Annotated in this window: 65 protein-coding genes and 2 pseudogenes (2 of these 67 running past the window's edge); 61 read left to right on the forward strand and 6 right to left on the reverse strand. The window is 43.2% G+C overall.

Annotation, left to right across the window (positions count from 1 at the left end; genetic code table 11):
- The 6 genes from yfcC to EAI83_RS00515 form a co-directional block, all read left to right on the forward strand.
- Positions 1–70, forward strand: the 3' end of a protein-coding gene (gene yfcC / locus EAI83_RS00490; RefSeq protein ID WP_129974442.1) for a putative basic amino acid antiporter YfcC. The gene continues 1,451 nt to the left of window position 1, outside the view; 70 of the gene's 1,521 nt are visible here — the last part of the coding sequence; its start codon lies off the left edge, out of view; its stop codon occupies positions 68–70.
- Between the two features lie 32 nt (positions 71–102).
- A complete protein-coding gene (gene iadA / locus EAI83_RS00495) occupies positions 103–1,251 on the forward strand; it encodes a beta-aspartyl-peptidase (RefSeq protein ID WP_129974471.1) in 1,149 nt (382 codons plus the stop codon).
- A gap of 84 nt (positions 1,252–1,335) precedes the next feature.
- Positions 1,336–2,370, forward strand: coding sequence for an alcohol dehydrogenase (locus tag EAI83_RS00500; protein WP_129974443.1), 1,035 nt, complete (start codon positions 1,336–1,338; stop codon positions 2,368–2,370).
- A 141-nt stretch (positions 2,371–2,511) separates the two neighbouring features.
- Positions 2,512–2,886, forward strand: coding sequence for a hypothetical protein (locus tag EAI83_RS00505; RefSeq protein WP_129974444.1), 375 nt, complete (start codon positions 2,512–2,514; stop codon positions 2,884–2,886).
- Between the two features lie 336 nt (positions 2,887–3,222).
- Entirely contained in the window at positions 3,223–3,645 is a 423-nt protein-coding gene (locus tag EAI83_RS00510; protein WP_129974445.1) for a MarR family winged helix-turn-helix transcriptional regulator, read from the forward strand.
- Between the two features lie 40 nt (positions 3,646–3,685).
- Positions 3,686–4,969: a cytidylate kinase family protein gene (locus EAI83_RS00515; protein ID WP_129974446.1), complete on the forward strand. Its 1,284-nt coding sequence runs from the start codon at positions 3,686–3,688 to the stop codon at positions 4,967–4,969.
- A 151-nt stretch (positions 4,970–5,120) separates the two neighbouring features.
- On the opposite strand, the gene EAI83_RS17955 is transcribed toward EAI83_RS00515, so the two are convergent.
- Positions 5,121–5,351 (reverse strand): helix-turn-helix transcriptional regulator, encoded by a 231-nt coding sequence (locus EAI83_RS17955; protein ID WP_118608482.1) that lies wholly within the window; start codon positions 5,349–5,351, stop codon positions 5,121–5,123.
- Between the two features lie 236 nt (positions 5,352–5,587).
- A complete protein-coding gene (locus EAI83_RS00530) occupies positions 5,588–6,043 on the reverse strand; it encodes an Rrf2 family transcriptional regulator (RefSeq protein WP_059085497.1) in 456 nt (151 codons plus the stop codon).
- 389 nt (positions 6,044–6,432) lie between these two features.
- Here EAI83_RS00530 and EAI83_RS00540 point away from each other — a divergent pair, with 389 nt between their 5' ends.
- Positions 6,433–7,059, forward strand: coding sequence for a DUF3786 domain-containing protein (locus EAI83_RS00540; protein WP_129974448.1), 627 nt, complete (start codon positions 6,433–6,435; stop codon positions 7,057–7,059).
- On the opposite strand, the gene EAI83_RS00545 is transcribed toward EAI83_RS00540, so the two are convergent.
- Positions 6,981–7,628, reverse strand: a complete 648-nt coding sequence (locus tag EAI83_RS00545; RefSeq protein WP_059085498.1) for a TetR/AcrR family transcriptional regulator — start codon at positions 7,626–7,628, stop codon at positions 6,981–6,983. The two genes, EAI83_RS00540 and EAI83_RS00545, sit on opposite strands and share 79 nt — an antisense overlap.
- Before the next feature lie 168 nt (positions 7,629–7,796).
- Between EAI83_RS00545 and EAI83_RS00550 the strand changes: the two genes are divergently transcribed.
- The 5 genes and pseudogenes from EAI83_RS00550 to EAI83_RS17800 all read left to right on the forward strand — a co-directional run.
- Positions 7,797–8,567, forward strand: a complete 771-nt coding sequence (locus EAI83_RS00550) for an ATP-binding protein (RefSeq protein ID WP_092070354.1) — start codon at positions 7,797–7,799, stop codon at positions 8,565–8,567.
- Positions 8,568–8,652: 85 nt separating this feature from the next.
- Positions 8,653–9,585, forward strand: coding sequence for an AAA family ATPase (locus tag EAI83_RS00555; protein WP_129974449.1), 933 nt, complete (start codon positions 8,653–8,655; stop codon positions 9,583–9,585).
- 6 nt (positions 9,586–9,591) lie between these two features.
- A complete protein-coding gene (locus EAI83_RS00560; RefSeq protein WP_129974450.1) occupies positions 9,592–11,409 on the forward strand; it encodes a cobaltochelatase CobT-related protein in 1,818 nt (605 codons plus the stop codon).
- Positions 11,410–11,425: 16 nt separating this feature from the next.
- Positions 11,426–11,620, forward strand: coding sequence for a hypothetical protein (locus EAI83_RS00565; protein WP_118368392.1), 195 nt, complete (start codon positions 11,426–11,428; stop codon positions 11,618–11,620).
- Between the two features lie 22 nt (positions 11,621–11,642).
- A pseudogene (locus EAI83_RS17800) lies at positions 11,643–11,961 on the forward strand (nucleotide-binding protein); the annotation flags it as partial.
- Between the two features lie 256 nt (positions 11,962–12,217).
- Here the strand turns inward: EAI83_RS17800 and EAI83_RS00575 are convergent.
- Positions 12,218–13,366 carry an SLC13 family permease gene (locus EAI83_RS00575; protein ID WP_129974451.1) on the reverse strand — a complete coding sequence of 383 codons (1,149 nt, stop codon included), beginning with the start codon at positions 13,364–13,366 and terminating at the stop codon, positions 12,218–12,220.
- A 222-nt stretch (positions 13,367–13,588) separates the two neighbouring features.
- On the opposite strand from EAI83_RS00575, the gene EAI83_RS17090 reads away from it, so the two are divergent.
- From EAI83_RS17090 to EAI83_RS17110, 3 genes are all read left to right on the forward strand, one after another.
- Positions 13,589–13,771, forward strand: coding sequence for a hypothetical protein (locus tag EAI83_RS17090; protein ID WP_092070323.1), 183 nt, complete (start codon positions 13,589–13,591; stop codon positions 13,769–13,771).
- A 78-nt stretch (positions 13,772–13,849) separates the two neighbouring features.
- Positions 13,850–14,362, forward strand: a complete 513-nt coding sequence (locus EAI83_RS00580) for a cupin domain-containing protein (protein WP_129974452.1) — start codon at positions 13,850–13,852, stop codon at positions 14,360–14,362.
- An 83-nt stretch (positions 14,363–14,445) separates the two neighbouring features.
- Positions 14,446–14,772: a helix-turn-helix domain-containing protein gene (locus EAI83_RS17110; RefSeq protein WP_274602525.1), complete on the forward strand. Its 327-nt coding sequence runs from the start codon at positions 14,446–14,448 to the stop codon at positions 14,770–14,772.
- Here EAI83_RS17110 and EAI83_RS00590 read toward each other — a convergent pair.
- Positions 14,745–16,082, reverse strand: a complete 1,338-nt coding sequence (locus tag EAI83_RS00590) for an MATE family efflux transporter (RefSeq protein ID WP_118608490.1) — start codon at positions 16,080–16,082, stop codon at positions 14,745–14,747. The two genes, EAI83_RS17110 and EAI83_RS00590, sit on opposite strands and share 28 nt — an antisense overlap.
- Before the next feature lie 781 nt (positions 16,083–16,863).
- On the opposite strand from EAI83_RS00590, the gene EAI83_RS00600 reads away from it, so the two are divergent.
- The 29 genes and pseudogenes from EAI83_RS00600 (at position 16,864) to tet(40) (ending at position 43,260) form a co-directional block, all read left to right on the forward strand.
- The gene (locus EAI83_RS00600; RefSeq protein ID WP_129974454.1) at positions 16,864–17,073 is read left to right on the forward strand and encodes an excisionase; all 210 of its coding nucleotides are present in this window, start codon (positions 16,864–16,866) and stop codon (positions 17,071–17,073) included.
- A gap of 109 nt (positions 17,074–17,182) precedes the next feature.
- Entirely contained in the window at positions 17,183–17,392 is a 210-nt protein-coding gene (locus EAI83_RS00605; RefSeq protein ID WP_129974455.1) for an excisionase, read from the forward strand.
- Entirely contained in the window at positions 17,392–18,675 is a 1,284-nt protein-coding gene (locus tag EAI83_RS00610) for a site-specific integrase (protein ID WP_129974456.1), read from the forward strand. Before EAI83_RS00605 ends, EAI83_RS00610 begins: the two co-directional genes overlap by 1 nt.
- Positions 18,676–18,824: 149 nt before the next feature.
- On the forward strand, positions 18,825–19,700 hold the full coding sequence (locus EAI83_RS00615; RefSeq protein WP_129974457.1) for a hypothetical protein: 876 nt from the start codon (positions 18,825–18,827) through the stop codon (positions 19,698–19,700).
- Positions 19,701–20,102: 402 nt separating this feature from the next.
- Positions 20,103–20,561, forward strand: a complete 459-nt coding sequence (locus tag EAI83_RS00620; RefSeq protein WP_005426619.1) for a DUF6075 family protein — start codon at positions 20,103–20,105, stop codon at positions 20,559–20,561.
- Positions 20,561–20,737 (forward strand): hypothetical protein, encoded by a 177-nt coding sequence (locus tag EAI83_RS17115; protein ID WP_005426617.1) that lies wholly within the window; start codon positions 20,561–20,563, stop codon positions 20,735–20,737. Before EAI83_RS00620 ends, EAI83_RS17115 begins: the two co-directional genes overlap by 1 nt.
- Before the next feature lie 23 nt (positions 20,738–20,760).
- A complete protein-coding gene (locus EAI83_RS00625; protein ID WP_005426615.1) occupies positions 20,761–21,537 on the forward strand; it encodes a ParA family protein in 777 nt (258 codons plus the stop codon).
- Positions 21,530–22,417 carry a ParB/RepB/Spo0J family partition protein gene (locus EAI83_RS00630; protein WP_059085507.1) on the forward strand — a complete coding sequence of 296 codons (888 nt, stop codon included), beginning with the start codon at positions 21,530–21,532 and terminating at the stop codon, positions 22,415–22,417. The genes EAI83_RS00625 and EAI83_RS00630 overlap by 8 nt, the downstream gene beginning before the upstream one ends.
- 22 nt (positions 22,418–22,439) lie before the next feature.
- Entirely contained in the window at positions 22,440–23,519 is a 1,080-nt protein-coding gene (locus tag EAI83_RS00635; RefSeq protein ID WP_227094344.1) for a DUF6017 domain-containing protein, read from the forward strand.
- A complete protein-coding gene (locus EAI83_RS00640; protein WP_005426609.1) occupies positions 23,516–23,902 on the forward strand; it encodes a DUF6050 family protein in 387 nt (128 codons plus the stop codon). The genes EAI83_RS00635 and EAI83_RS00640 overlap by 4 nt, the downstream gene beginning before the upstream one ends.
- The gene (locus EAI83_RS00645) at positions 23,868–24,155 is read left to right on the forward strand and encodes a DUF6809 family protein (RefSeq protein WP_015541255.1); all 288 of its coding nucleotides are present in this window, start codon (positions 23,868–23,870) and stop codon (positions 24,153–24,155) included. Before EAI83_RS00640 ends, EAI83_RS00645 begins: the two co-directional genes overlap by 35 nt.
- 59 nt (positions 24,156–24,214) lie before the next feature.
- Entirely contained in the window at positions 24,215–24,409 is a 195-nt protein-coding gene (locus tag EAI83_RS17120; RefSeq protein WP_173717691.1) for a hypothetical protein, read from the forward strand.
- Positions 24,387–24,692 carry a helix-turn-helix domain-containing protein gene (locus EAI83_RS00650; RefSeq protein WP_227094345.1) on the forward strand — a complete coding sequence of 102 codons (306 nt, stop codon included), beginning with the start codon at positions 24,387–24,389 and terminating at the stop codon, positions 24,690–24,692. Before EAI83_RS17120 ends, EAI83_RS00650 begins: the two co-directional genes overlap by 23 nt.
- Entirely contained in the window at positions 24,689–25,495 is an 807-nt protein-coding gene (locus EAI83_RS00655) for a hypothetical protein (protein WP_129974458.1), read from the forward strand. The genes EAI83_RS00650 and EAI83_RS00655 overlap by 4 nt, the downstream gene beginning before the upstream one ends.
- Before the next feature lie 124 nt (positions 25,496–25,619).
- Entirely contained in the window at positions 25,620–26,102 is a 483-nt protein-coding gene (locus EAI83_RS00660; protein WP_117457903.1) for a PcfB family protein, read from the forward strand.
- Between the two features lie 215 nt (positions 26,103–26,317).
- Entirely contained in the window at positions 26,318–29,260 is a 2,943-nt protein-coding gene (locus tag EAI83_RS00665) for a DUF4368 domain-containing protein (protein ID WP_129974473.1), read from the forward strand.
- On the forward strand, positions 29,257–29,601 hold the full coding sequence (locus tag EAI83_RS00670; protein ID WP_129974459.1) for a TnpV protein: 345 nt from the start codon (positions 29,257–29,259) through the stop codon (positions 29,599–29,601). The genes EAI83_RS00665 and EAI83_RS00670 overlap by 4 nt, the downstream gene beginning before the upstream one ends.
- 215 nt (positions 29,602–29,816) lie before the next feature.
- Positions 29,817–31,781: a bacteriocin-associated integral membrane family protein gene (locus EAI83_RS00680; protein ID WP_004845300.1), complete on the forward strand. Its 1,965-nt coding sequence runs from the start codon at positions 29,817–29,819 to the stop codon at positions 31,779–31,781.
- Entirely contained in the window at positions 31,778–32,386 is a 609-nt protein-coding gene (locus tag EAI83_RS00685) for an ATP-binding cassette domain-containing protein (RefSeq protein WP_002593328.1), read from the forward strand. Before EAI83_RS00680 ends, EAI83_RS00685 begins: the two co-directional genes overlap by 4 nt.
- A 410-nt stretch (positions 32,387–32,796) precedes the next feature.
- Positions 32,797–33,579: a helix-turn-helix domain-containing protein gene (locus EAI83_RS00695; protein ID WP_055271742.1), complete on the forward strand. Its 783-nt coding sequence runs from the start codon at positions 32,797–32,799 to the stop codon at positions 33,577–33,579.
- 104 nt (positions 33,580–33,683) lie between these two features.
- Entirely contained in the window at positions 33,684–34,043 is a 360-nt protein-coding gene (locus EAI83_RS00700) for a DUF3847 domain-containing protein (protein WP_102287169.1), read from the forward strand.
- Positions 34,009–35,505, forward strand: a complete 1,497-nt coding sequence (gene mobQ / locus EAI83_RS00705) for a MobQ family relaxase (protein ID WP_129974460.1) — start codon at positions 34,009–34,011, stop codon at positions 35,503–35,505. Before EAI83_RS00700 ends, mobQ begins: the two co-directional genes overlap by 35 nt.
- Positions 35,502–37,373 carry an AAA family ATPase gene (locus tag EAI83_RS00710; RefSeq protein WP_129974461.1) on the forward strand — a complete coding sequence of 624 codons (1,872 nt, stop codon included), beginning with the start codon at positions 35,502–35,504 and terminating at the stop codon, positions 37,371–37,373. The genes mobQ and EAI83_RS00710 overlap by 4 nt, the downstream gene beginning before the upstream one ends.
- A gap of 142 nt (positions 37,374–37,515) precedes the next feature.
- Positions 37,516–37,674 (forward strand): transposon-encoded TnpW family protein, encoded by a 159-nt coding sequence (locus tag EAI83_RS00715; protein WP_081731980.1) that lies wholly within the window; start codon positions 37,516–37,518, stop codon positions 37,672–37,674.
- A 41-nt stretch (positions 37,675–37,715) separates the two neighbouring features.
- Positions 37,716–38,516, forward strand: a pseudogene (locus tag EAI83_RS00720) (VirD4-like conjugal transfer protein, CD1115 family); the annotation flags it as partial.
- A 241-nt stretch (positions 38,517–38,757) separates the two neighbouring features.
- Positions 38,758–38,898 carry a Maff2 family mobile element protein gene (locus EAI83_RS00725; protein WP_092070311.1) on the forward strand — a complete coding sequence of 47 codons (141 nt, stop codon included), beginning with the start codon at positions 38,758–38,760 and terminating at the stop codon, positions 38,896–38,898.
- Between the two features lie 656 nt (positions 38,899–39,554).
- The gene (tet(W), locus tag EAI83_RS00735) at positions 39,555–41,474 is read left to right on the forward strand and encodes a tetracycline resistance ribosomal protection protein Tet(W) (RefSeq protein WP_129974462.1); all 1,920 of its coding nucleotides are present in this window, start codon (positions 39,555–39,557) and stop codon (positions 41,472–41,474) included.
- 81 nt (positions 41,475–41,555) lie between these two features.
- Entirely contained in the window at positions 41,556–42,014 is a 459-nt protein-coding gene (locus EAI83_RS00740) for a helix-turn-helix domain-containing protein (protein WP_129974463.1), read from the forward strand.
- 25 nt (positions 42,015–42,039) lie between these two features.
- Positions 42,040–43,260, forward strand: a complete 1,221-nt coding sequence (gene tet(40), locus EAI83_RS00745; protein WP_129974464.1) for a tetracycline efflux MFS transporter Tet(40) — start codon at positions 42,040–42,042, stop codon at positions 43,258–43,260.
- Between the two features lie 142 nt (positions 43,261–43,402).
- Here tet(40) and EAI83_RS17960 read toward each other — a convergent pair whose 3' ends face one another.
- Positions 43,403–43,774 (reverse strand): hypothetical protein, encoded by a 372-nt coding sequence (locus tag EAI83_RS17960; protein WP_192926455.1) that lies wholly within the window; start codon positions 43,772–43,774, stop codon positions 43,403–43,405.
- 82 nt (positions 43,775–43,856) lie between these two features.
- Here EAI83_RS17960 and EAI83_RS00755 point away from each other — a divergent pair, with 82 nt between their 5' ends.
- The 17 genes from EAI83_RS00755 to EAI83_RS00840 all read left to right on the forward strand — a co-directional run.
- On the forward strand, positions 43,857–44,054 hold the full coding sequence (locus tag EAI83_RS00755) for a helix-turn-helix domain-containing protein (protein WP_001909500.1): 198 nt from the start codon (positions 43,857–43,859) through the stop codon (positions 44,052–44,054).
- Between the two features lie 131 nt (positions 44,055–44,185).
- On the forward strand, positions 44,186–44,377 hold the full coding sequence (locus EAI83_RS17440; protein ID WP_000841357.1) for a hypothetical protein: 192 nt from the start codon (positions 44,186–44,188) through the stop codon (positions 44,375–44,377).
- A 646-nt stretch (positions 44,378–45,023) separates the two neighbouring features.
- On the forward strand, positions 45,024–45,422 hold the full coding sequence (locus EAI83_RS00770) for a plasmid mobilization protein (RefSeq protein ID WP_001126628.1): 399 nt from the start codon (positions 45,024–45,026) through the stop codon (positions 45,420–45,422).
- Positions 45,394–47,061 carry a relaxase/mobilization nuclease domain-containing protein gene (locus EAI83_RS00775; RefSeq protein WP_009249723.1) on the forward strand — a complete coding sequence of 556 codons (1,668 nt, stop codon included), beginning with the start codon at positions 45,394–45,396 and terminating at the stop codon, positions 47,059–47,061. Before EAI83_RS00770 ends, EAI83_RS00775 begins: the two co-directional genes overlap by 29 nt.
- Positions 47,051–47,437 carry a cysteine-rich VLP domain-containing protein gene (locus tag EAI83_RS00780; RefSeq protein WP_000998386.1) on the forward strand — a complete coding sequence of 129 codons (387 nt, stop codon included), beginning with the start codon at positions 47,051–47,053 and terminating at the stop codon, positions 47,435–47,437. The genes EAI83_RS00775 and EAI83_RS00780 overlap by 11 nt, the downstream gene beginning before the upstream one ends.
- A 132-nt stretch (positions 47,438–47,569) precedes the next feature.
- Entirely contained in the window at positions 47,570–48,304 is a 735-nt protein-coding gene (locus tag EAI83_RS00785; protein WP_432765087.1) for a replication initiator protein A, read from the forward strand.
- On the forward strand, positions 48,301–49,140 hold the full coding sequence (locus tag EAI83_RS00790) for an ATP-binding protein (protein ID WP_000200031.1): 840 nt from the start codon (positions 48,301–48,303) through the stop codon (positions 49,138–49,140). The genes EAI83_RS00785 and EAI83_RS00790 overlap by 4 nt, the downstream gene beginning before the upstream one ends.
- A gap of 14 nt (positions 49,141–49,154) precedes the next feature.
- Positions 49,155–49,343 (forward strand): transposon-encoded TnpW family protein, encoded by a 189-nt coding sequence (locus EAI83_RS00795; RefSeq protein ID WP_000427739.1) that lies wholly within the window; start codon positions 49,155–49,157, stop codon positions 49,341–49,343.
- Positions 49,344–49,454: 111 nt separating this feature from the next.
- A complete protein-coding gene (locus tag EAI83_RS00800; protein ID WP_000945966.1) occupies positions 49,455–51,074 on the forward strand; it encodes a recombinase family protein in 1,620 nt (539 codons plus the stop codon).
- Between the two features lie 200 nt (positions 51,075–51,274).
- Positions 51,275–51,622 carry a TnpV protein gene (locus EAI83_RS00805; RefSeq protein ID WP_015543451.1) on the forward strand — a complete coding sequence of 116 codons (348 nt, stop codon included), beginning with the start codon at positions 51,275–51,277 and terminating at the stop codon, positions 51,620–51,622.
- Positions 51,623–51,636: 14 nt separating this feature from the next.
- The gene (locus EAI83_RS00810) at positions 51,637–51,918 is read left to right on the forward strand and encodes a hypothetical protein (protein ID WP_003864601.1); all 282 of its coding nucleotides are present in this window, start codon (positions 51,637–51,639) and stop codon (positions 51,916–51,918) included.
- A gap of 258 nt (positions 51,919–52,176) precedes the next feature.
- Complete coding sequence (locus EAI83_RS00815; RefSeq protein WP_003864600.1) at positions 52,177–52,959, forward strand: EAL domain-containing protein; 783 nt, start codon at positions 52,177–52,179, stop codon at positions 52,957–52,959.
- Positions 52,960–53,131: 172 nt separating this feature from the next.
- Complete coding sequence (locus tag EAI83_RS00820; RefSeq protein ID WP_020944839.1) at positions 53,132–54,850, forward strand: Na/Pi cotransporter family protein; 1,719 nt, start codon at positions 53,132–53,134, stop codon at positions 54,848–54,850.
- A 1-nt stretch (position 54,851) separates the two neighbouring features.
- The gene (locus EAI83_RS00825; protein ID WP_129974466.1) at positions 54,852–55,706 is read left to right on the forward strand and encodes a substrate-binding domain-containing protein; all 855 of its coding nucleotides are present in this window, start codon (positions 54,852–54,854) and stop codon (positions 55,704–55,706) included.
- Between the two features lie 696 nt (positions 55,707–56,402).
- Positions 56,403–56,702, forward strand: a complete 300-nt coding sequence (locus tag EAI83_RS00830) for a hypothetical protein (protein WP_015543455.1) — start codon at positions 56,403–56,405, stop codon at positions 56,700–56,702.
- 23 nt (positions 56,703–56,725) lie between these two features.
- The gene (locus tag EAI83_RS00835) at positions 56,726–57,136 is read left to right on the forward strand and encodes a single-stranded DNA-binding protein (RefSeq protein ID WP_003864594.1); all 411 of its coding nucleotides are present in this window, start codon (positions 56,726–56,728) and stop codon (positions 57,134–57,136) included.
- Positions 57,137–57,282: 146 nt separating this feature from the next.
- Positions 57,283–57,320: the 5' end (the start) of a helix-turn-helix domain-containing protein gene (locus EAI83_RS00840; RefSeq protein ID WP_003864593.1), read on the forward strand. 169 nt of this gene lie beyond the right edge of the window; the window shows 38 of its 207 coding nt (coding positions 1–38); its start codon is at positions 57,283–57,285; its stop codon lies beyond the right edge, outside the window.

Consider the following 57,320-nt stretch of genomic DNA (forward strand, 5'->3'; position numbering starts at 1 on the left):
GAAATTCCTTGGCGTCTTAATGATTGGTGCAATCATTACAGTTCTTATTGCAGTTGGAATTGGATTCTAAAACATGCATTGGATAATTGGGAGTGATTTATGATGAAATTAATTCAGAATATTGATGTTTATGCTCCACAGCATCTGGGGAAAAAAGATGTACTTATAATCAATGATAAGATTATTAAGATTAAAGATCCAGGTTCTATATCCGCAGACGGATTTCTTTCTGAGGCAGAAATGATCAATGGAGAGGGGTTACTTTTAACTCCGGGATTCATTGATAGTCATGTTCATGTACTAGGAGGCGGTGGCGAAGGTGGATTCGCCAATCGTACTCCGGAAGCAACTATGGAAGGACTTACGAAGTTTGGAGTAACAACAGTTGTTGGCTGTCTTGGAACAGATGGGATCGGTCGTGATATATGTGCATTGGTTGCAAAGACAAAAGGATTGAATGAGCAGGGAATGTCTGCATACTGTTATACAGGCAGTTATCAGATTCCGGTTCGTACGTTGACTGACAGTATTGTGAAAGATATTATGATGATTCAGGAAATCATTGGAACTGGAGAAATCGCGATCTCTGATCATCGGTCTTCACAGCCGACTTTTGAGGAATTTGTACGTGTCGTTGCGGATACAAGACTTGGTGGTGTTCTTTCCGGGAAAGCTGGTATTGTAAATGTTCATCTTGGTGACAGTCCGAGATGCTTAGATCTTATTGAACGGGTGGTAGATGAGACAGAGATACCGACTTCTCAAATACTGCCAACACATATCAATCGAAATGAGCTGCTTTTCTGCAAGTCAATGGAATATGCGCTGAAAGGCGGAGCAGTAGATTTTACCGGAAATGAAGATATTGACTATTGGGAAACTATCTGTGATGAGGTACGAGTATGTAATGGTATCAAACGGATGTTAGATGCAGGAGTAAATCCTGACCGCATGACAATTTCTTCTGATGGACAGGGAAGCCTTCCGATGTACAGTAGTGATGGCGAATTCCTTGGAATGGGCGTTGGACAGTCCAGCTGCCTTCTGAAGGAAGTTAAAGAGTGTGTGTTTAAAGCGGATATCCCGTTGGAAATTGCACTTTCAACAATAACATCCAATCCGGCAGAAATCCTTCGCCTTAATGGAAAAGGAAAGATTGGAGAGGGCTATGATGCGGATCTTTGTATCCTGGATCAGGACCTGCAGCTTGTTGAGGTAATAGCAAGAGGTAAAACAGTGTATACAAAATAGAATTAGAAATATCCGGTATAAGAACAGATGTGTTCCGTACCGGATATTTTACTAGCATATATTCTAATAGATGGGGGCAAAATAATGCTGACTTATACATATGTTTCAAAGGGAAAATTTGAACTAATGGAAAAACCGAAACCAGTGCTCATGCATGAACGAGATGCCATTGTAAAGGTGACACTGGCCAGCATCTGTTCCAGTGACCTGCATATTAAACACGGAAGTGTTCCGCGTGCAGTCCCGGGAATTACAGTTGGCCATGAGATGGTAGGTATTGTTGAGGCAGTCGGTTCTAAGGTGACGCATGTAAAACCGGGAGACCGGGTGACTGTAAATGTAGAAACCTTTTGCGGAGAGTGTTTTTTCTGTAAGAAAGGATATGTAAACAATTGTACCGACAAGAATGGTGGCTGGGCACTTGGCTGTCGTATCGATGGGGGACAGGCAGAATATGTCCGGGTTCCTTTTGCAGATCAGGGATTGAATAAAATCCCGGAAGGTGTTACGGACAGACAGGCTTTACTGGTAGGAGATGTTCTTGCTACTGGTTATTGGGCAGCACGTATTTCTGAAATCACAGAGGAAGATACCGTACTGATCATTGGAGCCGGTCCAACAGGAATATGTACTTTACTTAGTGTTATGCTGAAAAACCCAGCGAAGATCATTATATGTGAAAAGGACGAGACACGTATTCGCTTTATTAATGAGCATTATCCGGAGATTCTTACTGTTTTACCGGAAGACTGTAAAGAGTTTGTTGAGACTAATAGTGAGCATGGTGGAGCTGATGCAGTCCTTGAAGTTGCCGGAGCAGAATCGACATTTAAACTGGCGTGGGAATGTGCCCGACCAAATGCAATCGTGACAGTGGTTGCGCTTTACGATAAAGCGCAGATGTTACCACTCCCAGATATGTATGGTAAAAATCTTACTTTTAAAACAGGTGGAGTGGATGGCTGCGATTGCGAAGAAACTCTGAAGCTGATATCAGAAGGTAAGATCAACACGGAACCGCTGATTACGCATACCTATCCGTTAAACAGGATTGAAGAGGCATATGAATTGTTCGAAAATAAGAGAGATGGTGTGATTAAAGTAGCAGTGGAATGCTGAGAAACAGGTACGGGAGGCTGAACAATAGTAAGTTTATTACAAGTAATTTTACCCGTGATCATAATGCTTATTATTGGGATAATCTGCAGAGAGAAAAAACTGATCCACCCAGAGGGAATTGAAGGACTTCAGGCATTGGTTATGAATTTTACACTTCCAATCTCATTGTTTTATATTTTTTATCGGGCAAGTATTAAAGCAAATACTGTGATATTTCCGGTTATCTTCTTCGTAGTGACTGCAGGTGGGATTTTTGCAGGAAGGCTGCTTTGTAAACTTGTAAAAGAAAAGGATGTCTATTTTCCCTTTACACTGACAGGATATGAGGCTGGAATGCTGGGATATGCTCTGTTTGGTATTCTGCTTGGAAATGATAAGATCACGCAGTTTGCAATAACTTGCTTAATCTTGCCCCATTTTGCCAAGATGGCAGCTAAAACACACATTTCACAAATCCCCGAAATCCATTGCAAAACAGGGCATTTCCGGGCAAATCAAGGAGAAATAAAACAATGATAAAAATATTTTTCATCTGCCACGGCACTCTTTGAAAGATTCTTCAAAAAGCCGGTAAAATCAAGGTCTGGAAGGCATAGGCGGTTAGAAAATAACCCGAAAATAACCCATGGGATTTTGTGCAGATATTACATGTAAATATAGATGATGTTTGGGATGCAACATGATAGAAGAGCTGTAAGATTTTGAAAAGAAAATCTTATGGCTTTTTTTGCAAACAAATAGAAGAGGAAAATAGTGGTGAAAAAGTTATTGACATACACCACAAATATAGTTATAATTCCAAATGTTTGAATTATAACTATTTATATAATAAAAGAAGGAGCTAAATAATAAATGGATGATTCATTTCACTACCTGTCTATGATAAACCATATGACTATCCAGAAAAAACTAATGGAACAGCTGGCAGACACAGGCCTTACCTTGGGACAGCCCAAAGTATTGGATTACCTGAAAGATCACGATGGTGCCAGCCAGAAAGAGATTGCGGCAGGATGCCTCATCGAGGCAGGATCTTTAACGTCCATTTTGAACCGTATGGAAGAAAAAGGTCTGATCGAAAGAAAAATGCTCAATGGAAACCGTCGTACTTTTCATATTTTTATGACAGAATCCGGAAAGAAAAATCAGAAGCTTGTGGAGGAGGCTTTTAAGAAAATAGAAAAAACTGCATTAAATGGTATTTCCGAAGAAGAGCAGAAGCTGTTTATGGATATTTTTTGCCGAATCTACCAAAATCTTGCAGATATGAAATGATCCGACGATAAAAAAATATGAAATGAGGAGGAAATAAAAAATGGAGAAACTAAAACGATATTTAATATTTCTGGTGGGATTATTTGTAAACTCCCTGGGAGTCAGTCTGATCACAAAGGCAAACCTAGGAACATCCCCGATTTCATCAATTCCTTACGTATTAAGTCTTAATTTTCCATTTACACTTGGAAACTTTACCATCTTTTTCAGTATCTTTCTGATCGCACTGCAGTTGATCATCCTGAGAAAGAACTTTAAATTGGAGCACATCCTTCAGATTCCGGTATCCATCATATTTGGATATTTTATTGATCTTACCATGATTCTTTTTTCCTGGGTCAATCCGGAAGCGTACATCATGAAGATTGTATATCTTCTCATCGGATGTCTGATTCTTGGCGTAGGTGTATATATGGAGGTCTTGGCAGACGTTGTCATGCTTCCGGGAGAATCTTTTGTCCGTGCTATTGTTCTTACATGGAAAACAAATTTCGGAACAACCAAGATCTGTTTTGATGTATCCATGTCAGTGATCGCTGCTGTACTTTCTTTCGTATTTGCAGGAAGACTGGATGGTGTAAGAGAAGGTACCGTTATTGCTGCCCTTCTGGTAGGCTTTATCGCCAGACTCATCGGTAAGAAACTTGCATTCCTGAAAGATATGATTTTCCCGGAAAGCGTATCTGCAGAAAACGAGAACGAAGCAAAAGAACAGACAGCAGGAACCTATGGAAAAAATGTTATCGCCATTGGAAGACAGTTTGGAAGTGGCGGCCACGATATTGGCAAGATTCTTGCAGAAAAGTTGGGATATGATTTTTATGATGCGGAGATTATCCAGATGACAGCAGGAACCACCGGATACACACCGGAATTCATCAAGAAAAACGAAGAGATCATGACAAACAGTCTCATCTATGATCTGGTTAATCAGATGTATCTGAATGCGGATATGCAGGATGAAGCGCCGAAGGATAAAATTTTCGAGGCAGAATGTCAGGTTGTACGTAATCTTGCGAAAAAAGGCAACTGCGTGATAGTAGGCCGTTGTGCAGATTACGTTCTCAGAAATTCCGGAAACTGTCTGAAAGTATTTTTTTCAGCGCCTCTTATGAGCAGAATTAGAAGAGTGGCACAGAGACAGAATATCTCCGAGGGAGAAGCCAAAGCTACGGTTCAGAAAAATGAAAAACTCCGTGCAGATAACTACCGTTATTACACCCGCCGTATGTGGGGTGCAGCCGGAAACTTTGATCTCAGCCTGAATACAGATTTGGGAGAAGAATATATTGAGAACTGCATCCGCTGTGCTATGAAACTGTAAAAATATATAAAGCTTTATAATATTTGTTGTAAATGATATAGCCCCTTAAGGAACAGTCAATCTAAAAATCATATTTGAGGGACATATCATTTGCAGTAATATTATAAGGCTTTTTCTTTTCTACTGTATACAGATAAGACACATACAGGACTTATAAAGTATTTCGGTATTCCGCTGGTGTCATATGGAACTTTTTCTCAAAAATTTTATAAAAATGCGTAATGTTGGAATAACCGATCTCTTCCATGACAGCAGTAACAGAACGATCAGGCTGCTTTAACATTTTCGCCGCTCTGGACAGACGGATATTCTGGATAAGAGAAGAAAAGGTCTGTCCCGTATAATTTTTTAGGATAAAAAGCAGGAATCCTCGGCAATTCAATTACCGAGATGAAAGCGTAAACTGTGCATGTCTACACTCATAATAAATGAAAAGATTGCAGAAAAGTACAACACAACACCAGAAGAGGTACGCAGAGAAATGCAGATAGCCATAGATGCAGGATTTGATAATCCTGATCCGGCTGTGCAGGAAGTATTTATGGGAAACCTGAATCCGGTCATAAGGAAGGTGAACCGGATATAGTAGGAACATTTTCCGTAAATCGGGATGAAAATTTAACCGTGATGGCTAACCGGGGAGATATTGAGGATAGATGTTCGCTGATAATAGGTATTTATGATATCCTGTAAAGTAATCATATTCATTTTTTCTTCAGCAGTTTTTTGGATTTCATTATAGAATTCCTGTAAAGACAACTGAATATTAATGCCAACGCCGCAATCAGGGTTGGTATGAGTATCTAAATGAAGCAGCGGCTTCTCACCTTCAACTGCTTTATAAATATCCAGCAATGTAATCTGATCTGCTGGTTTTGAAAGAGAAGGACGGGCATGTCCGGCTACACTGGTCATAAGTCCGGCTTTTTTTAGTTTTAACATAAGCTGGCGTACAAAGCCGGGATTTGTATGGACACTTTCTGCAATTGAGGCACTGGAGAGAGATTTTTCCTGGTTGATAGCAATCAGAACCATCACATGAACAGTATCGCTTAATTTTGTTGAATATTTCATGATAAGAAACTCCTTATAGTATGATATAATGATTTTTTCACATTTTTGAGACAAAAATATTTCTGGTTTGTCTAAAACATTTCAAGTTCTCAACAGTTCTTTTTTATGTGTTGAGAAACTGTGCATATTTATTATTTTGATGATTGTAAATAATATAATTACAACTATAATGAAATTTAAAGGAAAAGTCAACACAGTAATGAAACTTACGGAGGAGTGTATAATATGCTGATCGTAGACAAATCTATGAAACTATGACTGAGGTAATGAGTTTTGTCCAGGAATGGATAAAAGAGAATCCGGACAAAGTTAGATTTATGAGAACACTAAAATCCTTGTATAAACATTGATTATTACATGATACTATAAATGTTCACAAAGGAGAGCTTATGGAATACAAAAATCAAACAGAAAATCGTGCATTTCAGGAAATGTTGCAGGCAGCAGTAAAACGACTGCAAAATCGTTCCGGAGAGGATCTTGCTGCAAAAAGTGGGGCTGTTTTTCATAGCAGTCGAAATGTGCTTGAAGTACTGAGTTTTTATGAAACGATTGAAATTCAACTCCCTGAGTTTCGTATTAACTCAAACATGGACGAATGGCATTATCTGACATTGCTGCATTATCTGGATATGGCGGATGGAACAGAAGGTTCACAGAAGCTCATTACTTTTGGTAACCTGAAAGATGGATTGATTCGAGGAACCAAGTTTGACCGGACTGCAGAGCAGAAACTGGAAAAACTTTTGCAGGACAAAGAGCCTGAGAAAATTCAGAAAGCATGTACAAGTCTGGGTGCAGAATTCACAGAGACAAAGGCGGATCTGTGTGCTGTTTTTCCAGTTCTGCCAAGATATCCGGTAACTTTAAAGATATGGTTTGCGGATGAAGAATTTCCTGCATCGGGAAAACTATTTCTTCAGGATCATGCCGATCATTATCTGAGTGTAGAAGATGCGGTAACAGTTGGAGAAATTTTGCTGCAAAAATTATCGGAAGCATTTTCTTCCCTCTGATCATGGATCAGAAAACTTTCCAGTCCGGCTTTGATAAATTTGTCAATTGTTGTCTGAATCTGTTTCCAGTCATTACAGTGATTGCGTAGCATCAGTCTGTTGATGGAAAGGCAGCCATTCATTTGAAAATAAAAAACCGATTCTGCCTGCTCAAAGGTCAGGAGGCTGTGTGACATAAGCCAGGTCACATAGCCTTCTTTTGTATTTTCTGCTAATTTTTCCAGAAGAATGGGGGCAATTGCATCATCCAGAAACAGTGCCCTGTATTGTGATTCCATCTGTATTTTCTGACAGAACGGATAGGAACAGCTTTTTTGATTTAGACAGAATAAATGATCTACAGTTGTTAACATATCCTGAGTCATATCATTAAAAATATCTGATAATACATCATGGATATCGTAGTAATGAAGATAAAAAGTGCCACGGTTGATTTCAGCATTTTTGCAAATCTCTGTAACTGTAATTTTCGTAAAACTCTTCTGCTTTAACAATTCTAAGAACGTATCTTTTATGGTTTGCCTGGTATAGCGGGTACGGCGATCTTGTTTTCTCGTTTTTTCTGACATTATATACTCCTGTATTATTTGGTATCATATGATTCCTCAACAATTTTTCTGATGTGTTGAGTAGCCATACAAATCTCACAGATTGATTATTGTAATTTATATAGTAACAACTATAATGAGATTTAAAGAAAAAGTCAACAGATTGTTCAGAATTTTAGGAGGAAAAACATGGGACATGTAATTGCTGTATCAGGAAAAGGCGGTGTAGGGAAAACAACCCTTTGTGGATTGTTGATTCAATATTTATGTGAAAATGGAAAACATCCGGTTTTAGCTGTAGATGCAGATGCAAATGCGAATTTGAATGAAGTGCTCGGCGTTGAACCGGAGATTACACTCGGAGAACTGAGAGAAGAGATTGAACGTGCAGGAGTTGATCCACGATATCAGATTCCGACAGGAATAACAAAACAGGCTTATCTGGAAATGCGTCTCTCCGATGCAATTGCAGAAGAAGATGATTATGATTTGATGGTAATGGGGCGAACCCAGGGACAGGGCTGCTATTGTTTTGTAAATGGTCTTGTGCAGACCCAGGTTCAGAAACTGCAAAGCCATTATCCATATATTGTGGTTGATAACGAAGCAGGTATGGAACATATCAGCAGAGGAATCCTGCCAATGATGGAAGTTGCGATTCTTGTAAGTGACTGTTCCAGAAGAGGTGTTCAGGCGGCCGGACGTATTGCAAAGCTGATGAAGGAGTTAAACTTTAAACCACAGAAAACCGGATTGATTGTGAATCGTGTTCCAGATGGAAAACTGGATGCCGGAACTCTGGAAGAAATCCGAAATCAGGGACTGGAACTGTTAGGGGTTGTACCACATGATGACCAGGTATATCAGTATGACTGTGCTGGAAAGCCGATCATACGGCTTCCGAAAGATTCTCCTGTAAGAAGTGCACTGGGAGAAATTGTAAAGAAGTTAGGATTGTGAGCTGGAGGATTGAAAGTATGAAGATTGTGTAAACAGAAATATTATCTGATTTGGTATAACCAATTGCAAAGAAAGGAAAATCCTCATGAGAAATCATTGGACAGAAATAGAAAAATATTTAGAAGACCAGAAGATAGCGCAGGAACTGATTGGAGAACTGAGAGATTTTCACATGCGTTATGAGGTAAAGGATCAGGTAAAGGAACGAGTAGAAAAACCGGATATCCTATTTTATGGGAAAAAGATTTTGGAAATGTCAATAGCAGCGCTTCTTCAGGGAGATAACCTGTTACTTTCCGGTGCGAAAGCTACAGGAAAAAATGTACTATGCGAGACACTGGCATGGATATTCGGAAGACCGGAATACGACATTTCTTTTCATGTAAATACAGACAGTGCCGATCTGATCGGAACGGATACCTTTATAAATAATGAGGTTCGCCTTCGGAAAGGCCCCATCTACCAATGCGCGGAATTTGGAGGATTTGGAATCCTGGACGAAATCAATATGGCAAAAAATGATGCGGTTTCTGTATTGCATGCCACACTGGATCATCGGCGCAGAATCGATATTCCAGGATATAACAGGATTTTACTTCATCCGGCAACACGATTTATCGGCACGATGAATTATGGTTACGCAGGTACCAGAGAGCTAAATGAAGCATTGGTTTCAAGGTTTATGGTAATTGATATGCCTGAAATGGATGAGGATAGTGTCCTTTTTGTATTAAGACAACATTTTCCAGATGGGAAAAAAAGTGCACTGAAAGCCTTTGCAGGACTGTTTCTGGATTTGCAGATCAAAGCTTATCATGGAGAAATCTCAACAAAATCTCTTGACCTTAGAGGATTGGTTTCTGCTGTAAAAGCAACAAGAAGCGGACTTTCTCCAATTGATGCAATCCAGATGGGGATCATAAATAAAAGTTTTGATGTATTTGAAAAAGAGATCATAGAAGATGTGGTTTCTACCAGAATCCCATCTTCCTGGACCGGAAAAGATATATGGGGGTAAGCTTGTATGGAGGATGTCAGATGGCCGGCGGAACAACTGGAAGAACATCGTCTGGAGATCAGCAATCGTATCAGAAATCTTTTTTGGACAGTCAGTGGTGATTATGATATGGAATTTGAACCGGATACAGAAAAATATGTTTATTCAAAACAAACAGTTCTGTATGAGGCAGTGAAGCAGGGTGCCTTTGCACGATATTTTGATCAGAAGAAACTTGGCATGTATTTGATGAAAAAATTACATTTTTCTGCTGGAGAAGATATGCTTTTGCCTCTTGCCGGATTATGCATGGATGCTGCAGTGAATCGTTTTATCATTCGGGAACGTTTGGGAACAAAGGAAATCAGAGAACAGGCGTTCAGAGAATTGGAAAAGGCCGAGGAAGAGCAGGTATCAGACAAAGCTGGAACAGACTTGATTCACAGGATTAGGCTTCTGTATATAAGGCATGTTCTGGAGAACACAGACGATGAGGGAATGGATCCACAGGCAGAGATTGCATTGTACAAGATTCTTTCTTTGAAGGATGCGGAAAATACAGAAGAGGTCATAAACGTGATAGATGAGATTTATAATCATGTTCTGGATCCCTCTTTTGAAAAAAGGAATGGAAATCTGGAGAAGATTCTGAATTTACCGGATATGGCATTGGCCAATGACGCGTGGCAGGAATGCATGACGGATGAACAGATGGAAGACATCATTCAAAAATATCTTTCTAATCTCAAAAAAAAGATGATGAGTCTGGATATCAGAAACAAAAAGAAAAAAAGATTTTATTTCTCTCCGGAAAATGAAGAAGTTCCGGAAAACTCGGAGAATATAAATCCACAGGCAGTGCGACGGATACGGGAATATGTGGAACTGAATTACGGAAAATCGTATCTAAGTGAATCGGAGCAGGCCAGAGTCAACCGGAAATTTTGTACAGGAATCCACAAAAACTGTATCCTGTATCTTACAGATGGAATTTTACAGAACCCTGTGATAAAAAATAATCAATACCGTTTTTCTCAGCTGCAGTTTGAAAAAAATAAAGCCTATTATGGAAATAATCACTGGATCATCAAAAGAAATATTTCTGAGTTGGCAGAGTCACTGAAACGGGCATTTATAATCCGAAAGGATGATTTTGTCAGCAGATCTGATGCAGGGCAGCTTGTTCCTGAAAGGTTATGGAAAATTGGAAGAACAGACGATGACAAGTTATTTAACAGAAAAAAGAGATCAGAAGATTCTGAATTTGTAATAGACGTCCTGATTGATTCCAGTGGTTCCCAAGCTGGCAGACAGGCTCAGGTAGCGGCGCAGGGATATATTATCAGTGAAGCATTAAGCCAGGCAGGAATTCCTCATCGGGTGACAGGATACTGTGCTTTCTGGGGATATACAGTACTTCAGAGATTTCGGGATTATGAAGATCCAAGGGAAACAAATGAAAGAATTTTTCAATTTCGGGCATATGCCAATAACAGAGATGGGCTTGCACTGAAAACCGTCTGTTCCTCTCTCATGGAGCGACCGGAAAAAAATAAGATTTTAATCGTATTAAGTGATGGAAAACCCTGTGATATGAGCATACAACGACCAGGAACCCGTCAGCCCAAGATCTATGACGGAGAAGGAGCTGTGAAAGATACTGCATATGAGGTGCGTCGGGCCAGAAATCAGGGAATTTTCGTAATTGGTATTTTTGTAGGGAATGAAGAAGAACTCTCCGTGGAAAAGAGAATCTATGGAAAAGACTTTGCCTATATTCGTAATATCAGCAATTTTTCCCGTATGGTAGGAACTTTTTTGCGAAGACAAATTGATATGGAATGAAAATGGAGGAATCACTATGGGTAAAATTGGATTTGCCAATTGCCAGGATGTAAGAAATCAGAAAAAGATACGGGAATTAGATTGTCCACGCTGTCATGAACTGGGAGGCATTGAAGCCTTTGTGAAAGACGGGATACTTGCAGAGGATGGAGTATGTGATAACTGCGGATATATTCTTCCAGAAGGAACAGAACTGGAGGAAGTGGAGTAAGAAGCATTTAAGGAGATAACAGATGAAAATTGCTGTAACTGGAAAAGGCGGAGTAGGGAAAACCACGATATCTGCAGTATTAGCACGGCTGTATGCAGAAGAAGGGAAAAAAGTATTTGCTGTAGATGTGGATCCAGATGCAAATCTTGGACTTGCACTGGGCTTTTTCAGAGGAAGAACTGGAGAGTATTACGCCTATCAGTAAAATGAGAAGGTTGATCGAGGAGAGAACAGGTGCAGATAAAAGTAATACTTTTTATAAAGTCAATCCAAAAGTGGATGATATTCCTGAAATTTACGGAAAAGAAAATAATGGTGTTCGACTTCTGGTTTTGGGAACTGGTCCTATGTCAAGATTTAGTACAAGTTAAAAAAACAAAATATCTGCTGTTGGAGCAAACTCATTATACATCAGAAAGCCCTGTACGATATTTTTTTATGAAAAAGTTGTAAAGTGGTGTAAAGATTAATAATCTTTGTATTGGCACCGAAAATATATTTATTTCTCCGCGGCTTTTCTTCCAGGATGTGAGAGTGCCGCGGAGAATTTTTTGCGAAGAAAGAATTGCTATAGCTTTTGTAATTCCGGGAAAACCTTTATCTAAGAAAAAAATACAATATTAACATGAATATCATGAATATAATATTGGAGGCTGTGAATATTCCCAAATACTTCCCTCTCAGATTCCTGTTTTCTTTTGCAATATATTTGAAACTTATCAGGCTTGCCATGGATGCAATCAGAGTGCCGAGACCTCCAATATTGGTTCCGACAATTAAAGCCCGGTAATTATCTGTAAAGCCGGATAAAAGAAGCGCAGCGGGAACATTGCTCATAATCTGACTGGCAAGAACAGCAGTAAGTGTTTCCCTTCCGGCCATGATTCTTTCCAGAAAACTGCTGAATTGCGGAATCCTTCCAAGGTTGCCGATAAAAATAAATAATGCGATAAAGGTGGCAAGCAGGGAGTAATCCACCCTGCTTATATTTTCCCTGTTTCTTAGCAGCATATATATAAGAACCAATACAAGAGGAATCTGGTATGGAATGATACGTGCAACAGTGAGCAGGCAGATTGTAAATAAGATCAGGTAAGCGGCCAGGTATTCCATGTTAAGTTCTTTTCTGTCAGAGAATCCCAAAAGAGTTTTATCTTTTTCGGAACCGCATGCGTGAGGTGCTTTGGCAGCAGCTACCTGTATCCATATCAGAAGAATGATAAGTGCTGTGGCGGAATAGGGAAGCATCAGGGTTATTAATTCTGCCGCGGACATCCCTGCTCTGGCATATAGATAAAGGTTCTGCGGATTTCCGATTGGTGTGAGCATGCTTCCGAGATTAGCAGCGATTGTCTGCATGGCTACTATTTTAAGAAGCCAGTAATTGCCCAGTTCCTTTGGCAGTTTATGCACAATGATCAGTGCAAGAGGAACAAAAGTAATCAATGCCACATCATTGGTGATCACCATTGACAGGAAGAAACATAAGAGTACCAACAGCCTGATCACACCCACAGTTCCCGATGTTCCCATAAGCAATTTTTTGGCAAGTATATCAAAAACACCAACAGCCTTCAAACCAGCTACAATTGCCATCAAACAGAATAGGAGCCCGAGAGTCCTGAAATCGATATAAGTAAAATAAGCCTTATCCGGTCTGACCCAGAACATAGAAAGAAGCGCCAGGATCACTGCAATTGACAAAACGGTTTCTTTCCTGAAAAAAACATATAATTTTTGTAACATAATATTTCCTTTCCGGTCTGATACGATCGCGTATAAGTATATCACAGAAACATCCAGAAAAAAAGAATATCATTTTGTATTGTGGATTGTGTTTGCGATTACCGCCTCATTCCTGTATAATAAAAATGTTATCAATGGCGACATCATTTCAAAAGTTCAGAATATGAAAGGAAAACGTTTTGGAAGAACTATACAGAAAATATCAGGGAAAAACAATAAAAGATGACTATGGGAAAAAATTCCAAGGAATTTATAGATTTTGCAAATGACATGAAAAAGAGCATGAAAATTAATGCCGCAAAATATGGATTAAGGCTTATTACTTTTGAGACGGGGCATTACGATATGTGCGGATATTTTAAGGACAACGAAACAAAAAAAGTATGCATATTTTTCATTCCATGAATGCAGGAACCACCCCATAGATTTCGACATGATGAACTCTAAGGGATTTCTCGTCCGTTCTGCAAAAGGATTGAACGATTGCACTGGAGGATACAACAACTTGTTGCGTATCTGCGTCATCAGAATCTTTATGCGATAAAAGAAAAGTGCCAGTACGGATCCATTCAGGTTCCATACAGTTACTATGACTGCGGTATACCGGATTATTTTACGAGTGTACCGCTGCACTGGCACAGTGAAATGGAATTAAATTACATAAAATCTGGAAATGGTTTTTTCAAATACGAGGATCAGACCATCTCTGCCAAACCAGGAGACATCGTTCTGATCCAGCCCAACGTCCTTCATGCTATCATGTCGGATGAGCACAGCTCTTTTTTTTATGATACCATTGTTTTTCATCAGAATACGCTGGTGGGAAGTTACGATGACCGTTGTTATACAGATATTCTGCTGCCGATCTTTTCTTCCAGACGAAGAGTTCTGGTCCCTGTATCTCAGGCCCCCCGGGGTATCATGAACTCCATGATTCGGTCCGGACTATTATGCAGTGTGCGCACAAAAATCTTGCAACGTCTGATCTGTTACTGAAAAGCGAATTGCTTCGCTTATTTTATCTGCTGGCATCGACACCGGGACTCTGCACCGAACACACGGTTTCGACAGAATCTCGGATGACCGAAACACTTCGGCCTGTTCTCACTTGTATACAGAAACATCATTCTGAATCTGTCACCATAGAGCAGCTGGCAAAGATCGCTCATATGAGCAGCAGTTACTTTATGAGCTGTTTCAAACAGAATTTCGGTCTCGGAGCCATTGAATATCTGAATCAGGTACGTATCCGATCAGCATGCGACCTTCTGCGCAATACGGATCGCAGTATCTCCGACATTGCTTTCGATACCGGATTTCATAACCTTTCAAATTTCAATCGACAGTTTCGCACCAAGGTAGGATGTTCTCCTCAGACTTACCGAAAAGAATCCGTTCTTTCCTGATAGATCCAGTAAGTGATCATCAACATGATCCAGGCGCCGATCCAGGCAGATACTTCTGCCAGAGCAACACCACGAAAAGCCAGATATGGAGTCAGCAGCTTTACCATGACCACTCGAAGAGACACTTCCAGGACTCCTGAAAGCATCGGAACAAACGTATGTCCCATGCCCTGACACCCGTTGCGGAACACAAACAGCCATCCCAGAGGAAACAGACAGATGCCTGTAACCGCCAGAAAATCTCTTGTGTAAGAAATAATCGACGCATCATTCAACATGAAAGAAGTCAGAAACTCAGGAATACACAGCAACATCAAAGCCAGTGGAATATTTATCAGGATCGTCAGGATAACTCCTTCCCGGATACCGGTACGTATCCGCTCCTTTTTTCCGGCACCATAATTCTGTCCCACAAAAGTAAGAAGTGCCAGGCCCACTGTATTTGCCGGCTGTTCAAAAAGACTGAGGATCTTGGTGCATGCCGCATAGGCAGCCACATAGCTTGTTCCCATATTGTTGACAAATGTCTGCAATACCATTCCACCCACTGCAGTGACAGAATTCATAACGGCAACAGGCAGACCTTTCAATGTCAGTCTTTTGATGATTACACTCTGTGGTTTCCAGTCCGTTTTTTTCGGGATCAGATTTTTTTCCCTTCCTATGTAGTAACAGCAGTAAAGCGCAGACAGAACCTGTGCCAGAACAGTGGCTAACGCTGCGCCAAAAACACCCATATGCAGCGGAAAAACGAATAACAGATCCATCAGAACATTAGCAATGGCGGAAATTATCATTGCAACCAGAGGCACCCGGCTGTTTCCGACGGAACGCAGAAGTGTCATGGCAAAATTATTAAAAATTGTAATGGTGGTTCCCGCAAGAATTGTTCCGAAATATTGCAGTGTTTCCGTCATCAGATCTTCCGGTGTATGGAGAAATGTAAATAATTGCCGCATGAAGGCCAGACTTACCACTGTGATCAAAATCCCAATAGCCAGACAGATCCAGACAGACATTGCCAGCTCCTTACGAAGTTTTTCATAATTGCCACTTCCAAAAGACTGAGAAATACAGATTCCCAATCCTCCTGTCAGCCCAATTGCGAAACCAATGATCAGAAAATGTACGGAACCGGTATTTCCGACTGCTGCAAGTGCCGTATCGCCAATTCCTTTTCCCACCACCATAGAGTCTGCAAAGCTGTATAACTGCTGAAACAGATTTCCTGCCAGGATCGGCAGAAAAAACTGTACCAGTAAACGCATGCAGTTTCCCTGCGTCATATCATTTGTCGTGTTCTTACCCATTATGTTACCTCCTGATGTCTAAACGGTACTCTCCAAATACTGTCTGCTTTTAGCCAGTATTTTACTACTGAAATGATACTTTTTCTATGACATTACTATGCTGAAATATTAGCAGAAAGTTTCTTGTTTAAATTTTTTATGATGTTTTCAGAGTTATCTTTTGAATAATATCTCATTTTTGCTGCCGATAAATAGTCCATAATAATACCTCCTCTTCAAAATTAATTCTATCATAAAATGACATATAAATCTAATAAAGATATGCTTAAAAGACAAGAGTTCATAATGATTAGTGAACATCATAATATTTTTAGAGTAGCATCCAAATATCACAAACCGATTTGATGAGGAGAAAATACCAGAGCAAGATCCACCCGTGTATTACAGTATTGTCATTTTGACAATTTTGTATTACTTACGAGTAGCAGACTTGATGGGGATTACGTCCCCATACCCACGTGAAAATATAATTGCTGGCAATTATATTTTAGCAGATATGCAGGCATATCTGGATAAGCGTCACAGACAACAAAATAAGGAAATTTTGATAAGGCATTCACCTGGAATAGGTGAGTGTTTTTTTGTTTTTAAGTATTCAATTAACCGAAAAAATAAAAAAATTTTCCTCAGGGGGCTGTAAAAATGCCTCTCAGCGTTTCGTATTAATGAAAGGGTATTTTTTGTAGGAAAAATAAAAAATTTTCATCAAAAAAATGACAAAAAAGAAAAAATAGTACAAAGGAGTCAGCTGTGTGACCACCTTGTCGGAAGGAGAGATACTATGAATGCAGAAAGCAATGAAATGCTTCCTGTTAGTGAGAAGTATATGTTCACCATCAAGGAGGCAGCAGCTTATTTTAATATTGGTATAAAGAAACTGAGAAGAATTGCAGAGGATAACCTTGGAACGGTGGCGGTGTACTGTGGAAACCGATTCCTCATTATCCGCCCGAAGTTCGAAGAATTTATTCTTAATTCTTCAGAAATATAGTTCCTTTTATCTGCCGAAAGTAGTTGCTATTACAGGGCATAAGAGCGAACATAGAATGACCCCGAAAACCCTTGAAAACAGCCACTTTTGACAGAAAGGAAGTACTTTTATGGCAAGACCAAGTTTAGCAGAAAAGGATATTTTGAATCCTTCAGAGGCAATTGAATATTTTGTTCTGAGCCGGAGAAAATTTTATGATTTATTGAATAATACGGATGGAGAAGATTTTCTGGCATACTACGGAGAACGCAAGCTGATTCTTCGGGTAGCCTTTGAAAGGTATCTGCATAACCATCCAGAACTAAGGAGGCGGGTATAATGGCAAAGTCAGGAAGAGGTCAGACAAGGCGGGATTCCAAGCGTAGAGTATTAAGACCGGGAGAAAGCATAAGAGCAGACGGAAAATATCAATATAAATATCACATTGATGGAAAACCACATTTTGTATACAGTTGGAAACTGGAGCCTACGGACAAACTTCCAAAGGGCAAGAAACCATGCCTTTCCCTTCGTGAATTGGAAAAACAGGTAAACACAGATTTAGATTTGCTTATAAATATCGTGGACGGACAGATGACAGTCTGTGAACTGGTAGACCGATATTTGAAAACAAAGACCGGAGTAAGGCAAAGCACGAAACAGGGATATGTTACAGTACAGAGATTGCTTGCGAAGGAAACATTTGGCAAAAAGACGATACGAAGTGTGAAAACTTCCGATGCAAAGCTGTTCCTTATAAAATTGCAACAGGAAGATGGGAAAAGCTACAGTTCCATTCATACCATCCGGGGAGTGCTGCGACCAGCCTTTCAGATGGCGGTGGATGATGACATTCTGGTAAAGAATCCATTCGGATTCCAGTTTGCCGGGGTATTGGTAAACGACGCAGTCACAAGAGAGGCAGTCACAAAAGAGCAGATGAGAAAGTTCCTAAAGTTTGTGCATGACGATGTGGTGTACTGTAAATACTATGAAGTGGTGTACATACTCTTTCATACGGGAATGCGAATATCGGAATTTTGTGGACTGACACTAAAGGACATTGATCTTGAGAACAGAACTGTAAATATCGACCACCAATTGCAGAGAACATCGGATATGCGATACATCATAGAAACTACAAAGACGGATGCCGGAACAAGAGTATTGCCGATTACAGAGGATGTGGCACAGATGTTTCAGGCAATTATTGAGGACAGAAATGCACCGAAAGTGGAGAAAACCATAGACGGATATAGTGGATTTCTATTTTACGATGATAATGGAATGCCACTTGTGGCAATGCACTGGCAGCACCGCTTCAACCATATGGTCGGTAGATACAATGACATTTACCGAGTGCAGATGCCAAACATTACGCCTCATGTATGCCGACACACCTATTGCTCGAATATGGCAAAATCGGGAATGAATCCAAAGACGCTGCAGTACCTCATGGGGCATTCGGACATCGGCGTTACCATGAACACATACACCCATTTGGGGTTGGAGGATGCGAAAGACGAGATGATTCGTATGGAGGAACTGAACGCTGCCAAGAAGGAATTGGAAAAGACCATTGGGGAGAAGCCTGTGACTCAGAAGATGTTCAAAGTAGTATAGAAAGAATTTTGATATGAAAGGGTAGTTGCTTGGATTGAATCCGAGCAACTGCCCTTTCTGCGTTATGTGGCTGTTTTTATTGTGACGTGGGAGAAATTGTGGTAAACTGATGAAAGATTAAAAGGCTGGAGTAATGGAGGTGTGAATTATTGAAAAAATCTTTGTATAGACAGGTAATGTTTGTGTTATTAATGATTTGTCTCATGCTACTTATAGCAATTGCAATTAAAATAGAGGTTTTTAAGGGACTTAGTACATGTGTTGTATTTAAAACGATAGTATCAATTATGAAGAATTCGTATGTCAGCAGCATCTTATGTAGTATTTTAGCGGTTTTGATTATTTATATTACTCAGGTCTATCATAGTAAAAAGATGCTGAAGAAGGATTTTAGATGTAATGAGATTATAGAAGATGTTTATGATGGAATAGAAATATATTGTAAGTTGAAGGACGAAATCCCTGAAAAAGTGGAAAGAATGCCGGATGAAGATGTGCTTGATAAGAGAAGAAGAGAGTCATTGATGTTCTATGAATTTTATAAAAAGAATAGTGGTGATGTGGATATAATCACCTTGAGTTTGTCTTATGAAAATAATGATCTTCTTATTGATTCAGTACAGTCTTGTTTTCTTATTAATCTAAATTTTAAGCTGCTTAGTATTGTGAATAATATAAAAAATAGATTGCCAAATTTGAGGAAAAATTATCCGGAAATCAAGGAATTATACAAAAAATATGAATTGGAGAAAAATGAAAAGGAACTAAACGATTTAGGAAATAGGTTATCTACTTATTTTATAGATTTGCGTTTTATGGCTATGTATTGGAATGAACTGTTAGATTATTTAGGTTATGATCCAACTTATATAAAAATGTTTATTAAAATTTATAATTCAAAATATGATACTATGGAAGATATCAAGCAACCTGCAGAAGTGCGTAATTTGAGAGCCAAAGAAGTTGATAAAGCAGTCAGAAAAGCTATATGGCAGTATAAGATAAAACACTTTTGGGATAAATAAAATCTTAGCGGTAGTAAAACACCCCGATTTTTACTACCATTTTACTACTACAGCCTGCCGTAACTTGCTCCATTTTGCCCTGTTTCGGGAAAACTGTGACAGAGTAGATGCTGTTACACCCTAAAAACAGGCGAGATAAATCGGAGCAAATCGGTGCAGGACAGCGCATTTTAGGAGGAATTACATTTTGATAAAAGTATTATTTATCTGCCACGGCACTACCTTAGCAAAATTCTGAAAAACCTTGATTTTACAGTATATTTTTGAACCAGTAGGGATGTTTTACTAAGTTTTTACTAAAGAGGAATCCCTAGCACGAATTTAGAAAAGTAACATATAGTATGACCTTATTAATTGGTAGAACAATTGGTAAGGTCCTTTTTTATTTCAAGGAGGTTCAAAATGAAAAGTACAGCGTTAGGAGCAGAAAACATTATTTTTATCAGTGATGCACATGAAAAATTCTACTATGAAAAATTACAAGAAGTACGGTATCAGGATGTGTACCATAAGGCATTGTGTTATTGTCTGGGTATTAATGGAGATACCAGAAAAAATGCTGACAGAATTTATAATTTTAAAACGGGGTCTGTTAAAACGAAATGTTTACATGAAGGATGGCAGACAAGCGGTAGCTTAAAAGTGGTAAGGATGGCATTTAATCTGTACTGTAACAGCACGCCAAGCGTTTGGGATTATGAAGATGCAGAGGAACAGGTAAACGAGTGCAGACAGTATACAGTAGAGGATATCTTCTGCTGTGTATATGCACCATATTTTTGGCAGGCAATACAGATCCGTTATCCGGAATATGTAGTGTACAATCAAAAGTTACATGCCATGCTTGGAGGAATAGATTAATGCTGAAAGTGAGACTGATGGGAACAAAAAATGATATTGCATGGTTTCAGAAAATCCTGCAGCGTCATCCTAAAATTGAAGTTATGGAATTATCGGAACTTTATTCCAATAAAGGGACGAGCAAATATTATAGAGCTTATGCTGAAATTGAAAAAAGTAATGTAAATAAAAAATAGTAGAAAAACAGGAGAATTATATCATGTGCAAAATAATCGCAATCGCAAATCAAAAAGGTGGAGTAGCAAAGACTACAACCACTATTAATCTTGGAGTAGGACTGTCTAAGGTTGGAAAACGTGTAATGCTGATAGATGCTGATCCACAGGGACATTTGACAATGGGACTTGGTTTTCCAAAGAACTTAAGGGTAACATTGAAAACAATGATGGAAAATATCATTATGGGATTAGAATTTGATCCCAGGGAAGCAATTTTACACCATGAGGAAGGAATAGATGTAATTCCATCTAATAAACTTCTTTCGGGAATGGACATGTCATTATTTACGGTAGAGGACAGAGAAAAAGTCTTAAAAGAATATCTGGAACTTTTGGAAAATGATTATGACTATATCCTGATTGATTGTATGCCCTCGTTGGGAATGATGACAATTAATGCGTTAAGTGCAGCTGATAGCGTTTTGATTCCGGTGCAGCCTCAATACTATGCGGCAGATGGCCTCATGGAATTACTGAAAGTTGTGAAAGGCATTCATCAGAGATTTAATCCTGATTTACAGATTGAAGGGATTCTGTTTACAATGGACAGCAGTCATTATAATAATTCAAAGAGAAATAAGCAGGCAGTACGAGATGCTTATGGAGCAGAGATTATAATTTTTGATCAGACAATTCCAAGAACAGAAGCTCTTGCCGAAACTGCATCAGAAGGTGTCAGTATTTTTTCTTACGATGCAAAAGGAAAAGGTGCGTACAGTTATCAAGCACTTGTCCAGGAGGTGCTGAATCATGCGTAAACCTAAGAAAGAAATTCAGCTTACTTCTTATGATGAATTGCTTGGAATCAATGAAGCTGAACAGAATACTCTTAATCAGATTGTTGAAGTGCCATTAAATGAGTTACATCCTTTTAGAAATCATCCATTTCATGTAAATGATGATGAAAAAATGGCTGAAACAGTAGAAAGTATCAAGAATTATGGCATCTTAAATCCTGCATTGGTACGTCCTCGCGCAGAGGGAGGATATGAACTGATTGCTGGTCACAGGAGAAAACGTGGTTGCGAACTGGCTGGAAAAAGTAAAATGCCAGTACTCATACGGAACTATACCGATGATGAAGCCGTAATCGTTATGGTGGATTCTAATATACAGAGAGAAAATTTGCTTCCAAGCGAAAAGGCATATGCTTATAAGATGAAGATGGATGCAGTAAAACATCAGGGCATAAAAGACGAAAACGCAGCTTCTGTTGACAGTGCAGATCTGGTTGGACAGGCTGCCGGTGACAGTGGAAGAACCGTTCAGCGTTACATACGCTTGACCTGTCTTATTCCGGAATTGCTGAAATTGTTGGATGAAGGAAAGATTAATTTTACAGTAGGTGTTTCATTAACCTATTTATCAGAAACGGAGCAGATTTGGGTGAAAGACTGCATAGTGTCTGGAGCAAGCTCTGTTACAGGTTCAATGGCGACAAAACTGAAGCAATACAGCGATGAAGGTAATCTGACAGAATTAGCGGTACAGCTTATTCTGAATGAAAAGAAAACAGAGACAGGAAAAGTTACTTTAACTGAAAAGAAAATACGAAAGTATTTTCCAAAGGAATATAACAGAGAACAGATTGAACAGGTTATCTATGAACTGCTTGATAACTGGAAGAAAAGCCAATAACGAGGGAAGGAGGGAAAGCAAAATGGCAAAATCCGAAAGCACAAAAATAGAGTTTGGTTATTTTCACGATTATGAATCGGAACAGTTTGCTTTTTACCGTATTCCCAAAGTATTATTCACAGATGAATATTTCCGTAATCTGTCCAGCGATGCAAAGGTTCTTTATGGGCTGATGCTGGACAGAATGGCTTTATCTATCAGACATCAATGGTTTGATGAAGAGGGTAAGGTTTATATTATTTTTACTGTTGAACAGGTTATTCAGTATATGAATTGTGGAAGAGATAAAGCAATGAAAACGCTTGCAGAACTGGATACCAAAAAGGGAATCGGATTAATTGAAAGAGTCAAACAAGGATTTGGTAAACCGGATATTATTTATGTAAAGAACTTTATTTTAAGGACATCAAAAGATGTTAAAAACAATGATGAATCCGAAGAGAGTATTCAACAAAATCGAGAGGTCGAAGAAGTCGACTTATCGGAGTCGGAAAAATCGACTTATCGTGGTCGGAAAAATCGACTTCAAGGGGTCGGAAAAACCGACTTCAAGAGGTCGGAAAATACGACTTATCGTGGTCGAAAAATCAGAACTACAGAGGTCGGAAAAATCGACCCAATTAATACTAAATATAATTATACTGATATTAGTAATACGGACAGGAATAATACTGATCTTATCAATCTTTCAGATTCTTCCGAACAGCAGTCAATGGATTTGATGGAAGAGATGGAGTTATTCCAGATGAATACTGCACTTGTAAAAAGAAATATTGAATATGACTGTCTTGTACAACGATGCAGACTAGGGGAACAGCAACAGTTGGATGAAATTGTGGCACTAATTGTGGAAACAATCAGCATAGAACGGGAGAATATTACGATCAGTGGAGTGAAATACCCATATCAGTTCGTAAAAAGCAGATTATTGTTGCTGGAAGAAAGCCACATAGAGTATGTACTTGATTGTCTGCATGAGAATACCAGGGAAGTAAAGAACATAAAAGCGTACTTGCTTACCTGTCTTATGAATTCAATAACGACAATAGGCAATTATTACCAGGCAAAAGTAAATCATGATATGTACGGAGGTGGCATATGAGAGGAAAAGAAATTATAACAAAATTGATAATTCCTGGTGCAATAGCTATGATTATCTGCTTAATTGTTCACCCTATGTGCATGAATGGTGAAATATTAGACTGGAGAAAATTATTGCTTTTTGTGGGAATACCTTTCGGAATCCAGAAAATGTTTTTGCTGGTCGTTCCAAGAAATGTGGGGACAGGGGAAATGCTTGGTTTGGTGGTACTTAAACTGATGGTAGGAAGTTTGATTGGAATAGGGGTTCTTGCCTGGAGATTATTAGCTGTAGCAGGCATTTTGCTAAAAAACGGCATTTCTGGAATTATATGGATCATAAAAAGACTGAAAGAAATGGTGATCAAAAATGAGCGAAAAGCAACTGGAAAAATTGTATTATAGCATTTATCCAATGAATCAATGTGAGACACAAAGTAAAAGTTATGAAGAGACAAAGGAACTGTGTGAAACATTAGAAAAGGAAATGATAAGTCTAATGAGTCCGGATCTGCAGGCAATGTTTGAGGATTACAAGGAATATACTTTAAATCTTAAACAAACAGAACAGAGAGACGCTTACATAGATGGATTAGCGTTTGGGATTCGCACAATTTCGGAAGCCTTTTTACATGAGAACAAAAATAGAATATGGTGATTGAAAAAGCAGTCTGTCAAGGCTGCTTTTTCTGTACCGCTTACATAGGAGGATGAGATGTGATTGATTTGATAATTATTATTATGGCAGGAATAGTGCTTTTGTTTTTGCTGTCTTGTTGCTTTATGGTTGCAAGGCTATTGGATGAGGAAATATCTATGTATGGATATGAAGGAAAAGAAAACAGGGAAAGGGAACAACTTCCCGACAAATTGTCGAGAAGTTCAACAGATGAAAGACATGGAGATAAATGAAAAGATTCGTTATTTTCGGAAACAGAGAGGGCTATCGCAGGAGCTGCTTGCAGAACGAACAGGAATTAATGTGAATACAATTCGGAAGTATGAAATAGGCATACGAAAGCCGAAAGTAGAACAATTAAAGAAAATTGCGGATGGACTTGAAATTAGTGTAATAGAATTTTTGGATATTGAAATAGAAAATGAAGCGGACTTGATTGCTATGCTGAAAAAAATCAGTCCGTTTTTTAAATGGGACGGATTGCTTCATGTATTGGTGGGGGAAAAGTTTTTATGATTGGTGTTGGAAGTGCATTGGTATCACTGTTGCTGATCTTTGTTTGTTATTCACTGACACTGACAGCGAAAAGAGCAGATGAAAATTTATTGATGATTTGTGAAAAGAATCAGAAAAATGAAGAAGAGAGAGGAAACCGAGAAATGGAATCACAGAGAGACATTTTAAGAGTAATTGAAAAAGAAATCAAAAAAGGAAGTGCGCCAGTTGCATTTGCAGGTTTGGGGGTTTCCGAGGAATGTTATCATTTGGTAGATAGTCAGGCTAAGATGAACCAACTTTTAGATTATTTTTTTCGCAATGAAGAATACGCAGCTTTGGCAGAGCGGCAGGTGAAAAGTAATATCTATGCAGAAATGGGCAAAAGGCTGAATTTCCGTAGTGCCAGATCTGATCGAGACAGAAAGAATATGGAGGTAGCGGCAAAACGATGGATTAAGAAAAAGCATCCAACATTTGATGGTGATGTATATGTCGAAAATATCCGATGTTTTCTGGACATTTCCCAAGAAGAGTTAGAAAAACGTAAATGTACAGTCAATGAACAGGATACGACAGCACTTATTTTCAGCCAGAAACATCTTGAAGCATTATACTTGCAATGTCTTATGCACAGACGAAATGCGATGCAAGAGATTCCGGAATTAAAAGGTTTGTCAGAAACGTGCAACAGGATTTATAAATTGCAGGATGTAGATGTATTATTCCAATGCCTGCTGATGGATCAGATGGATTGGGAAGAAGAAAAGTTATATGTGCAGTTCAGCACAATTTATTTATTGAAGCAGACAGTGGAAAATTAAAACCCATGACTTCTCGACAATTTGTCGGGAAGTGGAAAGGAGTCAAATTCCAATGAAAATATATCTCCCCCATCTGTTAGTACCACCGTAATTTGCGGATCAGAATCGAAAGGAGGCGTGCAAATTGCAGGAAGAAGTTACACAGAAAACAATCGCATTGTCGGTTAAAACTGCAAGAGTGACTGCCGACGTGTTAAAAAATATGCTGCGGAAGTATCTGTCAGGACAGAAGCAAAAGGGAAAGAATCCTTACAAGGTTGGAAAACAGTCATACAAAGAACTGAAAAGCCAGGGTTCTGGTTTATCCAATATTGAAATCACAGATGGAAATATCAAGTCTTTTGAGCGTGTGGCGAAGAAATACCGCTTAGATTTTGCCTTGAAAAAAGACAGTTCGACCAAGCCACCGACTTACTATGTGTTCTTTAAAGGGCAGGATACAGAAATGATGAATCTGGCATTTAAGAAATATTTGGGTGTACAGATGAATAAAAAGGATAAACCATCTATTATGAAAAAACTTATGCACTTTAAGGATGCTGTGTCTAAAGGAAAGAACAGAGAACGAGCAAGAGAACAGCAGAAAGACAGAGGGCAGAGTTTATGACGGAGAAAAAACAGCAGCATAAGAAGAAAAGAGGAAAAGTTCAGCATATCAGAGGCTCTCCGAAAAAGAGAAAAATATCTGGAAAAGCTTTTTTTTCTTCAGAGAGTATCCCAGGAAAAATTCTTGCGGATGTGAAAAATCAGATTACGGATAAGGCAAGTGAATTGAAGAGGGCAGATCAGAAAAAGCTGTTTTTAGCTAATTTCCCCTATCTGATGTTTGCTTATTTTTTCAATAAGATTGCCTGGCTGTATCGGGTAAACACCGGAGCAACTTCCTGGGATAAATTTATGAACACTATTACTTATTTTGAACTGGCATTTCGGAATCTCTGGCCAAGCTTGAATCATATGGATCTGTTTTGGGGAATTACAGGAGGCGTGGCTGTAAAGTTTATTATTATTTACCGCACGAAAAATGCCAGGAAATATCGGCTGGGTGTGGAGTATGGTTCTGCCAGATGGGGAACAGAAAAAGATATACGACCATATGCTGATCCTGAATTTGAAAATAATATTATTCTCACAGAAACAGAGAGTCTTACTATGTCAAGCAGACCAAAGAATCCGAAATACGCCAGGAATAAAAACATTCTGGTAATTGGCGGTTCCGGTTCTGGAAAAACCAGATTTTTTGTAAAGCCTAACATTATGCAGATGCACAGCTCTTATGTGATTACTGATCCAAAGGGAACTGTGCTTCTGGAAGTTGGCAGTATGCTGGCAAAAGGCAGTCCAATGACGGATGAGAATGGAAAAATCATGCGGGACAAAGAGGGAAAAGTTATATATGAACCGTATAAAATCAAAGTTTTGAATACAATTAACTTCAAAAAATCCATGCACTATAATCCGTTTGTATATATCCGCAGTGAAAAAGATATTCTAAAACTGGTAACAACCATTATTGCTAATACCAAAGGTGAAGGGCAGCAATCAGGTGAGGATTTTTGGGTAAAGGCGGAAAAACTCTATTATTGTGCCCTGATTGGCTATATCTGGTATGAAGGCAGGGAAGAAGAAAAAAATTTTAATACTCTGTTGGAAATGATCAATGCGTCAGAAGCCAGGGAAGATGATGAGAATTTCAAGAATCCAGTAGATCTGATGTTTGATGAACTGGAGCAGAAAGACCCGAACCATTTTGCGGTAAGGCAGTACAAAAAATACAAGCTGGCCGCCGGTGTTGTATGCTCTAAAAGACTTCTTAATCAAGCGGTTGGGAAGTCTCTTAGAACACACAACCTAAAACCGAAGAAAGGAGCGCAAGTTATGAGAAAAAACGAGAAAATCACTGCTCTGTACGAACGACTGAGCCGTGATGACTTTGGCAAAGATGATGACCAGCAGCGTGAGAGCAACTCCATATCCAATCAAAAAGCAATGTTGGAGGAGTTCGCCGCACGGCAGGGTTTTACAAACATTGTCCATTTCACGGACGATGGCATTAGCGGCACCTGCTTTGACCGTCCCGGATTTTTAGCAATGATGAAAGAAGTGGAAGCCGGGAATGTGGAGTACCTGTGTATCAAGGACATGAGCCGCATGGGTCGTGACTATCTGAAAGTCGGTCAGATTATGGAAATCCTGCGTCAGCGTGGCGTTCGCCTTATCGCCATCAATGACGGCGTGGACAGTGCCAGAGGGGACGATGATTTTACCCCTTTCCGCAACATTATGAACGAGTATTACGCCAGAGACACCAGCCGTAAAATCCGTTCCACTTTCCAGTCCAAAGGCAAGTCCGGCAAGCACCTCACAGGCACAGTCATTTACGGCTATCTCTGGAACGAAGCCAGAGACCAATGGTTGGTTGACCCCGAAGCCGCAGAGGTGGTCAAGCGTATCTTTGCCATGACGATTGAGGGCTACGGTCCGTATCAGATCGCCAGCAAGCTGAAAGAAGAAAAAATCCTCATTCCGTCCGCTTACCTTGCCCAGCACGGCGAGGGCGTGAACAAGAATAAGACTTTCAAAGATGTGTACGGCTGGGGTTCTTCCACCATCTGCAACCTTCTTGAAAAGCGTGAATATCTGGGACACACCATCAATTTCAAGACCCGAAAGCACTTCAAGGACAAGAAAAGCCATTATGTCCCGGAGGACGAATGGACGATTTTCGAGAATACCCATGAAGCTATCATTGACCAGCAGACCTTTGACCTTGTGCAGAAAATCCGTGGGAATGTCAGACGCTACCCGGACGGCTGGGGCGAAGCAGCTCCCCTCACAGGCTTGCTTTATTGCGCCGATTGCGGCGGCAAGATGTATGTCCACCGCACCAACAACGGCAAGCGTATCTCTCAATATACCTGCTCACAGTACAGCAAAATCCCGGTCGGAAAGCTCTGCGCCACACAGCACCGTATCAATGAAGATGTGGTGCTGTCCCTTGTCTCTGAAATGCTGAAAGCCATTGCAGAATATGCCAAGCATGACCGAGCCGAGTTTGTCCGTGTGGTGCAGGAAGCACAGTCCAGCCAGCAGACCACAGAGGTCAGGAAACAGCGGACACGCCTTGCCGCCGCAAAGCAGAGAGTTTCCGATCTGGAAGTTCTGCTCTGCAAAATCTATGAGGACAACATTTTAGGAAAGCTGTCCGACAGCAGATACGCCACTCTGGACGCTCAATACGCAAAGGAGCAAGCCGAGCTTACCGATGAAATCTCTGCTCTGGAAAAGGCTATCAGGAGTTATGAAAAGCACGAAAAGGACGCTGACCGTTTTATCGCTCTGATTGACAAATACGAGAACTTCGACAAGCTGACCATTGCCATGCTCAACGAGTTTATCGAGAAAATCCTTGTGCATGAGCGTGACCGCAAAGGCAGTATACAGACCACACAGGAGGTCGAGATTTACTTCAATTTTGTTGGGCGATTCGTTCCCCCGGCGTTTGGAGAAGCGGAGCTTACCCCGGAGGAATTAGAGGAAATCCGCAAGCGTGAGGAACGCAAGGACAGGCTTCATCAGAACTACTTGAAGCGGAAAGCCAGCGGAGCGCAGAAGCGATACGAGGACAAAATCAAGGGGAGAAAAAAGGCAGAAATCGAAGCCAAGAAAGCCGCTATTCGTGCGGAGGATATTGCAAAGGGAGTGTTCGTCCCTGTCAGCAGTTTACCGCAGAGAGAGCCGATGAAAGGAGTACAAACAGCATGAATATCACTTATACACAGAACGGCGATTATCTTATCCCGAACATCGTTATCCGCAAGACCAAGCCCCTCGGACACTACGGCAGACTTCGCAAGGCGTATCTGGAAATGCACCGTCCGATACTGTTCAATGAGCTGGTGCTATCCGGCAAGCTCTTTGAGCATTGCGCCGAGATTGACGAAGCGGCACGAAACCGCATGGAGCTGATCGTGCGGTCACTGGCAGAGCAAAACGGCGTGACCGAGCAACTAAAAGCCAAAAACCAAATGGAATGGGTGCGGCAGATGAACGCTTGCAAGGCACAGGCAGAGGAGATTGTGAAAGCGGAATTGATTTATGATTGAGCGAGGAAGTCCGGGCAGAAAACTGTTCGGACTTTTCTCATGTAGTCCAAAGTTGCGGTAGAATTGTTCACGAGTTTTATGGTACAATTTATGCGAATAAAGAAAACGGAAAATTAGAATCTAACAAGAGAATGTGGTTGTATGAAAAAATCCATATTAGTATTTTGGGCAATCGTGTGTCTGTTACCTATTCAAAGGAGGTTTAAGAATTTCAAATGAAACATATAAGAAATATATTGCTGTTGATTACGATTATTTTTGCTTTTGTTATGCAAGCTGAAGTATATCAAAATATGCTCTGGAACTTTAATGGTGCTTATTATTTATCGTCCAGATACACAACTACTAATGACGATATGGATTCATTTTTAGCCAATGCAGAAGATACAGCTGAGAAGCATGGTGTTCATATTTTTTCGACTTTTAATCAGAGAGTTTCTAATTATCAGACAAGACTTTATATTTATGGTGATGATACCGTTGTTCGGGATAGTCTTAAAAGCACAATGGATATTGAGGAAAAAACATATACGGCTTTGATAGGTGGAATCACCGTAATAGAATTTGAAGATTTTAGAGAAGCAAAAAACACAGGCAATGGACAGGAAATAATGGTCAGCTATATCGGTGATGATGATGACATTATTGCCACATATCAAGATTTGGCAAAAGAATATTCTATATCGCAGCCAGAGTTTTGGCAATCAACCGAAACTGATATGATGTTCATTGTTTGGGGCCTGGTTGCCATATTGATGATTGTACTTAATATGATTGAGGTGATACGCAGGCAAAAGGAAGTAGTTGTACGAGCTTCTCTGGGCGAAAATGCTGCTGTGATTGCTCTAAAAGCTGTAGTGGCTGATATGATTTCATATGCTGCATTATTCGTCTTAGCAAAGTTGCTTGTTTCTCAATTTATATCGGGAGCGTATGAAGATCATCTCATTTTGGCAGTGTATTGTGCCGGAGCAGTTCTTTCCGTAATTCCTTATGCTGCTTTTGTCCGCTTTGATGTAAAAAAAGCCTTTGCCAATGCTTCAGATAAAAAAGGTATGTTTTATCTTCTGAACGGTCTTAAAGTATTTGCTACTGCTATGACAATTTTTACAATAACTACAAATCTCAGTAGCATTCAAGGTAATTTACTTACAAACACTACTCTTTTAGAAAATCATTATAATGATTATTATTTTGGAGTTATGCAGATTGAACCTCCTTTTGAAGAAAATGAGGAGGAATCCAAAGAGAGCAAATTTTGGAATGACCTTTACGAAAATGAATACAACACGATAAATCCGGTGGTCTGCATAGGCAGCCGGATAAGCGATACGGATAATTATATTTTTGTAAATCATAATGCCAGAGATATGCTACAAGGGTTTTCTGATATGCTTACTGAAGATGATGAAAAAGAGGATATCGTGGTCTTCGTGCCAAAGGGAAGAAATGCGGAATCATACAAAGATATCGCAAAAGAGGAAATTGGCTCTCTTACCCAAAATGCAGAAGAACTGCGTGTTGTTTATAAAGAATATTCTGGCAGAGAACAATTTTATTATCTCAATTCGAACAGAGAAGAGGCTATTGACGGATTGTCAAGAGTAACAAATCCGATTGTGATTTATCAGGCAAATGAGGCTGTTGCTTTAAATGGAAGTTATATCGAAACAGGAACATATAATGGTGAGGTAATCTACGGATGCGATGAAAGCACAATTCGCAGTGTTGCGAAAAAATATTCAGAACAGCTTGGTTCACACTATTTTATGCTGACGAATGTCGGAGAGGATTACATTTATAGTCATAGTTTCCTCGTGAAACTGATTGGCTTTATAAGCTCTCTTTGCGTATTAGTATTGCTGTTAGATATCGCTATCATCATATCTGAAGTGAAAATGGAATTTAGACTTAATGCGATGGAAATCTCCCTCAAAAAGGTTTTGGGCTATCGCTTTTATGAAAGGCACAAAAGATTTATTTCCGTTAATCTCTTAGAAAATATAGCCGTTGTGATATTGATTTGCATTGTTTCAATTTTTATATCTAACGCAAGTGTCGGGATTGCTTTACTGATTGGAGCGTTGCTCACCATTATTGAAATGGCAATCATTTTCACAAATATTATGTGGGTTGAAAAAACAAATATCTCAAAGTCATTGAAGGGAGGATGTTTATGATTATAATTCGTGGCTTAAATAAAGCATTTGGAGAGAAAATAATTTTCTCTAACTTTAATTTAGAAATTCCGGATGGAAGTTTTGTAGTAATCAGCGGCGATAGCGGCAGTGGAAAAAGCACTTTACTCAATATGATTGGTGGTATCGAAAAACCGGATAGCGGCAGTATCATAATCGAAGGGCTGAATATTACCCGGCTTAAAAATAAAAACAGTTTTTTTGCGGATACAGTGGGGTTTCTTTTTCAGAATTTTGCACTGCTTGAAAATAAGACAGTTAAAGAAAATTTAAGTTTGATTAAAAAATCAAGCCGAACTAAAGTATCACTTAAAGAAGCTCTTAATCGTGTGGGGTTATCAAAGGAAGTTAACAAAAAAGTTTATCAGCTTTCCGGTGGTGAACAACAGAGAGTTGCTTTAGCTCGTCTTATGATGAAAAAATGTTCTGTTGTTTTGGCAGATGAACCTACTGGCTCACTTGACAAGAAAAATAGAGATATTGTTATGAGGTTATTGCACGAACTCAATGAAGAAGGTAAAACGGTTATCATTGTTACCCACGATCAGGGTATTATTGAAGATGAACCTTATGTTGTGAAAATCTGAGAGTACCTCTTAGAAATGTCTTGATCTACATTTTATATAATTTGGGTCAGAAGAAAATCCCTTTAGGAACTAAAGGGCGCACTTCTATACTCTCTGTCGAGAGTAGTGCGTCCTGCGGAGCTTCATTTCCGGTCAGCAGAAGAAAACTGCTCGACCGAGAATGTTTCGTCACTTCGTTCCGTCAAGGTGGCTACACCCCCTTGCGCCGCTAAAGCGACTATCCCCTGTGTACTTGCCGTCCGCAAACGGTTTTGACAAACCGTTCGCCGCCAGCAAGTTTGAAAAAGGACAGTTATGCACTGGAAAACATATCTGCAACTTGAAGTTGACAAAGTGCATTTCCCGAAAGATAGATAATGACACCTCGCTTTGGTAGAATTATGCTATCAAAACCAAAGGAGGTATCACCTATGAATTTAGGAGAAAAAATCTACAAACTCAGAAAAGAAAGAAATCTCTCACAAGAAGCACTTGCAGAGTTTGTGGGAACAACCCGACAAGCAATCAGCAAGTGGGAGAATAATCAAGGATATCCAGAAACAGAGAAACTGCTGTTGCTTTCAAATGTCTTTGAGGTATCTATTGACTTCCTACTGAAAGACGAAAAAACGGAAAGTAGCGCAGATGAAAAAGGCTATTATGTAAGTAGAGAAATGGCTGTTGGCTATATCGCCAACGAGAAAAAAACTTGCAAATATTTTGGTGCCGGATTCGCCTTGTTTGCTTTAGCTGGAATACCCTACACCGTGTTTCAGACAGCGACTGCATGGAAAGTGTTGGGTATGTCCATTTGCATACTTGCAGGAATTATTGCACTTGTCACATCAGCATTTATCCCCAAAGATGAATACAAAGTTTTGAGAAAAGAGCCGTTGATTTTTGATTATGATTTTTTAAAAGGTCTTGCAAATGAATACCAGTCGCAAAAGAAAAAATATGTGATAGTGGCTATTGCCAGTACCGTTTTGTATATCGCAGGGTTGCTGTTACTTGTGTTTACGGTGCGTGGAAATACTCTGTGGAAAGATTACCATGCCTTTGCTTTTTTAGCTTTAGCAGTTGGAATATTTGGCATGGTGTTTTCTTCTGGAACGATGGCAACTTACGAAGTGTTAGTGCATAACGATAGCTACTCAAACCGCTTTTGGTTTAGGCTTAGGCGCAAAGTGCAATCAAAAATCGATAGGTGGTAACACCTGTAATTAAATACAGAAAATCAGACCGTTGACTGGTCGCAATGTGCGAAAAGTTAACGGTCTTTTTTTATCCCAAAAATCAAAAAAGGAGGTCAATCACAATGACAAAACCGAAAACTCTTGAACAGCTCCGAACCGAAAAGGAACGAGCCGAGACGCAGCTTGCACAGGAACAGCACAAGCTGGAGCGTCTGGAGAACAGAAAGAAGTATCTGGAGAAAGGCGAACGCACCAAGCGCACCCACCGCCTTTGCAATCTGGGCGGCACGATTGAGAGCCTTGCCCCGGAGGTCAAAGATCTCACACGCACCGAAATGACAGAGCTGATGGAACACATCTTTTCCCTGTCCGAAGTCCAGCGAGCCGTCCGTCACATGGCGATTACCCATATCAGCCAAGCAAACAGAGAAAAGGAGTTGAAAGCCGATGGCACTATTTCATCTGAGCGTCACGCAGACTAAGCGAAGCGCAGGACAGTCCGCTATTGCTTCTGCCGCCTACCGAGCTGGGGAGCGATTGTATAGCGAGTATTACGGCGAATACAGCGACTACACCCGCAAGGGCGGCGTGATCTGCTCCGATATTCTCCTGCCGTCCCATGCACCGCCCGAATACGCAGACCGCCAGACCCTATGGAACGCCGTGGAAAAAGCCGAGCGTGGAAAGAACGCCCAGCTCGCATACAGCTTTGACATTGCCTTGCAGAATGAGTTTTCCCTTGAGGAAAACATCGCTCTTGCAAGGCAATTTTTATTGGAAAACTTTGTGAGCCGGGGCATGGTGGTTGACTTCGCCGTACACCAGCCCGACCGGGAGGACGGCGGCATACCAAATCCGCACTTCCATGTTCTTTGCCCTATCCGTCCCATTGAGCAGAACGGCAAATGGGGACTAAAGCAACGCCGGGTGTATGAGCTGGACGAGGACGGCAACCGTATCCGGGACGCAGACGGAAAGTTTGTGTTCAACGCCGTTCCCACTACCGACTGGGGCAGTCCCGAAACGCTGGAATACTGGCGGCAGACATGGGCGGAGCTATGCAACGCCAAGTTTGTGGAAAAGGGGCTTGACGTTCGTATCGACCACCGAAGCTATGAGCGTCAGGGCGTGGAGCTTCTTCCCACCGTCCATGAGGGCGCAACCGTCCGGGCAATGGAGAAGAAAGGCATACGCACCGAGAAAGGCGAGTTCAATCGCTGGATTAGAGCCACCAATGCCGTTATCCGGGACATCAAGAAGAAAATCGCTCTCCTGTTTGATTGGATTGCCGAAGCAAAAGCAGAGCTTGCCAAGCCGCAGGCACCCGACCTTGTTTCGCTGCTGAACGCCTATTACACCCAGCGCAGAGCCGGGGCTTATTCGCAGAAAGGCAAGGTCAGCAATCTAAAGGAGATGAACGAGACTTTCAATTATCTCCGGGCAAACGGCATTTACTCCCTTGAAGATTTGGAACACCGTGTCAGCGAACACAGTGCTGCCACAGAGAGCTTGAAGAAAACGCTGGACGAACAGACCGCCCGAATGAAAGCAATTAAGCAGCTCTATGACAGCTCCGCTGCTTTCCAGAGCTTGAAGCCTGTCTATGACGGCTTGCAGAAAATCAAGTTTGAGAAGCCCAGAGCCAAGTACAAGGCAGAGCATGAAGCGGAACTGAAACAGTTCTACGCCGCCAGACGAAAGCTGAGCGGAGAGTTCCCAGACGGCAAGGTGGATATGAAAAAGCTGACCGAAGAGTATGACGAGCTGGAACAGGCACACAACACCACCTATGGCGAGTTTAAAACCGTCAGAGACGATTTACACCGTCTTTGGAAGGTCAAGTCATGCGTAGATACTGCCGCCCGATTTAACGAGCGTACAGAGGAACAAATGCTCCAAAATCGACCCCAAACACGACACAAAAAGGAGGAACTATCACGATGAATTACACCCAAGCGCAGATTGACCGGGCAAACGCCGTCAGTCTGGAAGATTTTCTCCGTACACAGGGAGAGACGCTTATCAAAAGCGGACGGGAATACCGCTGGAAAGAACATGACAGCCTGACCGTCCGGGGAAACAAATGGTTTCGCCACAGCCAGAGCAAGGGCGGCTATCCCATTGATTTTGTCATGGAGTTTTACGGAAAGTCCTTTCCCGAAGCCGTCCATCTCTTAACCGGCGAAAGCGGTGAGGGACAGAGCGAAGCCAGCACAGCACCGCCCACAGAGTTTCACTTGCCCCTGCACAACAGAACAGCCGACAGAGCAATCCAATATCTCACAGAAAGCCGATGTCTCAACAAAACGCTTGTTGAGGCTTTTCTTCTTTCCGGTGATATTTACGAGGACGCAAAGCGGCACAATGTTGTGTTTGTCGGCAGAGACCGAAGCGGTACGCCGAGATACGCCCATGTGCGAGGAACGGCAGACCCATTCAGACAGGACATTGCCGGGTCTGACAAGTCCTATCCGTTCCGCTATGAGGGCAACGGCAACCAGCTCTTTGTCTTTGAAGCGCCGATAGACCTTTTGTCCTTTATCTGCCTTTATCCGCAGGACTGGAAAAGCCGAAGCTATCTTGCGCTGGGCGGTGTTTCGGGCAAAGCCCTTGACCGTTTTCTTTCTGAACGCAAGGACACCCGAAAAGTATTCCTCTGCCTTGACAGCGACACCGCAGGAAGCGAAGCCTGTACCCGACTGGCACAGTCTATTCCCAGCGAGATCGCCGTCATTCGCCTTGTCCCGGCAAGGAAAGACTGGAACGATGTTCTCCGTCAGCAAGGGGACATTCCCAGCCGCAAATTCATAGCCGAGACAATCACGCTGCGAGAGCTGCCCACCGCCCAGCCTGTCCCCATGCTCCGTATGGCAGATGTGGAGCTGACGAGCGTGGATTGGCTATGGTTTCCGTATATCCCCTTTGGAAAGCTGACGATCATACAGGGCAACCCCGGCGAGGGCAAGACCTACTTTGCCATGCGTCTTGCGGCGGCTTGCACCAACCGAAAGCCCTTGCCCGGTATGGAGACCCTTGAGCCTTTCAATATCATCTATCAGACCGCCGAGGACGGTCTGGGCGATACCGTTAAGCCCCGGCTGATGGAAGCGGACGCAGACCTTGAAAGAGTGCTTGTCATTGACGATAGAGACACGCCGCTGACCCTTGCCGATGAGCGCATAGCAAGGGCAATCCGGGAAAACAACGCAAGGCTGGTTATCATTGACCCGGTACAGGCGTTTCTGGGCGCAGATGTGGACATGAACCGGGCAAATGAAGTCCGTCCCATCTTTCGCAGTCTGGGAGACATTGCACAGGCTACCGGGTGCGCTATCGTGCTGATAGGACACCTGAACAAAGCCGCAGGAACGCAAAGCACCTACCGGGGATTGGGGTCTATCGACATTACGGCGGCAGTCCGCAGTCTGCTCTTTATCGGCAAGCTGAAGGACAGCCCCACAACGAGGGTGCTTATCCATGAGAAAAGCTCCCTTGCGCCGCCCGGACAGTCCCTTGCCTTTTCTCTGGGAGACGAGAAAGGCTTTGAATGGATAGGAGCTTATGACATTACCGCTGACGAGCTTCTTGCCGGGGCAGACAACGCCAAGACCGAGAGCAAGACCGCACAGGCGCAAATGCTCATTCTGGAACTGCTTGCAAACGGAAAGCGTATGCCAAGTGCAGAGCTGGAAAAGGCGGTCAATGAGCGTGGGATTTCCTCACGCACCATGAGAACGGCAAAGAGCCGTATCGGGGATAGACTTGTGACCGAGAAAGACGGCACAGCATGGGTCTGCTATCTTCGAGACTGACAACAGGAACACGGCAAGCGTGGCAAAGACGGCAAGGTTCTTATAGATACCTTAATGTTGCCGCCTTGCCTTGTTCCCTCATACCGACACCGCCCGATGATGAACAGTCACCGGGCATTTTTTATTTACAGGAGGATTTTGAATGAACAATACCGCAACCAACAGTACCCCTTGCCCGACTGTCAGAAAGCAGATCGGCAAGACCACCTATATCGTCCGTGTGCATTTCAGCCAGACCGCAAAAGAAACGATGGAGGACAAAATCAAGCGTCTGCTCCGTGAGGAAGTCCGCAAAATGTGACTTCTTTTTGAATTTGATGAAAAAGTCCTTGACTTTTCGTCTCTGGTAAGACAGCAAAATCTATTCTGATCAGTTGTGGTGCAAGACTCGCACCCTTTGATATTGCGGAACTGCGGGAGCTTATGAGTTATGACGAACTGGAACTGGATCTGGTTGGTGACAGGAAAACTGCATTGTTTGTTATTATTTCAGATACCGATGATACCTTTAATTTTATTGTTTCTATTATGTACACACAGCTTTTTAATCTGCTCTGTGACAGAGCTGATGATGTATATGGAGGCAGACTTCCAATTCATGTGCGGTGTCTCCTGGACGAGTTTGCGAACATCGGACAAATTCCTAAATTCGAAAAACTGATTGCTACGATTAGAAGCCGGGAAATCTCAGCTTCTATTATTTTGCAGTCAAAGTCTCAGCTTAAGGCAATTTATAAGGATAATGCCGATACCATCGAAGGGAACTGTGATACGACCTTATTCCTGGGTGGAAAGGAAAAAACGACATTAAAGGAAATAGCGGAGATTTTGGGAAAAGAAACCATAGATCTTTATAACACATCGGATACGAGAGGCAGTCAGCGGTCTTATGGAATGAACTACCAGAAAACAGGAAAGGAGTTGATGAGCCAAGATGAAATAGCAGTCATGGACGGGGGAAAATGTATTCTGCAGGTGAGAGGTGTCAGACCATTTTTCTCAAATAAATACGATATTTGCAAACATAAAAACTACAAATATCTGTCCGATTATGACAAAAAGAATACCTTTGATATTGAAAAACATCTGAGTACTAATCTGATACTGAAACCAGAGGATGAAGTGGAATTGTATCAGATGTAACTTCTCGACAAATTGTCGGGAAGTGGATCATGGGAGGAAATCATGAATAATTTGGAAAAAGGGAACAGTCGGTATCCATCGACGAAAATGAATATACCGACTGTACGTGTGAGGAATTTTCCAAGTAGAAAATCCTATGCTTAGTGTAGCACAAAAGGCAGGGTTTATATAGTGTTTTCTTCCATTTCTGGAAAAAATCTAAGAAAGGACTGGAAAATGTAAGTTTTCCAAAGGTACACTTATGGCATTTTTTACAACGGCAATTACGACCTTAAAAACATTGGTTTGTGCGATCGGAGCCGGACTTGCAGCCTGGGGAGTGATCAATCTGCTGGAAGGATATGGAACGGACAATCCGGGTGCAAATGCTCATGTACGGTAAGGAAGCAAGCAACCGAAAACAAGAGATAGACCGCCAGCACTACACTATTCCGAACCAAAGACCAAAAGATAAGCATTTTGAGAAAATCTAAACTTTTGGATTTTCCTACAATGCCGACTACGGCGGAATCCCTCCCACTCCTTATATATTTCTTTCTGTATACATTGAATTTGTATTTAGTAAAATGCAGACAACACCACGGATCGGCTTTTGGCTGGACAATTCCAACCAAACACCGCAGCAGACAGTAGAAACCATTCTGAACGTTAGGAAGCCGGTATGATTGTTACATATAAGGGGAAGAAAAATTTCTTTTAGATACTTGTTTTCCTAAAACTGATGTGATATAATAATGATATAATAATTCAATTCCAGAAAAGGAGTAAAAAATATGCGGCAAGGTATTCTTAAATAAAACTATAATCAAATAGTGGGAACAAAGGATTATGATAGTCCCTTTTGTAGGGGATTAGTTTTTTGTACCCAATTCAAGAATACTTTTGCCTTATCAATTTTGACATATCCCCAAAAACAGCACTCACAAACAGGTGTATGCTGTATATGTGTATGTCCGCAACTTATAATCCCCAGTGGTAAAAGTATTTTACTGCTGGGGATTTTTATGCCCTTCGGGGCAGTAAAGGGAGGACAATCACATGAAAATAATCAATATTGGAATTCTTGCCCATGTAGACGCTGGAAAGACGACCTTGACGGAGAGCCTGCTATATGCCAGCGGAGCCATTTCAGAACCGGGGAGCGTCGAAAAAGGGACAACGAGGACGGACACCATGTTTTTGGAGCGGCAGCGTGGGATTACCATTCAAGCGGCAGTCACTTCCTTCCAGTGGCACAGATGTAAAGTCAACATTGTGGATACGCCCGGCCACATGGATTTTTTGGCGGAGGTGTACCGCTCTTTGGCTGTTTTAGATGGGGCCATCTTGGTGATCTCCGCTAAAGATGGCGTGCAGGCCCAGACCCGTATTCTGTTCCATGCCCTGCGGAAAATGAACATTCCCACCGTTATCTTTATCAACAAGATCGACCAGGCTGGCGTTGATTTGCAGAGCGTGGTTCAGTCTGTTCGGGATAAGCTCTCCGCCGATATTATCATCAAGCAGACGGTGTCGCTGTCCCCGGAAATAGTCCTGGAGGAAAATACCGACATAGAAGCATGGGATGCGGTCATCGAAAATAACGATGAATTATTGGAAAAGTATATCGCAGGAGAACCAATCAGCCGGGAAAAACTTGCGCGGGAGGAACAGCAGCGGGTTCAAGACGCCTCCCTGTTCCCGGTCTATTATGGCAGCGCCAAAAAGGGCCTTGGCATTCAACCGTTGATGGATGCGGTGACAGGGCTGTTCCAACCGATTGGGGAACAGGGGAGCGCCGCCCTATGCGGCAGCGTTTTCAAGGTGGAGTATACAGATTGCGGCCAGCGGCGTGTCTATCTACGGCTATACAGCGGAACGCTGCGCCTGCGGGATACGGTGGCCCTGGCCGGGAGAGAAAAGCTGAAAATCACAGAGATGCGTATTCCATCCAAAGGGGAAATTGTTCGGACAGACACCGCTTATCCGGGTGAAATTGTTATCCTTCCCAGCGACAGCGTGAGGTTAAACGATGTATTAGGGGACCCAACCCGGCTCCCTCGTAAAAGGTGGCGTGAGGACCCCCTCCCCATGCTGCGGACGTCGATTGCGCCGAAAACGGCAGCGCAAAGAGAACGGCTGCTGGACGCTCTTACGCAACTTGCGGATACTGACCCGCTTTTGCGCTGCGAGGTGGATTCCATCACCCATGAGATCATTCTTTCTTTTTTGGGCCGGGTGCAGTTGGAGGTTGTTTCCGCTTTGCTGTCGGAAAAATACAAGCTTGAAACAGTGGTAAAGGAACCCACCGTCATTTATATGGAGCGGCCGCTCAAAGCAGCCAGCCACACCATCCATATCGAGGTGCCGCCCAACCCGTTTTGGGCATCCATCGGACTGTCTGTTACACCACTCCCGCTTGGCTCCGGTGTACAATACGAGAGCCGGGTTTCGCTGGGATACTTGAACCAGAGTTTTCAAAACGCTGTCAGGGATGGTATCCGTTACGGGCTGGAGCAGGGCTTGTTCGGCTGGAACGTAACGGACTGTAAGATTTGCTTTGAATACGGGCTTTATTACAGTCCGGTCAGCACGCCGGCGGACTTCCGCTCATTGGCCCCGATTGTATTGGAACAGGCATTGAAGGAATCAGGGACGCAACTGCTGGAACCTTATCTCTCCTTCACCCTCTATGCGCCCCGGGAATATCTTTCCAGGGCTTATCATGATGCACCGAAATACTGTGCCACCATCGAAACGGTCCAGGTAAAAAAGGATGAAGTTGTCTTTACTGGCGAGATTCCCGCCCGCTGTATACAGGCATACCGTACTGATCTGGCCTTTTACACCAACGGGCAGAGCGTATGCCTTACAGAACTGAAAGGGTATCAGGCCGCTGTCGGCAAGCCAGTCATCCAGCCCCGCCGTCCAAACAGCCGCCTGGACAAGGTGCGCTATATGTTTCAGAAGATAATGTAACGTCTTGCGCAATGCAAGCGTTCATTGCTGGCTATTGCGAAATATCATTGATAAAATCAGTATCAGAGAGGAGAAACTATTTTGAACCAGGAACAGACGAATATTACAACAGGAAAGCAAATACGTCATCTGCGAACACAATTGGGAATGACACAGGAAGAACTAGCCGGGGAATTGAATGTTACCCGGCAGGCACTATCGAATTGGGAGAGAGATGTTAATGAACCCGATTTAAATATGTTGAAAAAAATTTGCTTTCTTTTTGGAGTCAACATGGACGATTTTGCGAAGGAGGTAATAACAAAGATGGAAACATATGAAAAAAAGGAGAAACGACAATTTAATAAGTACGATATGGCAATTGGACTTTTTTATGGTGTTGGTATATTTCTTGGCATTGGTATTTTCTTTGTTGGCGGTTTTATGACAATGTCAGGTGCAGGGTGGGGAGCATCACTATTTGGCGGTGGCTGTTTTTCTCTTGTATTTGGCTTGATATTTGCTATAATATCGCGAAGAAGAACAGCCATGTTGTTCTAATTTCAGTAAAGGAGAATGTAACTTCATGTTTGCTAAAAATTCAAAGGCATATTCTGTCTACCTGCTGTTCCGATTTGTCTGTTCCCTGGCGGTTTCTATGTCCACAGTGCTTTCCATCGTGTACCACCTGGAGGTGGTGCAGCTGGATGCTTTCCAGCTTGTCCTGGTAGGGACGGTTCTGGAGACCTCCTGCTTTCTGTTCGAGATACCCACCGGTGTGGTGGCGGATTTGTATAGCCGTCGGCGCTCGGTGCTGATTGGAATGTTCCTCTACGGCCTGGGCTTTCTGATGGAGGGTGCGCTACCGTGGTTCGCGCCGGTTCTGCTGGCCCAGGTTGTCTGGGGTTGCGGTGATACCTTCATCACCGGCGCTCTGGAGGCGTGGATTGCCTCGGAGGAAGAGGACAAACCCATAGACAAGGTGTTCCTGCGGGGCAGTCAAATGGGGCAAATCGGCGGCGTTCTGGGCGTGGTGCTGGGCACACTGCTGGGAAACATAAACCTGCAAATGCCTGTCATCTTGGGGGGCAGTTTGTGCTTGTTGTTGGGGCTGGTGATGGTTCGCATCATGCCAGAAACCAACTTCTCCCCTGCTATTGAGGAACGGCAGGGCTTGCTTAAAGACTTTGTCTGCCTGTTCAAGCTCAACCTGGGCTTTGTGAAAGGCGCACCTGTGTTGCTGGCGCTCTTAGCAATCACACTATGCGGGGGACTTGCCAGTGAAGGCTTTGACCGGCTCTCCACCGCTCATTTTCTGGATGACACGGTAATACCCGTTATCGGGCCGCTGAACAGCGTCACTTGGTTCGGTGTTATCAGTCTTATCGGCAACGGCTTAGGTATTCTGGCTTCTCAGTTGCTCATCGCCCGCATGGAGAAAAAAGGGACTGTCAGCCGAACCAGTGTGGTCATGTCCACCAGCGCCGGGTATATCCTGTGCCTGGTTCTCTTCGCGGTGGGGCGGAGCTTTTGGTTCATGTTGTTGATGTTCCTGCTGGCGGGGCTTATGCGCACCATCAAGGAGCCTGTGCTGGCCGCCTGGATGAACGACCATGTGGATGAGAAAATGCGCGCCACAGTCTTTTCCACCAGCGGACAGCTGGACTCTTTCGGGCAGATCATCGGCGGGCCTATTGTGGGGCTGGTAGCCCAGCAGGTGTCCATACCCTGGGGGCTGGTCTGTACCGCTTTCCTGCTGTTGCCCGCGCTGTTCTTAGTGCCGGTGGCGGGAAAGAAGCGGGATTGATATGGCATAGTTAAGTTTACTGACGAGCGGGAGATTACTTCCGCTCGTCTTCATTTAGTAGCGCAAAATTTGAGGACTCTTTATTTCCTTATTCGGTATAGCGGAGGCGGCTGTCAATTCGACATAATTTTCTTGTGATACTTTACCGTACATGAGCATTATTCAGAGAGGGGGAATTTCCATGACCGAAGATGAAGCCTACAAGGTGCATATCCAGTACACATTCAATGCCTTTTGCAAGGTAGTCATTCGTCACGCAGCCATAGATAAAATCTTGAAGCTGCGCCGGAGGTGGGAACGGGAAGTTTCCCTTGATTATCTGATGAGTGAAAAGTTTGTCCAGCTTGCCGAGCCGGAGTAGCTTGAAGAATATCTTTTTACCGCCTGCGGCCAGACCGCCGTTCTGTATCATGCGGAGCTTGCCGCCGCCCTTGCCCTTTTGCCGGAGCAGACGCAGGAAGAAATTTTTCGTTACTATTTCCTGCGCCAGCCGCAGCGAGTGATCGGCGTACATATTGGCCGGACACGCAGCACAGCGGGGCGGCATATCCGGCTTGCCTTGCAGCGGTTAAGGCGGCTCATGGAGGGAAATGACTATGAGTAAACTTCTCCCCTATGAAACAATCGTCAAAGCCCATGAGGGCGACCCGGACGCAATCGACACCATTCTTTCCCACTATGCCGGATATATCCGCTACTGTTCCAAAGTACACGGGAAAGTCAACGCCGAAGTTGAGGAACATATAAAGCAACAGCTCATTGCCGCCCTGTTCAAATTTCGCTTTGACCGATAAACAAAGAACAAACACTGGCTGTCATTAGCGGTTTCACTCCAGCCAGTTTACAATTCATCTATTCCTAAAGGAAGCAGGTCATAGTATAATAGAACCAACGACAAATATACTTTTAGGGGAGATATAGCAATATGAAAAGTAATAAATACTTAACTATTGGCTTATTAACAGGATTTATTGTCGGTGGTTGCATAGGTGTGTTGGCATGGGCGTTTTTGCAAAATCTTTTTGCTATTTCTATTTGTGCAGGTATCGGAATGTTGATTGGAATTGTTATAGGTACATTGATTGATTATGAAAAAAATAATCATCAAGAGAAATAGAAAAAATGCACAATGCCTTAAAGGGAAAACAGGAATTTATTGTGCTATCCATCATCGGGCCAACCTGACCTGAACTTTCAAAACTGAATATCCACCGCCCATCGGCGGCCAGCGAAAGCAGTAAGTCTGAAAAAGATTTGCTGCTTTTTTCTTTATCCGTTTGGCAAAATCGCAAAGTCATCCGTAGTAGGTAGGTGAAGCCGGAAACAAAAAATTTTCTGCGGCGGTAGCCAAATCTGCATTTTCTGTATTTCTAAGGCAAAGGAAAATTTGAGAAAATTCCCGGCAAGCGGGTAGCTGGCGGCCTTTGAAATGTATCTTTAGCGGAAAGAAAGAACTGCGGGTAAAAATCGCCCCACGCCGTAAGATTTTTGCAGAAATCCGGCCAAAACAGGCGGCAGCTATACGAGTAGTAAGTGCAAGGGGAAATCTACGGCTTACTTAGAGCAAGTTTCTACCACGGTGCCAAAATCCGCAATTCTGCGGTTTTGCCCCTCGCGGGAAACTTGTTGGGGAGTGCCTTCCCCAAACCCTGCTATGCGGCTTACGCCGCAAAAATATTTCTGTCCGGCAGACAGGAAATGCCCCGAAAATAGCTAACAGACCAGCCCATTTTTTGTGATAAGTGAAAGGAGGTTTACAGCCCATGCCGAAGCGATACAACACCCCCCACCGCAGCCATGTTGTGAAAACCCGGCTGACCGATGAAGAATACGCCGACTTCACAGAACGGCTTGCGCCCTATGGTATCAGTCAGTCCGAATTTCTCCGGCAGGCCATCCGGCGCACTACCATACGCCCCGTACTCCATGTGTCGTCAGTCAATGACGAGCTGCTCTCCGCTGTCGGGAAGCTCACAGCCGAGTACGGCAGGATTGGCGGCAATCTCAACCAGATTGCCCGCACCCTCAACGAGTGGCATAGCCCCTACCCGGCTATGGCAAAGGAATTGCGGGAAGCGGCCGCCGACCTTGCCGCCCTCAAGTATGAAGTCCTAAAGAAAGTAGGTGACGCCGTTGGCAACACTCAAGCATTTAGGCTCTAAGAACGCCGACTACGGAGCCGCCGAACAATACCTGCTCTTTGAGCATGACGAATTTACTATGAAGCCCGTCCTTGATGAAAACGGCAGGCTTATCCCCCGTGAGGATTATCGCTTGTCCACGCTGAACTGCGGCGGCGAGGATTTTGCCGTTGCGTGTATGCGCTCCAATCTCCGCTATGAGAAAAATCAGCGGCGGGAGGATGTGAAAAGCCACCACTATATCATCAGCTTTGACCCACGGGACGGGCCGGACAACGGCCTGACCGTAGACCGGGCGCAGGCGTTGGGGGAGCAATTCTGTAAAGAGCATTTCCCCGGCCATCAGGCCCTTGTCTGCACCCACCCGGACGGGCATAACCACAGCGGCAACATCCATGTGCATATCGTCATTAACAGCCTGCGGATAGAGGAAGTGCCGTTCCTGCCCTACATGGACAGGCCAGCGGACACGAAAGCCGGGTGCAAGCACCGCTGCACCGACGCAGCCCTACGCTACTTCAAGTCCGAGGTCATGGAGATGTGCCACCGGGAAGGACTTTACCAAATCGACCTCTTGAACGGCAGCAAGAACCGTGTCACAGACCGGGAATATTGGGCGCAGAAAAAGGGACAGGCCGCACTGGACAAGCAGAACGCCCCCATGATTGCAGGCGGTATCACGCCCCGGCAGACCAAGTTTGAAACGAACAAGGAGAAGCTGCGGCAGACCCTACGGAAAGCCCTTGCCACCGCTGCCAGCTTTGACGAGTTTTCCTCTCTGCTGTTGCGGGAGGGTGTGACCGTCAAGGAGAGCCGGGGGCGGCTGTCCTACCTCACGCCAGACAGGACGAAGCCTATCACCGCCCGGAAGCTGGGCGGCGACTTTGACCGCACCGCCGTCCTTGCCGTTTTGGAGCAGAACGCCCAGAGGGGCGTAACGGTTCGCTACACCCCGCAGCACCAAGCCGCCAGAGCCGCCGAACAGACCGCAGCCATACCCGAATACCTACACGCCGGGAAAGGCCGCTTACAGGGCGAAAAGACAGGGAAAATCGACCCCAGACAGGACAGTGTGCAGCGGCTTGTGGACATTGAGCAGAAGATGGCCGAGGGCAAGGGCAAAGGCTATGAACGATGGGCGAAGATACACAATCTGAAACAGGCCGCCAAGACCCTGACCATCTACCAACAGTACGGCTTTTCTTCCCCGGAACAGCTTGAAGCCGCCGTTGCTACCGCCTATCAGGAAATGCGCCAGACCAGCGGCGAACTGAAAGCACTGGAAACGAAGCTGCAAGGGAAAAGGGAGTTGCGGCAACAGGTACTTGCCTATGCCAAGACCAAGCCCATCCGCGAGGGGCTGAAAGCGCAGAAATCCGAGAAAGCCCGCGCCGCATACCGCCAGGCAAACGAGAGCGATTTTATCATAGCCGAAGCCGCCGCCCGGTATTTCAAGGCACAGGGGCTTACCAAGCTGCCCGGCCGAAAAGCGTTGCAGGCCGAGATCGAGCAGCTTATCTCCGAGAAAGACGGCCTGTACAACACCTATCACGAACAGAAGCAGCGGTTCAGGGAGTTGCAGACCGTCAAGCGGAACATCGACCAGATTTTGCGCCGGGAAGAGCCGCACCGCAGAAAGGAGCAGAGCCATGAACGATAAGCCGTCCCGCATGGACTACCGCCAGCACCAGGCAGCCCGCCGCCTTGTGCATGAGTGCTGTAACTACGACGAGGGGAACTGCCTGCTGTTAGACGACGGGGAGCCTTGCGTGTGCGTCCAGAGCATTTCCTATTCCCTCATGTGCCGCTGGTTCCGTGTGGCTGTCCTGCCCCTTGACGGGGAGCTGGCCGCAGCCCTCTTGTACCGGGGGAGCCGGAAACGCTGCGCGGTCTGCGGGGCGGCCTTTGTCCCCAAATCCAACCGGGGGAAATACTGCCCCGGCTGCGCCGGGTGCATGAAGAAACGCAAAGCCGCCGAGAGAAAGCGGAAACAAAGGCAGAAATGTCACGCTTTAGAGCCTTTCAAACCCGCATAAATCAAGGCTTTTTTCGTGGGTGTCAAAGGGTATGCGATACATTTATCCTTTCCCCCCGGAAATGCCGTCCTAATGCGTGACAAAGCCCAAAAACGACACAACACAGAGGGAGGTGATACTATCGCTGATTATATCAGGGCAGACACCACGCTGCCCGCCTATCTTCCATACCCCCGTTTCCTGCTGAAAATGGAGATTTCACAGACCGCCAAGCTGCTGTATGCGCTTTTATTAGACCGCTCCACCCTGTCACAGAAGAACGGCTGGCAGGACGGCGAGGGCAGGATATTCATTGTCTACCCCGTTGCGGAGATAGCGGAAATGCTGGACAAGGGTTGTACCGCCATCAAGGGAGCCTTGAAAGAACTGGACGCAGCCGGGCTTTTAGAACGGGAACGGCGGGGCTTCTCCGCACCCAATCGGCTTTATGTGAAAGTGCCGCCTGTCCCAGTGGTACGGTTTTCCGACCAACTGATGGCCGGAAAAGCGACCCTCATACAGTCGGAAAAGCGACCTTATGACGGTCGGAAAACCGACCCTATGATGGTCGGAAAACCGACCCCTAACAAAACTAATATAAACAACTTAATAGAGAACCAAACAATGAGAGCGAGTGGGGAGCCGCCCACAGCTTATGGCCGATATGAGAATATTTTTCTGTCAAAGGACGAATATGACGAGTTACAGGCAGAATACCCGGACAGGCTGGAACGGCTGATTGAGGAAATGAGCCATTACCTTGCCGCCAGCGGGAAAGCCTACCAGAATTATGCCGCCGCCTTGCACAGATGGGCGGCCAATGACAAAAAGGGAGCCGTAAAACAGGGCATCCCCGACTATACCTGTATGGAGGGAGAAAGCTTATGACAAGTGAAATCAAAGATATTTTGGAGAACATGACAACCGCCGCCCCGGAGATGGAGGACTATATCGGCGAGGACGGACTGCTTTACTGCGGAAAGTGCCATACGCCGAAAGAAGCCTACTTCCCGGAGGGTAAGGAGCTGTTTGGCCGTGACCGCCACCCGGCAGAGTGCGACTGCCAGAGAGCCGCCCGTGAGCAGCGGCAGGCCGCCGAGGAACACCGCCGCCATGTGGAAGCCGTGGAAAATCTGAAACAGAGGGCTTTTGCCGACTCAGCCATGCAGCAATGGACATTCGAGAACGACAACGGCAGAAACCCGCAGACCGGGATTGCCCGGCGGTATGCGGAGCATTGGGAAGAAATGCAGGCCGAAAACATCGGCTGCCTGTTCTGGGGGAACGTCGGCAACGGGAAAAGCTACCTTGCGGGCTGTATCGCAAACGCCCTCATGGAGAAAGAAGTCCCCGTATATATGACGAACTTCGCCGTTATCCTGGGCGACCTCTCTCCCGGCTTTACAGGCCGGAATGAGTATATTTCCCGCCTTTGCCGCTATCCGCTGCTTATCATTGACGACTTCGGCATGGAGCGTGGCACCGACTATGGACTGGAACAGGTATTCCATGTGATTGATACCCGATACCGCAGCAACAAGCCGCTGATCGCCACCACCAACCGCCCGCTGGACGAGTTGAAAAAGCCGACAGACACGGCCCATTCCCGGATTTATGACCGACTGCTGTCCATGTGCGTCCCGATACGCTTTACTGGCGTCAACTTCCGGCAGGAAACCGCAAAGCGGAAAATGGAAACCATGAAGAAACTGCTGGCTGAATGAAAGGAGTATTGCCTATGGAGAATATCAAGCAGCACGACCACCGTACCACCCGCCGCCCCGACTGCGTGACGGAAATCCGCATGGGGAATACCGTTCTTGTCGTGTCCGGCTTTTTCAAGAAAGACACCACCAGCACCGCCGCCGACAAGATGGCGAGGGTACTGGAAGCGGAAGCCGCTGCTACACAAAAAAAGGCGATTTGACAAGCTGTAAAGAAGCAGATTTATCACTTTTACCGCTGTACAGCCGCCCCTGTTCCGTGGTACAATGAAACCACGGAATAGTGGGGCTGGCTGTCGGAAACGGAGGATTTTATGTTAAGACAAGCCACCCAAAACCTCATTACCGCCCTTTATCCGAGATTGTCCCATGAGGACGAATTGCAAGGCGAGAGCAATTCCATTTCCAACCAGAAACGGATTTTGGAAGCCTACGCCAAGCAGAACGGCTTTACCAATCTGCGCTGGTACACCGACGACGGCTACTCAGGTGCGAACTTCCAGCGGCCCGGATTTCAAGCCATGCTTGCAGACATTGAAGCCGGGAAAGTCGGCACCGTCATAGTCAAGGACATGAGCAGGCTGGGGCGTAATTACTTGCAGGTGGGATTTTACACGGAAATGCTGTTCCCTCAAAAGGGCGTGCGTTTTATCGCTGTCAATGACAACGTGGACAGCGCAAACGGCGGCATGGACAATGATTTTACCCCTCTGCGGAACTTATTTAACGAATGGCTGGTGAGAGATACGAGCAAGAAAATCAAGGCAGTAAAGAAAGCAAAAGGCATGAGCGGCAAGCCTGTAACCAGCAAGCCAGTCTATGGCTATCTCATGGACAAGGACGAGAACTATATCGTTGACGAGGAAGCCGCCCCGGTTGTCCGGCAGATTTACCAGCTTTGCCTTGCGGGAAATGGCCCGACCAAGATTGCCCGTATGCTGACGGAGCAGCAAATCCCCACGCCGGGGACGCTGGAATACCGCAGGACGGGCAGCACCCGACGCTACCACCCCGGCTATGAGTGCAAGTGGGCGACAAACACCGTCGTCCATCTGCTGGAAAACCGGGAGTACACTGGCTGTCTGGTAAACTTCAAGACGGAGAAGCCCTCTTACAAGGTCAAGCACAGCGTTGAGAACCCCATCGAGAAGCAGGCTATCTTCCCAAATCACCATGAGCCGATTATCGACACGGAAACATGGGAGCGTGTGCAGGAGTTACGCAAGCAGCGAAAACGCCCGAACCGCTATGATGAAGTGGGGCTGTTCTCTGGTATGCTGTTCTGCGCCGACTGCGGCCATGTGCTGTATCAGCAGCGGTATCAGAACAAGAACCGCAAGCAGGACTGTTATATCTGCGGCAGCTACAAGAAGCGTACCCGTGACTGTACGGCACACTTTATCCGCACCGACCTTTTGACGGCGGGCGTGCTTTCCAATCTCCGGCAAGTGACGGAATACGCCGCCAGGCATGAGAGCCGCTTTGTAAAGCTGCTCATCCAGCAGAACGAAATCGGCGGCAAGAGAAAGACCGCCGCAGCCACGAAGCAGCTTGAACAGGCCCAGACACGCATTGCCGAAGTGAACCGCATTATCAAGCGGCTGTATGAGGACAATGTAAGCGGCAAAATCAGCGACGAGCGTTTCATGGAGCTGTCGGCGGACTATGAGCAGGAGCAGCGGGAACTGAAAGACCGGGCTGCCGCTTTGCAGGAGGAACTTTCCAAGTCGCAGGCCGCCACCGTCAACGCCGAGAAATTCATGGGGATTGTGAGAAAGCACCTTGCTTTTGAAGAATTGACCCCCACCCTCTTGCGGGAAATGATTGAGAAAATCGTCGTGCATGAGTGCAGCTATGACGAGAACGGCACCCGCAGGCAGGACATTGAGATTTATTACAGCTTTGTCGGCAAGATAGACTTGCCGGAAGCCTAACGCCTGACCTATCCGACACAGCCCTAAGTGCCGGATAGGAACGGCAAAATTTTTTACACTTCTATTACTTCTTTATCGCACATTAGCAAAGTCACAAGGAATAAAACACTTAATGTCTTCTATGTGAAAAGATTTTAAAGAGAAAATGCACATCCTACGCAGATAACATGACAATTTCATGCAAAGCGAAAGGAGACACCATGAAAATCGAATACACAAAAGTGGGAGACTATTATTTACCGAATCTTTACTACCCGGAGGAAACCAGACCGATTGGCTTATGGGGAATGCTTCGGAAGGAATATCTGAAAGAACATAAATCTGGAACTTATACATATCTTCTTCTGACCGCCAGGCTGGACAGTTATTTGGCAGATCTGAATGAACAGGCACAGGAACGCTTTGAATTGATCGAAACTCAGATGCGAAGTGCGGAGGGAGTTTCCGAGGAACTGAAGAGACAGAATCCTATGGAATGGCTATGCCACTGTAACAATATCCGCAACCGGGCTGCTGAGATCATCAAGCAGGAACTGATTTATGTATAAGGGGGATTCTAGATATGAGAAGAGAACTGATTGAAAGTTATTATGAAGAATACCAGCGGGAGCTGGAAAGATTTCTTGAATCTGACCCGGAGATGTTCACTCTGGAAGCAGAAATTCATCATTACATAGAAATACTGGAACCGGTCCTCAGAGATGGCGGACAGGAGATGTGGCAGACACTGGACAGGATTATTTCAGCGAAAAATGCAATGGAGGGAATTGTGGCAAAAGAAATGTATATCCGGGGATTTCTGGATTATGAAAGACTGGTGTGTGAAAAAGACAGTAAGATCTGAATAATCAGAACATAGACTATATATAACGAGGCTTTTATTGTATAGACAGTAAGAGCCTCATTTAATATAGTTTTCATAATAAAAAACAGGTGGTAGTACGTATTTGCTTTGTGTTATATAAGAATTGGTCTGGCTGAACAATGGTGAAAATTTACTATGATTTTACTTAAATCTGATTGAAGGATGAAAAAGTGATGATATCATATAGTGGGTTGATAGGGTTACAGAAAATGTATTCACAGAGGCAGAGAAGAAATAATGAAAGTAAAAAATGCAGATGAATTTTATAAAATATTAGAAAGAAAGGCTATATATCCGGTATTTCAGCCGATTGTAAATTTACAGACTGGAGATGTGGCAGGATATGAAGCTCTTAGTCGTATCGACAGGCATGATACGACTCTTATGATTTCAGATTTGTTTGTGATTGCTGAACAGGTAGGCTGTGTTTGGAAATTGGAAAAATTGTGCAGAAATAAAGCATTGAAGGCAGCGGCGAATAAACCAGAACATGCAAAATTATTTCTTAATGTAGATGGTAATATCATTCAGGATAAATCGTTCATACAGGGATTTACAAACCGTAAGGCTGCGAAAGCCGGAGTACCGTCCTGTGACATTGTATTTGAAATAACGGAACGGTCGGATATAGAAAACTATCAGATTCTGCAACAGATTATGAAGCATTATGCAGATCAGGGATATGAAATAGCTTTGGATGATGTTGGAGCTGGATATTCTGGTCTGAACCGTGTAGTAAATACATCGCCAAACTACTTAAAAGTTGATATAGAACTGGTCAGAGATATTCAAAAACATAAGAAAAAGGAAATTATGATGGAATTTCTGTTGCATTACTGTAATGAGACAGGAGCAATTCTGATTGCAGAAGGGATAGAAACAGAAGCAGAGTTGGAGTGTCTGTGTAGATTAGGTGTTCATTACGGACAAGGATATTTTCTTGGAAGACCGGACAGAACGTTCAAAAATGTAAGGAATGAGGCGATGTTGGTATTACGTAGACTGAATAATAAATCGTAATGAAAACTATATGTCAGCAGGTGAAAAATGAATAAGTCAATTATAACATTATAAAGATTTCCATTGATTTTTACACCTATTTTACACAAGCACTCACATAGATTTGATTTCTGTCTTCTATAATTGTATAGGAAAATGTAGATCTTATATAATAACAGGAGAGGAAAGAGAAATGAACGAGAATGTGAAAGTGGTTTTTGGTCTGATCGGTGGCCTTGCCTTGTTCCTTTATGGAATGAACAGCATGAGTGATGCACTTCAGAAAGCCGCAGGAGAACGAATGAAAAAAATCCTTGGATTTCTTACAAGAAATCCAATTATGGGAGCACTTGCCGGAGCACTTGTAACAGCTGTATTGCAGAGCAGTTCAGCGACGACAGTTATGGTTATCGGTTTTGTCAGTGCGGGACTTATGAGTCTTCCGCAGGCAATTTCTGTTATCTTTGGTGCCAACATAGGAACCACTATGACGGCACAGCTGATGGCATTTAAAATCAGCAATTATATTTATCCAATTATCTTTGTTGGATTTATTCTGAACTTTGTTAGCAAAAAAGAAAAGGTTAAAAATATCGGTATGGTAATTTTTTCATTCGGACTTTTATTTGAAGGAATTGAAATCATGGGTGAAGTCATGAAACCTTTGGCGGGAAGTCCGGTCTTTGTTGATCTGATGGGAAAAGTTTCATCCATTCCGGTTCTTGGTGTTGTACTGGGAGCGGTCATGACATTGGTTGTGCAGAGTAGTTCAGCTACGATTGCAGTTCTGCAGAATTTTGCATCACAGGCAGGACCGGACGGAGTAAGCAGTGTAATAGGGCTTACCGGTGCGATTCCGATTCTTCTTGGAGATAATATAGGTACAACGATCACAGCACTTCTTGCATCAATTGGACAATCTAAAAATGCAAAACGTACAGCAATTGCGCATAGTATTTTTAATATCAGTGGAAGCTGCGTTTTTATTTTCCTGGTTCCGTGGTTTGCAAAATTTGTCCAGTTTATTTCACCAAAGGGAAATGAGATTGATGTGATTTCAAGACAGATTGCAAATGCACATACAACGTTTAATATCGTCTGTACACTGGTCTGGCTGCCACTGATTCCGCTGATGGTAAAAATTGTTACAACAATCATCCGTGGAAATGACAAAACAGAGAAAGCAGCTTTTGAACCCAAATATCTGGATATGAAAGTGATTGAACAGCCGGCGGCTGCTATGGTTCTGGTATCTAAGGAACTGAACCGACTTGGAGAACTGGCAGAATCTCTGTTAAGTGATTTAAAAACGGCGATTGTAGCAGATGGAGACTCAAAAACTCATGGTTCGTTTATAGAAAATCTGGAGATTGTACATCAGTTACAGGACAGTGTGACAGAATATATTACCAGATTATTCGCAAGCGGAAACCTTACAGAACAACAGTCTGAGCAGACGGCAGGGTTACTGTATGTAAACAATAGTATTCAGAGGATTGCAGACAGATGTGAAGATATTGACCAGATATGTGAAAAAGTAAATAACAATGGAAAAAGACTGACCAGTGAAGCCTCCTCAGAAATGGAAGACTGCATTGATATTATCCAGCAGCTTTTAAAGAAAGCAATGGAGGCAATCCGTAAGGGTGATGCTGTAGTGGCTGAAACAGTTTTTAAAAATAAGAAAAAAATGCATAAAGCAGAGAAAAAATACAGTAAGGCACATTTAAACCGTGTAAAAAATGAGGTTTGTGATGCGTCTATGACAAGATATTTTTCTGGGATCATGTATAATTTTGACCGTATGGCAGATAATTGTGTCAGCATTGCAGAAGAAGCCTGTGATAATGTGGCTTTTATAAACCTTGATGAAGAGACGGGAAAATCAATGATGGAAAGAGGTGCAGTATAAAATGGTAAAGAAAAAAAACATCCGAAAATCTGCACTTCTGCTGATAATGATAATGCTGGCAACGGGAATAACAGCATGTGGAACCGAGGAAGAGCCATTGCCGGATCTGTCTGCTATGGGAGCTGTCACAGCTGTATCACGAGAAGAAGGGTCAGGAACCAGAGCAGAATTTGAGAATCTTTTGAAACTGCCTGAGAGTGATACAGGAATAGTTGTTGATTCTACAGAGAAAGTTCTGAAAAAGGTGGAAGAAGATAAAAACGCAGTTGGTTATGTCACATATAGTTCCGCAACAGATACGAATGGAAAAATACTTCAAATCAACGGAGTTCTTCCTTCTGAGAAAACAATAGACAATAACAGTTATCCTCTTTGCAGGGATTATTATCTGGCTTATAATGGAGAACTGACAGATGTGGAACAGGATTTCCTGACTTATGTAAAGAGTAAAGGACAGGATATTGTGAAACAATATTGTATTCAGGCTGACAGTACAACAACATTCCTTTCTGACAAGTCAGAAGGAAAGATTCTGATTGAAGGATCCACTTCAATGGAACCAATGGTAAAAGCACTGGCAGATGACTATCAGAAACAAAATCCAAATGCTGAAATAGAAGTAAAAGCAACAGATTCTTCAAGAGGGATTACGGCGGTGATAAGTGGAGAGTGTGATTTCGCAATGTCATCCAGAGAATTAAAGGATTATGAAGCAGAGCTTCTGGAAACAAAAGTCATTGGAAAAGATGCTATAGCTATTGTGATAAATGAAGAAAATCCACTGGAAAATCTTACAATAAAACAACTTACAGGTCTGTACAATGGAACATATAAAAACTGGGATGATCTTTCCTGAGAAAAACGAATATAATATCTTACAAGCACTGACTATAACGGTCGGTGCTTCTTTTTTGGATTTTTTCAAAATTATCTGACATTCTTCAAATTCCCACGTGTGATTAGTGGAAAAATAATTTTTTCTGCAAAAGTACCGTCCAAATGCCCTCTGAAACTTGCTATTAGTGAGGGAATATTTCATTTATGCGAAAAAAACTTGCAAAAGGGGGTTGGTAAATACCGCTTCCCAGGCTTTATAGGTAGAGGAACAATTATTTTAAAAATTTTACCCCAAAGATGTCCGCTTTTGCCTGTCTCAGTACAGAGTATGTGAAGGGACTAACAAAAGTAAAAGAAAAAATGATAAAAATGCAAAAAAATATCACGAATCTTTTGCATCTTGCGAAGTCATTTGACTCTAGTAATCAGAGGACGTTTTGGAATGTTCCTTCGATGAACCTTGACAACCGATAAGTGCACCCTGGAAGCCTAACAGGAGTTATGCCATGACCTTTCTTTTTCTGAGAGCGAGCGAAATTATAATGACACTCCCGATGATGGGCGGCTGACCGAAGCCTTATGGTCAGTGACCTGCTGATGCAGGCAGAGGCAGTCTGAGACGGCTGCAGGTGACAGGGAAACGCACGCCAGACCGCCGGACGAATGAAACTGATGACAATGTTTACAGGGCAAAATGCCCGGAAAGGAGCAGTTTATGACAGAACTGAAAATGAAAGAAATGCAGTTGATTAACTGGTTTGGATGCCCGAATCTGATTTATACAAGGGAGAGAATCCATCTGGTTGCCATGCTTACAACAGATGAAGAAATGAAAAAGAATCTTTACAGGGTATGCAGATTCCTTGCAAGAGAAGAAATCGCATATCGGTATCCGATCATGTATGAAATGATCCGGAAAATATTTTCACCGGATGATACCAATCCACCGGAAGCATGTGCAATGTTTATGCCGGACGATGAAACAGATGATGAAGAATATGCAATGGCAGCGTAGCTGCGGAAAGGACAGTAACGATTATGAATAAAGTGGTTTTAATGGGAAGACTGACAAAGAATCCGGAGATCAAATATGCCGGAAAAGATAATGATATGGCAGTAGCAAGATATACACTGGCGGTAAACAGAAGATATAAACGTGACGGTGAACAGGAAGCGGATTTTATTTCCTGTGTCACATTCGGAAAGAGTGCAGAGTTTGCACAGAAATATCTTCACAAGGGAATGAGGATTGTGATTGGCGGTCGTATCAGCACTGGCAATTATAAGGACAAGGACGGGAAAACAATTTATACTACAGATGTGATCGTGGAAGAACATGAATTTGCCCAGAACAAGGATAATGGTGTTGGAGCTGATTCATCGGAAACACCGAAAACAGATAAGGACGGATTTATGGAAGCACCGGAAGGTGAGGTTCCATTCGACTAAACCGAAGTAAATGGTTGGAGAGGTTGCCCTTTGTCGGGGCATCCTCTTTTCCATTTTACAGAAGACATCAAAAATTACAGGTATTCAACCTAACGAAATCGTGATATAATCAAAATATGTTCAGATGAAAAATATGGAGGTTGCTTATGGGCGTAAGTTATAACCGATTATGGAAAATGCTCAT

Origin of the sequence: Blautia sp. aa_0143 (genome assembly GCF_004167315.1) — a bacterium.
Lineage (GTDB): Bacteria > Bacillota > Clostridia > Lachnospirales > Lachnospiraceae > Blautia_A > Blautia_A fusiformis.

Bases quoted from the DNA above. Each gene is read 5' to 3' on its own strand.
- iadA (WP_129974471.1), top strand. From the start codon at position 103: ATGAAATTAATTCAGAATATTGATGTTTATGCTCCACAGCATCTGGGG.
- EAI83_RS00500 (WP_129974443.1), top strand. From the start codon at position 1,336: ATGCTGACTTATACATATGTTTCAAAGGGAAAATTTGAACTAATGGAA.
- EAI83_RS00505 (WP_129974444.1), top strand. From the start codon at position 2,512: ATGAATTTTACACTTCCAATCTCATTGTTTTATATTTTTTATCGGGCA.
- EAI83_RS00510 (WP_129974445.1), top strand. From the start codon at position 3,223: ATGGATGATTCATTTCACTACCTGTCTATGATAAACCATATGACTATC.
- EAI83_RS00515 (WP_129974446.1), top strand. From the start codon at position 3,686: ATGGAGAAACTAAAACGATATTTAATATTTCTGGTGGGATTATTTGTA.
- EAI83_RS00530 (WP_059085497.1), bottom strand. From the start codon at position 6,043: ATGAAATATTCAACAAAATTAAGCGATACTGTTCATGTGATGGTTCTG.
- EAI83_RS00540 (WP_129974448.1), top strand. From the start codon at position 6,433: ATGGAATACAAAAATCAAACAGAAAATCGTGCATTTCAGGAAATGTTG.
- EAI83_RS00545 (WP_059085498.1), bottom strand. From the start codon at position 7,628: ATGTCAGAAAAAACGAGAAAACAAGATCGCCGTACCCGCTATACCAGG.
- EAI83_RS00550 (WP_092070354.1), top strand. From the start codon at position 7,797: ATGGGACATGTAATTGCTGTATCAGGAAAAGGCGGTGTAGGGAAAACA.
- EAI83_RS00555 (WP_129974449.1), top strand. From the start codon at position 8,653: ATGAGAAATCATTGGACAGAAATAGAAAAATATTTAGAAGACCAGAAG.
- EAI83_RS00560 (WP_129974450.1), top strand. From the start codon at position 9,592: ATGGAGGATGTCAGATGGCCGGCGGAACAACTGGAAGAACATCGTCTG.
- EAI83_RS00565 (WP_118368392.1), top strand. From the start codon at position 11,426: ATGGGTAAAATTGGATTTGCCAATTGCCAGGATGTAAGAAATCAGAAA.
- EAI83_RS00575 (WP_129974451.1), bottom strand. From the start codon at position 13,366: ATGTTACAAAAATTATATGTTTTTTTCAGGAAAGAAACCGTTTTGTCA.
- EAI83_RS17090 (WP_092070323.1), top strand. From the start codon at position 13,589: ATGACTATGGGAAAAAATTCCAAGGAATTTATAGATTTTGCAAATGAC.
- EAI83_RS17110 (WP_274602525.1), top strand. From the start codon at position 14,446: ATGACCGAAACACTTCGGCCTGTTCTCACTTGTATACAGAAACATCAT.
- EAI83_RS00590 (WP_118608490.1), bottom strand. From the start codon at position 16,082: ATGGGTAAGAACACGACAAATGATATGACGCAGGGAAACTGCATGCGT.
- EAI83_RS00600 (WP_129974454.1), top strand. From the start codon at position 16,864: ATGAATGCAGAAAGCAATGAAATGCTTCCTGTTAGTGAGAAGTATATG.
- EAI83_RS00605 (WP_129974455.1), top strand. From the start codon at position 17,183: ATGGCAAGACCAAGTTTAGCAGAAAAGGATATTTTGAATCCTTCAGAG.
- EAI83_RS00610 (WP_129974456.1), top strand. From the start codon at position 17,392: ATGGCAAAGTCAGGAAGAGGTCAGACAAGGCGGGATTCCAAGCGTAGA.
- EAI83_RS00620 (WP_005426619.1), top strand. From the start codon at position 20,103: ATGAAAAGTACAGCGTTAGGAGCAGAAAACATTATTTTTATCAGTGAT.
- EAI83_RS17115 (WP_005426617.1), top strand. From the start codon at position 20,561: ATGCTGAAAGTGAGACTGATGGGAACAAAAAATGATATTGCATGGTTT.
- EAI83_RS00625 (WP_005426615.1), top strand. From the start codon at position 20,761: ATGTGCAAAATAATCGCAATCGCAAATCAAAAAGGTGGAGTAGCAAAG.
- EAI83_RS00630 (WP_059085507.1), top strand. From the start codon at position 21,530: ATGCGTAAACCTAAGAAAGAAATTCAGCTTACTTCTTATGATGAATTG.
- EAI83_RS00635 (WP_227094344.1), top strand. From the start codon at position 22,440: ATGGCAAAATCCGAAAGCACAAAAATAGAGTTTGGTTATTTTCACGAT.
- EAI83_RS00640 (WP_005426609.1), top strand. From the start codon at position 23,516: ATGAGAGGAAAAGAAATTATAACAAAATTGATAATTCCTGGTGCAATA.
- EAI83_RS00645 (WP_015541255.1), top strand. From the start codon at position 23,868: ATGAGCGAAAAGCAACTGGAAAAATTGTATTATAGCATTTATCCAATG.
- EAI83_RS00650 (WP_227094345.1), top strand. From the start codon at position 24,387: ATGAAAGACATGGAGATAAATGAAAAGATTCGTTATTTTCGGAAACAG.
- EAI83_RS00655 (WP_129974458.1), top strand. From the start codon at position 24,689: ATGATTGGTGTTGGAAGTGCATTGGTATCACTGTTGCTGATCTTTGTT.
- EAI83_RS00665 (WP_129974473.1), top strand. From the start codon at position 26,318: ATGTTTGCTTATTTTTTCAATAAGATTGCCTGGCTGTATCGGGTAAAC.
- EAI83_RS00670 (WP_129974459.1), top strand. From the start codon at position 29,257: ATGAATATCACTTATACACAGAACGGCGATTATCTTATCCCGAACATC.
- EAI83_RS00680 (WP_004845300.1), top strand. From the start codon at position 29,817: ATGAAACATATAAGAAATATATTGCTGTTGATTACGATTATTTTTGCT.
- EAI83_RS00685 (WP_002593328.1), top strand. From the start codon at position 31,778: ATGATTATAATTCGTGGCTTAAATAAAGCATTTGGAGAGAAAATAATT.
- EAI83_RS00695 (WP_055271742.1), top strand. From the start codon at position 32,797: ATGAATTTAGGAGAAAAAATCTACAAACTCAGAAAAGAAAGAAATCTC.
- EAI83_RS00700 (WP_102287169.1), top strand. From the start codon at position 33,684: ATGACAAAACCGAAAACTCTTGAACAGCTCCGAACCGAAAAGGAACGA.
- mobQ (WP_129974460.1), top strand. From the start codon at position 34,009: ATGGCACTATTTCATCTGAGCGTCACGCAGACTAAGCGAAGCGCAGGA.
- EAI83_RS00710 (WP_129974461.1), top strand. From the start codon at position 35,502: ATGAATTACACCCAAGCGCAGATTGACCGGGCAAACGCCGTCAGTCTG.
- EAI83_RS00715 (WP_081731980.1), top strand. From the start codon at position 37,516: ATGAACAATACCGCAACCAACAGTACCCCTTGCCCGACTGTCAGAAAG.
- EAI83_RS00725 (WP_092070311.1), top strand. From the start codon at position 38,758: ATGGCATTTTTTACAACGGCAATTACGACCTTAAAAACATTGGTTTGT.
- EAI83_RS17960 (WP_192926455.1), bottom strand. From the start codon at position 43,774: ATGTACGCCGATCACTCGCTGCGGCTGGCGCAGGAAATAGTAACGAAA.
- EAI83_RS00755 (WP_001909500.1), top strand. From the start codon at position 43,857: ATGAGTAAACTTCTCCCCTATGAAACAATCGTCAAAGCCCATGAGGGC.
- EAI83_RS17440 (WP_000841357.1), top strand. From the start codon at position 44,186: ATGAAAAGTAATAAATACTTAACTATTGGCTTATTAACAGGATTTATT.
- EAI83_RS00770 (WP_001126628.1), top strand. From the start codon at position 45,024: ATGCCGAAGCGATACAACACCCCCCACCGCAGCCATGTTGTGAAAACC.
- EAI83_RS00780 (WP_000998386.1), top strand. From the start codon at position 47,051: ATGAACGATAAGCCGTCCCGCATGGACTACCGCCAGCACCAGGCAGCC.
- EAI83_RS00790 (WP_000200031.1), top strand. From the start codon at position 48,301: ATGACAAGTGAAATCAAAGATATTTTGGAGAACATGACAACCGCCGCC.
- EAI83_RS00795 (WP_000427739.1), top strand. From the start codon at position 49,155: ATGGAGAATATCAAGCAGCACGACCACCGTACCACCCGCCGCCCCGAC.
- EAI83_RS00800 (WP_000945966.1), top strand. From the start codon at position 49,455: ATGTTAAGACAAGCCACCCAAAACCTCATTACCGCCCTTTATCCGAGA.
- EAI83_RS00805 (WP_015543451.1), top strand. From the start codon at position 51,275: ATGAAAATCGAATACACAAAAGTGGGAGACTATTATTTACCGAATCTT.
- EAI83_RS00810 (WP_003864601.1), top strand. From the start codon at position 51,637: ATGAGAAGAGAACTGATTGAAAGTTATTATGAAGAATACCAGCGGGAG.
- EAI83_RS00815 (WP_003864600.1), top strand. From the start codon at position 52,177: ATGAAAGTAAAAAATGCAGATGAATTTTATAAAATATTAGAAAGAAAG.
- EAI83_RS00820 (WP_020944839.1), top strand. From the start codon at position 53,132: ATGAACGAGAATGTGAAAGTGGTTTTTGGTCTGATCGGTGGCCTTGCC.
- EAI83_RS00825 (WP_129974466.1), top strand. From the start codon at position 54,852: ATGGTAAAGAAAAAAAACATCCGAAAATCTGCACTTCTGCTGATAATG.
- EAI83_RS00830 (WP_015543455.1), top strand. From the start codon at position 56,403: ATGACAGAACTGAAAATGAAAGAAATGCAGTTGATTAACTGGTTTGGA.
- EAI83_RS00835 (WP_003864594.1), top strand. From the start codon at position 56,726: ATGAATAAAGTGGTTTTAATGGGAAGACTGACAAAGAATCCGGAGATC.